Below are 56,827 nucleotides of genomic sequence, written 5' to 3' on the forward strand. Positions count from 1 at the left end.
TCAGTCGTCCGGGGTGGCGCGGGTCCACGCCAACACTCATCGGGTGGTGACAATCGAGCGCAAGGGTGGCGACCGGACGATGGAGAACCACGGGCGTGGGTCGGACCCGCGCCCAGAAGGCGGCAGAGACGATCCCCCGGATCCCGTCCCCGCCCCCGCCCCGCCGGACCCGCTGCCGTACGAGGGAGTCTGGCGGTTCACCGCCTCCGCCGTCGACGCCTCCGTCCCGCAGGCGCGACACGCCGTACGGGACCTGCTCTTCCGGCAGGGCGTGCCCCTCTCGGACGAGGTGTTGCAGGGGCTGCTGCTGATCGTCTCCGAGCTGGTCACCAACGTGGTCCGGCACGCGGTGCTGCTGTCGCCGACCCTCGCTGTGGAGGTCGCCGTCGGCGCCGAGTGGGTGCGGGTGTCCGTCGAGGACAACCACCCCTACCGCCCGACCGCCCTGGTGGCCGACCACGACGAGACCGGCGGCCGGGGACTGCTGCTGGTGCGCGAGGTGACCCGGGAGGCGGGCGGCGTCTGCGACGTCGAGCACACGGCGAGCGGCGGCAAGGTGATCTGGGCCGCCCTGCCGCTCAAGCCCGCGCAGGTGCCGTAGCCGAGGAGTTCACCAGCCCGCGGACGGGCCCGTCAGCTCCCGGACCGCCGGGCGGGCCGCGTCCAGCACTGTCATGAACCAGGACGAGAAGGTGTCCTTCGCGTGCCGTTCGTCCAGCTCGGCGGGGGTCACGAACGCGGTCGTGCCCACCTCTTCCGGGTCCGGCCGCAGCGCCGACTGCACCAGGCCGACGAACAGGTGGTTGTACTCCTGCTCCACCAGGCCCGAGTCCGGGTCCGGGTGGTTGTAGCGCACTGTGCCCGCCTCCGCGAGCAGCGACGGGGACACCCCCAGCTCCTCGAACGTCCGCCGGGCCGCCGCCGCGAAGGGCGCCTCGCCGGGGTAGGGGTGACCGCAGCAGGTGTTGGACCACACACCGGGGGAGTGGTACTTGCCGAGCGCCCGCTGCTGGAGCAGCAGCCGGCCCTGCTCGTCGAAGAGGAACACGGAGAAGGCGCGGTGCAGCTGCCCCGGCGGCTGATGGGCGGTGAGCTTCTCGGCGGTGCCGATCGTCACGCCGCTCTCGTCGACCAGTTCGAGCAAGATCGCGTCAGCGGTGCCGTTCGACGAGTTGTGCGTCGCGGTGGCAGGTGTGGTCGGCATACCCATCCTTCACATCGGTCCTCAAGGCCAAGTCTGCCGTACGAATCCGGCACTCCCGGCAGTTCATCGTGCCCGGCGCGGCGACGGCGGAATCGTCGGGGGGTGGGGCGCGGGAGTGAGGACGCGGGCGCGCGGCGGCGGGCCGCACGCCGTCGAAACCGGTCGATTTCTGTCAGCGCGCCTGGCAGCGCGGAAGCCGCGGCGGGAACCTCACGACCGTCTCAGTGGCACAGCTTCGCCTCGTGCTCCGCGTGTCCGCGGGGCTCCAGCTGGAAGGTGCAGTGCTCCACGTCGAAGTGGTCGCCGAGGCAGCCCTGGAGTTCGTGGAGCATCTTCTCGTTGCCGATCGCGTTCAGCACGTCCGAGCGGACGACCACGTGCGCGGAGAGCACCGGCATGCCCGAGGTGATCGTCCACGCGTGCAGGTCGTGGACGTCCTCGACCCCGTCCAGGGCCAGGATGTGGGTGCGCACGTCCTGCATGTCGACATCCTTGGGGGCCGACTCCAGCAGTACGTCCAGGGTCTCGCGCAGCAGCTTCAGCGTGCGCGGCACGATCATCAGGCCGATGGCGAGCGAGGCGATCGGGTCGGCGGCCTGCCAGCCCGTGGTCAGGATCACCACGGCCGAGATGATCACCGCGAGGGAGCCCAGCGCGTCCGCCGCGACCTCCAGGAACGCGCCCCGCACGTTCAGGCTGTCCTTCTGGCCGCGCACCAGCAGCGTGAGGGAGATCATGTTCGCGACCAGGCCGATCAGGCCGAACACGATGGTCAGCCCGCCCTCGGTGTCGGCGGGCGTGACGAACCGCTGGACCGCCTCGTACAGGACGTAGCCGCCGACGCCGAGCAGCAGCAGGCAGTTGGCGAGCGCGGCGAGGATCTCCGCGCGGGCGTAGCCGAAGGTGCGGTTGCCGACGGCCGGCCGGTTCGCGAAGTGGATCGCGAGCAGCGCCATGCCGAGACCCAGCGCGTCCGTCGCCATGTGGGCCGCGTCCGCGATGAGCGCGAGGGAGTCCGCGAGCAGTCCGCCGACGACCTCGACCACCATCACGGTGATCGTGATCCCGAGCGCGATCCGTAGCCTGCCCTGGTACGCGGCCGCCGCCGTACCGGTGACGGGAGCGCCGTGCGAATGCCCGTGGTCGTGCCCTGCCCCCATGAAAAGCCGCCCTCCTGATTACTGCTCCGGATCACAGTGAACTACGGGTGGGGGGTATCGGGCAACGCGGCACTGAACACCGTTGTCATGTGCCCTGACCTGCGCAAACAAATCGCAGGTCAGGGCAGCCTAAGTTCACCCGGTGTGGTGCGACTGCCACCCGCGCCACGCCGACCCGACCATCTCCCGCACCCCACGCCGAGCCGTCCACCCCAGCTCCACGGCGGCCCGCTCGGCGGAGGCGACCGCGCGCGGCGCGTCCCCGGGACGCCGCCCCTCGACGACGGCCGGCCGCCGGTCACCGGTGACCTCGCCGATCACCGTGACCAGCTCGCGCACCGAAACCCCTTGCCCGCGGCCGATGTTGACCGTCAGGTCGCCGCTCGCACCGCCGTCGGACAGCCGCCGGGCCGCCGCGAGATGGGCCTCGGCGAGGTCGGCGACGTGGATGTAGTCGCGGACACAGGTGCCGTCCGGGGTCGGATAGTCGTCGCCGAAGATCCGCGGGGCCTCGTCGCGGGTGAGCCGGTCGAAGACCATGGGGACGATGTTGAAGACGCCGGTGTCGGCCAGCTCCGGCGCCGCCGCCCCCGCCACGTTGAAGTAGCGCAGGCACACCGTGTCGATGCCGTGCGCCGCGCCCGCCGCCCGGACCAGCCACTCGCCGGTGAGCTTGGTCTCGCCGTACGGGTTAACCGGCGCGCACGGGGTGTCCTCGGTGATCAGGTCGACGCCCGGGTCGCCGTAGACCGCCGCCGAGGAGGAGAACACGAACCGTCCGATGCCCGCGCCGGCGACCGCGTCCAGGAGGGTCGCCAGGCCGCCGACGTTCTCCCGGTAGTAGTACGTCGGCCGCGCCACGGACTCGGCGACCTGCTTGCGTGCCGCGAGATGCACGACCCCGGTCACCTCGTGCTCGGCGAACACCCGCTTCAGGAGGTCGCCGTCCAGGGAGGAGCCGTGGACGAGCGGGACGGTCGTGGGAAGGCGCGCGGGGTTTCCCGCGGAGAGGTTGTCCAGGGCGACGACCCGCTCCCCGGCGTCCGTCATCGCCCGTGCCACATGGGCCCCGATGTATCCGGCTCCGCCGGTGATCAGCCATGTCATGGGCATTCACCCTATGCGGCTACGAAGAGGGCCTCCGCAATGTCCCGCGATGCCCGGGTCTGATGGGTGCGGTTTGTCGGGCGGGCCCCGAATCCCCGATGATGATCTCGGCGGAGGCGCCAGCAGACCGTGTTGATCAGGCCGTGAACGGCCGGTGAACACGGGCTTGAGAGCATCCGATAGCCTCTGCCGACATGCCGCCCGGGTGCCACCCGAAGGGCGCCACCACCATGCACATGACCGGCGCCCGAGCGCCGGACCCAGGGAGTGAGTTCGGTTGCCGACCGCCATCCTCACCGGTCAGCCGGTCCCCGGATCGTCGATCGAGACCGATCTGCGGTCGCTCGGCTTCGACGTCCGGACCGCCGCCGACACCACCGAGGCGGAGACGCTTCTCGCGGCGGTCCCCGGTGACCAGCGGGTCGCCGTCGTGGACGCCCGCTTCGTGGGCCACCCGCACGCGTTGCGCCTCGGCCTCACCGACCCCCGCTTCCCGCTCGCCGCGGTACCGGGCGCGGTCACGGCCCAGCCGGCCGGCCGTCAGGCGCTGACCCGCGCGGTCGCCCGCGAGCACTCGGCCGGCGGCGGGACGACCCTCCTCGACAACCTCGCCGACCGTGTCGTCACCGCCCTCGACGCCGACGGCTGCGCCGTGCACCGCCCCGAGCTGGGCAGCCTCGTCGCCACGGTCCCCGCCGACCCGCAGGCCCGCAACGAGGCACGGCAGGCTGTCGCCGCCGTCGACGACGAGGCCGTACGCCTGAAGTCGGCCGTGAAGTCCCGCGACGGCTTCTTCACCACCCACTTCATCAGCCCGTACTCCCGCTACATCGCGCGCTGGTGCGCCCGCCGCGGCCTCACCCCGAACCAGGTCACCACCGCCTCCCTGCTCACCGCGCTCGTCGCGGCGGGCAGCGCGGCCACCGGCACCCGCGGCGGCTACGTCGTGGCCGGCGTCCTGCTCCTCTGCTCCTTCGTCCTCGACTGCGTCGACGGACAGATCGCCCGCTACGCCCTGCAGTACTCGACGCTCGGCGCCTGGCTCGACGCCACCTTCGACCGCGCCAAGGAGTACGCCTACTACGCCGGCCTCGCGCTGGGCGCGGCCCGGGGCGGCGACGACGTATGGGCGCTCGCGCTCGGCGCGATGATCCTCCAGACCTGCCGGCACGTCGTGGACTTCTCCTTCAACGAGGCCAACCACGACGCCACCGCCAACACCAGCCCCACCGCAGCCCTCTCCGACAAGCTCGACAGCGTCGGCTGGACGGTCTGGGTGCGCCGGATGATAGTCCTGCCCATCGGCGAACGATGGGCGATGATCGCCGTCCTCACGGCCGCGACGACCCCCCGCATCACCTTCTACGTCCTCCTCGTCGGCTGCGCCTTCGCGGCGACCTACACGACGGCGGGCCGAGTGCTGCGCTCGCTGACCCGCAAGGCACGGCGTACGGACCGGGCGGCGCAGGCGCTGGCGGACCTCGCGGACAACGGGCCGATCGCCTCGTTCGTGGCCCGTGTGAGCCCCGCCCGCCTCGGTGCGCCGTTCCTGATCGCGCTCGCCGGTACGGCGGTTCTGATGGTGTCCCTCTTCTCCGGGGTCACCTGGGCCCCCGTGGCGGGCGCCTTCGTCTACGCGATCGCCGCCGGCCAGGCCTTGTCCCGCCCCCTCAAGGGCGCCCTCGACTGGCTGGTCCCCCCGCTCTTCCGGGCGGCGGAATACTGCACCGTCCTGATCCTCGCGGCCAAAGCGGAGGTGAACGGAGCGCTTCCGGCGGCTTTCGGACTGGTGGCCGCCGTCGCCTACCATCACTACGACACGGTGTACCGCATCCGCGGCAACGCCGGGGCGTCCCCGGCCTGGCTGGTGCGCGCCATCGGGGGGCACGAGGGGCGGACGCTGCTCGTCACCGTTCTCGCCGCCGCGCTCACCGCGTCGCAGTTCACGGTCGCGCTCACGGTCCTCGCCGTGGCCGTGGCCCTGCTGGTGCTCTTCGAGAGCATCCGCTTCTGGGTGTCCGCAGGGGCGCCCGCCGTACACGATGAAGGAGAACCCGCATGATCGGCCTCGTGCTGGCGGCCGGCGCCGGACGGCGTCTGCGCCCCTACACCGACAGCCTTCCCAAGGCTCTGGTGCCGGTGGGCCCCGCGGGCATAGAGGGCGAACCCACGGTCCTGGACCTGACGCTCGGCAACTTCGCCGAGATCGGTCTGACCGAGGTCGCGATCATCGTCGGCTACCGCAAGGAAGCCGTGTACGAGCGCAAGGCGGCCCTTGAGGCGAAGTACGGCCTCAAGCTCACCCTCATCGACAACGACAAGGCCGAGGAGTGGAACAACGCCTACTCCCTGTGGTGCGGACGTGACGCCCTCAAGGACGGCGTGATCCTCGCCAACGGCGACACCGTCCACCCGGTCTCCGTCGAGCGCACGCTGCTCGCGGCGCGCGGCGAGGGCAAGCGGATCATCCTCGCCCTCGACACCGTCAAGTCCCTCGCGGACGAGGAGATGAAGGTCGTCGTCGACCCCGCCAAGGGCATGACGAAGATCACCAAGCTGATGGACCCCGCCGAGGCGACCGGCGAGTACATCGGCGTCACCCTCATCGAGGGCGACGCCATGTCCGAGCTGGCCGACGCGCTCAAGACGGTGTGGGAGACCGACCCCCAGCAGTTCTACGAGCACGGCTACCAGGAACTCGTGAATCGCGGCTTCCGGATCGACGTGGCCCCGATCGGCGACATCAAGTGGGTCGAGATCGACAACCACGAGGATCTGGCCAAGGGGCGTGAGATCGCGTGCCTGTACTGACCCGGCTGATTCCCTCGCCGGTCGTCGTGGACATCCGCCCGGGTGCCCTCGACGACCTGGCCTGCGTCCTCGCCGACCAGCGCATCTCGCACTCCGGCCGGCTCGCGGTCGCCGTCAGCGGGGGCTCCGGCGCCCGGCTGCGCGCGCGCCTGGAGCCGAGCCTGCCCGGCGCCACCTGGTACGAGGTCGGCGGCGGCACCCTCGACGACGCGATCCAGCTGGCCGGCGACATGAAGGCCGGTCACTACGACGCGGTCGTGGGCCTCGGCGGCGGCAAGATCATCGACTGCGCCAAGTTCGCCGCGGCACGCATCGGCCTGCCCCTGGTCGCCGTACCGACGAACCTCGCGCACGACGGCCTGTGCTCGCCGGTCGCGACCCTCGACAACGACGCGGGCCGCGGCTCCTACGGCGTACCGAACCCGATCGCGGTCGTCATCGACCTGGACGTCATCCGTGAGGCACCGGTCCGCTTCGTGCGGGCCGGCATCGGGGACGCGATCTCCAACATCTCCGCGATCGCGGACTGGGAACTCGCGAACCGCGTCAACGGCGAGAAGATCGACGGTCTCGCCGCCGCCATGGCACGCCAGGCAGGCGAGGCCGTGCTGCGGCACCCGGGCGGGGTCGGCGACAACGCCTTCCTCCAGGTGCTCGCCGAGGCGCTGGTCCTCAGCGGTATCGCCATGTCGGTGTCGGGCGACTCACGTCCGTCCTCCGGTGCCTGCCACGAAATCAACCACGCTTTCGACCTGCTCTTCCCCAAACGCGCGGCCGCCCACGGCGAGCAGTGCGGACTGGGCGCGGCCTTCGCGATGTACCTGCGCGGAGCCCACGAGGAATCGGCTTACATGGCCGAGGTGCTGCGTCGGCACGGACTGCCGGTGCTGCCGGAGGAGATCGGGTTCACGGTGGACGAGTTCGTCCGCGCCGTGGAATTCGCTCCGGAGACCCGTCCCGGTCGCTACACCATCCTCGAACACCTCGACCTGAAAACCGACCAGATCAAGGACATCTACGCCGACTATGTCAAGGCCATCGGTAGCTGAACTCCGTCCCGTCGTCCACCCCGCAGGGGTGAAGGACCGGCGCAGCGGTGAGCACTGGATGGGACGCCTCTACATGCGTGAGGTGTCTCTGCGGGTGGACCGCTACCTGGTGAACACCAGGGTCTCGCCCAACCAGCTCACGTACCTGATGACCGTCTTCGGTGTGCTCGCGGCCCCGGCGCTGCTGGTGCCGGGGATCACGGGCGCCGTGCTCGGCGTGGTGTGCGTCCAGATGTACCTGCTGCTGGACTGCGTCGACGGCGAGATCGCCCGCTGGCGCAAGCAGTACTCCCTTGCAGGGGTCTACCTCGACCGCGTCGGCGCCTACCTGACCGACGCCGCCGTGCTCGTCGGCTTCGGACTGCGCGCCGCCGACGTGTTCGGCAGCGGCCGTATCGACTGGCTGTGGGCGTTCCTCGGGACGCTGGCCGCGCTCGGCGCGATCCTCATCAAGGCCGAGACCGACCTGGTCGGCGTGGCCCGCCACCAGACCGGCAAGGCACCGGTGCAGGAGTCCGCGGCCGAGATGCGGTCCTCCGGGATGGCGTTGGCGCGCAGGGCCGCCGCCGCCTTCAAGTTCCACCGGCTGATCCTCGGCATCGAGGCGACCCTGCTGATCCTGGTCCTCGCGATCGTGGACCAGATGCGCGGCGACCTGTTCTACTCGCGGCTCGGCGTCGCCGTACTGGCCGGCATCGCGCTGCTGCAGACCTTGCTGCACCTGGTGTCGATCCTCGCGTCGAGCAGGCTGAAGTGAGCGGCCTGAAGGTCGGCGCGGTGATCATCACCATGGGCAACCGCCCCGACGAACTACGGGCGTTGCTCGACTCGGTCGCCAAGCAGGACGGCGACTGGGTCGAGGCGGTGGTCGTCGGCAACGGCTCGCCCGTCCCGGATGTCCCCGCGGGCGTCCGGACCATAGAACTGCCCGAGAACCTCGGTATCCCCGGCGGCCGCAACATCGGCCTGGAGGCCTTCGGGCCCGCCGGTCGCGATGTCGACATAGTGATGTTCCTCGACGACGACGGGCTCCTCGCCCAGCACGACACCGCCGAGCTGTGCCGGCAGGCCTTCGAGGCCGACCCCGAACTCGGCATCATCAGCTTCCGCATCGCCGACCCGGAGACGGGCGTCACCCAGCGCCGGCACGTCCCGCGCCTGCGCGCCTCCGACCCGATGCGCTCCTCCCGGGTCACCACCTTCCTCGGCGGCGCCAACGCCGTCCGCACGAAGGTCTTCGCCGAGGTCGGCGCACTCCCGGACGAGTTCTTCTACGCCCACGAGGAGACCGATCTCGCCTGGCGTGCCCTCGACGCGGGCTGGATGATCGACTACCGGTCCGACATGGTGCTGTACCACCCGACGACCGCGCCCTCGCGGCACGCGGTCTACCACCGCATGGTCGCCCGCAACCGGGTCTGGCTGGCCCGCCGCAACCTCCCCGCGCCCCTCGTCCCCGTCTACCTCGGCGTGTGGCTGCTGCTCACCCTCCTGCGCCGCCCCTCGCGCCCGGCGCTGCGGGCGTGGTTCGGCGGGTTCAAGGAGGGCTGGACCACTCCGTGCGGACCCCGCAGGCCCATGCGGTGGCGTACGGTCTGGCGCCTGACCCTGCTGGGCCGTCCTCCGGTCATCTGACAAGCTCGGGGTACGCGTGACCGCGCGCGGGACGCGCGGCCGACCCCTCGAAACGTATCCGGCGGCGGATACATGTCAGTTCCTGTAGCACAATTCCGTAAGACGAACGCAAGACAGTCGTAAGACGAATCCGAAAATGAAGGCATCCACCCTTGAGTGAGACAACGCATGACGGCGGAGTCGCGGTGAGCCCGCGTCCGTCGCCCGACGAAGGCCTCACGGCGGCCCAACTGTCCGCCAAGTACGGGCTGACGGTGAGCGGTGCCCGCCCCGGACTCGCCGAGTACGTCCGCCAGCTCTGGGGACGCCGGCACTTCATCCTCGCCTTCTCCCAGGCGAAGCTGACGGCCCAGTACAGCCAGGCGAAGCTCGGCCAGCTCTGGCAGGTGGCCACGCCGCTGCTGAACGCGGCCGTGTACTTCTTCATCTTCGGCGTCATCCTGAAGGCCAGCCGGGGCATGTCCCGGGACGTGTACATCCCGTTCCTGGTCACGGGCGTCTTCGTGTTCACCTTCACGCAGAGCTCGATCATGGCGGGCGTCCGCGCGATCTCCGGCAACCTCGGCCTGGTGCGCGCGCTGCACTTCCCGCGGGCCTCGCTGCCGATCTCGTTCGCGCTGCAACAGCTCCAGCAACTGCTGTTCTCGATGACCGTGCTCTTCATCATCGTCGTCGGCTTCGGCAGCTACCCGAGCCTGTCCTGGCTGCTGATCGTCCCGGTCCTGCTGCTGCAGTTCCTCTTCAACACCGGGCTCGCGCTGATCGTGGCGAGGATGGGCGCCAAGACCCCGGACCTCGCGCAGCTGATGCCGTTCATCCTGCGCACCTGGATGTACACGTCGGGCGTCATGTTCTCCATCAGCAAGATGATGGAGGGCCGCTCCGAGGTGTTCGTCCGCCTGCTCCAGGTGAACCCGGCGGCCATCTACATGGACCTGATGCGCTTCGCGCTCATCGACGGCTACGGCGCGTCGAACCTGCCGCCGCACGTCTGGGTCATCGCCACCTTCTGGGCCGTGGTCCTGTTCGCCGGCGGCTTCGTGTACTTCTGGCAGGCGGAGGAGAGGTACGGCCGTGGCTGAGCAGAGCGTCGAGCAGACCCCCCAGGATCTGGTCCCCACCGTCATCGCGGACGAGCTGCACATCGTCTACCGCGTGCACGGCGCCAAGACCGGCAAGGGCAGCGCCACCTCCGCCCTCAGCCGCATAGTCAAGCGCGGCGAGGAGCGCGGCGTGCGCAAGGTGCACGCCGTCAGGGGCGTCTCCTTCGTCGCCTACCGCGGCGAGGCCGTCGGCCTGATCGGCTCGAACGGCTCCGGCAAGTCGACCCTGCTGCGGGCCATCGCCGGCCTGCTCCCGGCCGAGGAGGGCCGGGTCTACACCAACGGCCAGCCCTCGCTGCTCGGTGTGAACGCGGCCCTGATGAACGACCTCACCGGCGAGCGGAACGTCATCCTGGGCGGCCTCGCCATGGGCATGACCCGCGAGCAGGTCAGGGAGCGCTACCAGGACATCGTCGACTTCTCCGGCATCAACGAGAAGGGCGACTTCATCACCCTCCCGATGCGCACCTACTCCTCCGGAATGGCGGCCCGGCTGCGTTTCTCCATCGCGGCGGCGAAGGACCACGACGTCCTGATGATCGACGAGGCGCTGGCCACCGGCGACCGCAAGTTCCAGGTCCGCTCCGAGGAGCGCATCCGCGAGCTGCGCAAGTCCGCGGGCACGGTGTTTCTCGTCAGTCACAACAACAAGTCGATCCGCGACACCTGTGACCGGGTGCTGTGGCTGGAACGCGGCGAACTCCGGATGGACGGCCCGACCGACGAGGTCATCAAGGAGTACGAGAAGTTCACGGGCAAGTAGTCCGCGCGCATAGCGGGCGCAAAAGCCCAGAACGCTTCCCAGGGCCCCGCCGGAACTGCTCCGGCGGGGCCCTGCGTCTGCAAAGGAAACGTCAACTCGGCCCCGGCCAAGGAATCTTGACGCCAATCGGTGTGTTGTTGTGATGTGCAGGACACCCCGAGGAACCTTGCTGCGTTGTACAACGTAAGCTGTACCGGTGCCGAATAGCGGCAAGTGGGGCGATAATGCGCGACACCGTTCTGCGGGTAAGCCTGCGTTTAATCGTGCGGACGACTGGGCGGCGTGTCCGAAATAGTGTGTATTGGGTCGGCAGTGTAGAACGGGAGATGTGACGGCGATGGCTACGGAAACTCCCCAGCTCACCGAAGCATGTGCCGTCCCCGCCCCTGGCAGTGAGCGGTGACGGGAACCGGCTCCGCCGGCACCGGTGATCCGGAGCGCGGCACACTCGACAAGGCTGCGGGCGAGAACTTCCCTGTGGCGCCCTTCTTCCTGCCCAGAGCCTGGCGCACCGATCTCATGGCGGTGTACGGATTCGCCCGCCTCGTCGACGACATCGGCGACGGCGATCTGGCCCCCGGCGGCGCCGACGCCCGCCTCCTCGGCGTGTCGCCCGAGGATGCCGAGGACCGCCTGCTCCTCCTCGACGCCTTCGAGGCCGATCTGCACCGCGTCTTCGACGGCACCCCGAGCCACCCCCTGCTGCGCCGCCTCCAGCCGACCGTCCGCCGCCGCGCGCTGACCCCCGAGCCCTTCCTCGGCCTGATCGCCGCGAACCGCCAGGACCAGCTCGTCACGCGCTACGAGACCTACGACGATCTCCTCGCCTACTGCGAACTGTCCGCCAACCCGGTCGGCCGCCTGGTCCTCGGCGTCACCGGCACCGAGACCCCCGAGCGGGTCCGGCTGTCCGACGCGATCTGTACCGCACTTCAGATCGTCGAACACCTGCAGGACGTGACCGAGGACCTCGGCCGCGACCGCATCTACCTGCCCGCCCAGGACATGAAGCGCTTTCACGTCCAGGAAGCGGATCTCGCCACGCCCTCCGCGGGCGCATCGGTGCGCGCACTGGTTGCATACGAAGCAGAACGCGCCCGCGATCTCCTGAATGAAGGCGCCCCCCTGGTGGGTAGCGTCCACGGCAGATTGAAGCTGCTGCTCGCGGGGTTCGTGGCGGGGGGACGGGCGGCGGTCCGAGCGATCGTCGCCGCTGAATACGACGTACTTCCCGGCCCGCCCAAACCCGGCAAGATCCAGTTGCTGCGTGAGGTGGGCGTGACTCTGCGAGGAGAGGGGTGATCCGCAGCGTGGAGTCTGCACCGCACATGTCCGCACCGGTACTCGCCGCCTACAGCTACTGCGAGGCCGTCACCGGTCAGCAGGCACGTAACTTCGCGTACGGCATCAGACTGCTGCCGACGCCCAAGCGCCGCGCGATGTCGGCGCTGTACGCGTTCTCCCGGCGCGTCGACGACATCGGCGACGGCACGCTGCCGACCGACGTGAAGTCGGCACGCCTGGAGGACACCCGGGCGCTGCTCACCCGGGTCCGTGAGGGCAAGGTCGAGGAGGACGACACCGACCCGGTCGCGGTCGCCCTCGCGCACACGGCGGAGGCCTTCCCGGTCCCGCTCGACGGCCTGGACGAGCTGATCGACGGCGTCCTGCTGGACGTCCGCGGCGAGACCTACGAGACCTGGGACGACCTGAAGGTCTACTGCCGGTGTGTCGCGGGCGCGATCGGGCGGCTCTCGCTCGGCGTGTTCGGCACGGAGGCGGGGGCGCGCGGTGTCGAGCGCGCCTCGGAGTACGCCGACACGCTGGGGCTCGCGCTCCAGCTCACCAACATCCTCAGGGACGTCCGCGAGGACGCCGAGGACGGCCGTACCTATCTGCCCGCCGACGACCTCGCGAAATTCGGCTGCTCGGCCGGGTTCAACGGGCCGACGCCGCCGGAGGGTTCCGACTTCGCGGGTCTCGTGCACTTCGAGGTGCGCCGGGCCCGCACTCTTTTCGCCGAGGGCTACCGGCTGCTCCCCATGCTCGACCGCCGCAGCGGCGCCTGTGTCGCCGCCATGGCCGGCATCTACCGCCGCCTGCTGGACCGCATCGAGCGCGAGCCGGAGGCCGTCCTGCGCGGCCGCGTCTCCCTGCCCGGCCGCGAGAAGGCCTACGTCGCGGTGCGCGGCCTGTCCGGTCTGGACGCCCGGCACGTCACGCGGAGCACCCTCAGGAGGCGCACCTGATGGACGGAGTGGGCCAAGGTGATGGCACCGGAGAAATGCGGCAGGCAACCCTCCGGTGCGGCGTGGCGTCCCTGACTGCAACGGTCTGCCGTGGCTGGTTCGAGTGCCTCGGTGGGCGCGCAGGGGGGAGTGCACGATGAGCGACGGGACGCGGCCCGACGGGCTGCCCGCCGGGCCGGCTACGGGACCGGCCGGACGGCATGCCGTCGTGATCGGCGGCGGCCTCGCCGGCATCACCTCCGCGCTCGCGCTCGCCGACGCCGGAGTCCGCGTCACCCTGCTCGAAGGCCGCCCGCGCCTGGGCGGACTCGCCTTCTCCTTCCAGCGCGGCGACCTCACCGTCGACAACGGCCAGCACGTCTATCTGCGCTGCTGCACCGCCTACCGCTGGTTCCTCGACCGCATCGAGGGCGCGGCGCTGGCTCCGCTGCAGGATCGTCTCGACGTGCCCGTACTCGACGTGAACCGCCCCGAGGGGCGCCGCCTCGGCAGACTCCGGCGCGACCCGCTGCCCGTGCCGCTGCATCTGGGGCGCAGCCTCGCGACGTACCCGCATCTCTCGTTCGCGGAGCGCGCCAAAGTAGGACGTGCCGCGCTCGCGCTCAAAGGGCTCGACCTCGCCGATCCGGCCCTGGACGCGCAGAACTTCGGCAGCTGGCTGACCGCGCACGGTCAGTCGGCGCGTGCCGTCGAGGCACTGTGGGACCTGGTCGGGGTCGCCACCCTCAACGCGGTCGCGGGCGACTCCTCGCTCGCTCTCGCCGCGATGGTGTTCAAGACCGGTCTGCTCTCCGACTCGGGCGCGGCCGACATCGGCTGGGCACACGTCCCGCTGGGCGAACTGCACGACCGGCTCGCCCGCAAGGCGCTCGACTCCGCGGGCGTGCGCACCGAAGTCCGTACACGCGTCACCTCCATCTCTACAGACGAGAACGGCCGTTGGAGCGTTCACTGTCCCGGCGAGACTCTTGAGGCCGACACCGTCGTGCTCGCCGTACCGCAGCGCGAGGCCCACGATCTGCTGCCCGACGGCGCCCTCGACGAGCCCGAGCGGCTGCTGTCGATGGACTACTCGCCGATCCTCAACGTCCATGTCGTCTACGACCGCAAGGTGCTCGCCCGGCCGTTCTTCGCGGCGCTGGGCACCCCGGTGCAGTGGGTGTTCGACCGGACCGACGCGTCCGGGCTGAAGGACGGCCAGTACCTGGCGCTGTCCCAGTCCGCCGTGCACGACGAGATCGACGCGCCCGTGGCCGAGCTGCGGGAGCGCTACCTCCCCGAGCTGGAGCGGCTGCTGCCCGGTGCGCGCGGCGCCGAGGTGAAGGACTTCTTCGTGACCAGGGAGCGCACGGCGACGTTCGCTCCCGCCCCCGGCGTCGGACGGCTGCGGCCCGGCGCCCGCACCAAGGCCCCCGGCCTGTACCTGGCCGGAGCGTGGACCGCCACAGGGTGGCCCGCGACCATGGAGAGTGCGGTCCGCAGTGGGGTGAGCGCGGCGGACGCCGCACTCACCGCCCTGGGCCGGCCCCGCCCCCGTCACCTCTTCGAAGTCGAGGAGGCGGCGTGATGCTCGATCAGCAGGCGGCAGGCGGCCCCCGCACCTCCGGTACCGCGACAAGAGGAGAGACTGTGCCCACTGTGCCCCCGGCCGAGACGGCTGCCGACGCGGTGGACGTGTCCGCGCTCCTGGAGCGCGGCCGGACCCTTGCCACACCGGTACTGCGGGCGGCCGTGGACCGCCTGGCTCCCCCCATGGACACCGTTTCCGCCTACCACTTCGGCTGGATCGACGCCGAGGGCAACCCGGCGGACGGCGACGGCGGCAAGGCCGTACGCCCCGCGCTCGCCGTGCTCTCCGCCGAGGTCACCGGGGCGTCGCCCGAGACCGGCATCCCCGGCGCCGTCGCCGTCGAACTGGTCCACAACTTCTCGCTGCTGCACGACGACCTGATGGACGGCGACGAGCAGCGCCGCCACCGCGACACGGTCTGGAAGGTGCACGGCCCCTCCCAGGCCATCCTCGTCGGCGACGCCCTGTTCGCGCTGGCCAACGAGGTCCTGCTGGAGCTCGGCACCGTCGAGGCCGGCCGCGCCACCCGCCGCCTCACCACCGCGACCCGCGCCCTCATCGACGGCCAGGCGCAGGACATCTCCTACGAGCACCGCGACCGTGTCAGCGTCGAGGAGTGCCTGGAGATGGAGGGCAACAAGACCGGCGCCCTGCTCGCCTGCGCCTCCTCCATCGGGGCCGTGCTCGGCGGTGCGGACGACCGCACCGCCGACGTCCTGGAGAAGTACGGCCACCATCTCGGCCTGGCCTTCCAGGCCGTCGACGACCTCCTCGGCATCTGGGGCGACCCGGAGGCCACCGGGAAGCAGACCTGGAGCGATCTGCGCCAGCGCAAGAAGTCCCTGCCCGTGGTGGCGGCGCTCGCGGCGGGCGGACCCGCCTCCGAGCGGCTCGGCGAGATCCTCGCCGCCGACGCCAAGAGCAGCGACTTCGAGAACTTCTCCGAGGAGGAGTTCGCGGCCCGCGCCGCGCTCATCGAGGAGGCCGGCGGCCGCGAGTGGACCGCCGAAGAGGCACGCCGTCAGCACACCATCGCCATCGAGGCCCTCGACGCCATCGACATGCCCGACCGGGTTCGGGCGCAGTTCACGGCGCTCGCCGACTTCGTCGTCGTACGAAAGAGATGATCACTATCGGTCGAATAGCCCTCGCGTAGTCGCCGGCCGGTGCTGCGAACGAACGAGTACCGGCCGACGGCGGACCCACAGCAGAGACATGCCACTGCACGAAGGGGAAGCCATGACAGCGACGACCGACGGAAGCACCGGGGCCATGCCTCCCCGTGTTGCCGCGGCCAGCGAAACCGACATCAACACCCCCGTGGCGGCCGGGGTGCACGACGCCGCCGCGCTCTCGGTCCAACGCGCCACCGACTTCCTCCTCTCGCAGCAGGACGCCCAGGGCTGGTGGAAGGGCGACCTGGAGACGAACGTCACGATGGACGCCGAGGATCTGCTGCTCCGTCAGTTCCTGGGCATCCGCGACGAGTCGACGACCCAGGCCGCCGCACTCTTCATCCGCGGCGAGCAGCGCGAGGACGGCACCTGGGCGAGCTTCTACGGCGGACCCGGTGAACTCTCCACCACCATCGAGGCGTACGTCGCCCTCCGGCTGGCCGGGGACGCGCCGGACGCCCCGCACATGGCGAAGGCGTCCGCGTGGGTCCGCGAGCGGGGCGGGATCGCCGCGGCCCGGGTCTTCACCCGGATCTGGCTCGCGCTGTTCGGCTGGTGGAAGTGGGACGACCTGCCCGAACTCCCGCCGGAACTCCTGTACTTCCCCACCTGGGTGCCGCTCAACATCTACGACTTCGGATGCTGGGCCCGGCAGACCATCGTGCCGCTGACGGTGGTCTCCGCGATGCGGCCGGTCCGCCCCGCGCCCTTCCCGCTCGACGAACTGCACACCGACGCGGACCACCCGAACCCGGTCAAGCCCCTTGCCCGGGTGGCGAGTTGGGACGGCGCCTTCCAGCGGCTCGACAAGGCGCTGCACCTCTACCGCAAGGTCGCCCCGCGCAAGCTGCGCAAGGCCGCGATGAAGGCGGCCGGCCGCTGGATCATCGAGCGGCAGGAGAACGACGGCTGCTGGGGCGGCATCCAGCCGCCGGCCGTGTACTCGGTGATCGCCCTGCACCTGCTGGGCTATGACCTCGAACACCCCGTGATGCGCGCGGGACTTGAGTCGCTGGACCGGTTCGCGGTCTGGCGCGAGGACGGGTCCCGGATGATCGAGGCCTGCCAGTCCCCGGTGTGGGACACCTGCCTCGCGACCATCGCGCTCGCCGACGCGGGCGTGCCCGCCGACCACCCCCAACTGGTCAAAGCCGCCGACTGGATGCTCGGGGAGGAGATCGTCCGCCCCGGCGACTGGGCGGTCAAGCGGCCCCAACTGCCGCCCGGCGGCTGGGCGTTCGAGTTCCACAACGACAACTACCCCGACATCGACGACACCGCCGAGGTCGTGCTCGCGCTGCGCCGGGTCAGACATCACGACCCGGAGCGCCTCGACCGGGCCGCCGGACGCGCGGTCCGCTGGAACCTCGGAATGCAGTCGAAGAACGGCGGTTGGGGCGCCTTCGACGTCGACAACACCAGCCCGTTCCCCAACCGGCTGCCGTTCTGCGACTTCGGCGAGGTCATCGACCCGCCGTCGGCGGACGTCACCGCGCACGTCGTCGAGATGCTCGCCGTCGAGGGCCTCGCCCACGATCCGCGCACCCGGCGCGGCATCGAGTGGCTGCTCGCCGAACAGGAGCCGGACGGCTCGTGGTTCGGCCGCTGGGGCGTCAACTACGTCTACGGCACCGGGTCCGTCGTACCGGCGCTCGCCGCGGCCGGGATCCCCGGCTCGCACCCGGCGATCCGGCGGGCGGTGACCTGGCTGGAGACCGTGCAGAACGAGGACGGCGGCTGGGGCGAGGACCTGCGCTCCTACAAGTACGCCAAGGAATGGAGCGGCCGGGGCGCCTCCACCGCCTCACAGACGGCCTGGGCGCTGATGGCCCTGCTCGCGGCGGGGGAGCGCGACTCCAAGGCCGTGGAACGCGGTGTCGCATGGCTCGCGGAGACCCAGCGGGAGGACGGATCCTGGGACGAGCCCTACTTCACCGGCACGGGCTTTCCGTGGGACTTCTCCATCAACTACAACCTCTACCGGCAGGTCTTTCCGCTCACCGCGCTCGGGCGGTTCGTGCACGGAGAACCGTTCGCCCAGACATCGTTCTCCCCGGCCAAGGGGGGCTGATGGGCAGACAGTCCGCCGGACCGCCGCTGCTGATCGCCTGCGCGCTCGGCATCGAGCGCCTCGCCCTGCGCGCGGGCGACCGCTCCGGCGCCGGCGGGCCGGTCACCTTCCTCAGGACGGGGATGGGCCCCCAGGCGGCCGAGGAGGCCGTCTCCCGGCGCCTCGCCGACCCGGCGCTGGACGGGGCCGCCGTACTGGCCACGGGCTTCTGCGCCGGACTCGCCCCGGGTATGCACCCCGGCGACCTCGTGGTCGCCGAGGAGACCAGGGAGGCGCGCGGAACCGTTCCGTGCGTCGGTACCGAGCTGCTCGTCAAGGAACTCGTGCGGGCCCTGCCCGGCCGCACCGTCCACACCGGCCCCCTGACCGGCTCCGATCACATCGTCCGCGGACAGGAACGGTCGGATCTGCTCGCGACCGGCGCAATCGCGGTCGACATGGAGTCGGCGGCCACGCTGCTGAGCGCCGTGCGTACGGGCGCGCGCCCGGTTGCGGCCGTACGGGTGGTCGTGGACGCTCCTGAACATGAACTCGTCCGGATCGGCACGGTGCGCGGTGGAATATCGGCTTTCCGCGTTCTTCGATCCGTTCTTCCCGCTTTTTTCGAATGGCACCGTTCTTTGCTGCTCCCCCGGAGGTGAGCCAGATGGCCATGCCGCTGCGCCAGACAATCAAGGTCGCTACATACTTGGCTGAACAGAAGCTCCGCAAGCGGGACAAGTTCCCCCTGATCGTGGAGTTGGAACCTCTCTTCGCATGCAACCTCGCATGCGAGGGCTGCGGCAAGATCCAGCACCCCGCCGGGGTGCTCAAGCAGCGCATGCCGGTGGCCCAGGCCGTCGGGGCGGTGCTGGAGTCCGGTGCGCCGATGGTGTCCATCGCCGGCGGTGAGCCCCTGATGCACCCTCAGATCGATGAGATCGTGCGGCAGTTGGTGGCGAAGAAGAAGTACGTCTTCCTCTGCACCAACGCCATGCTGCTGCGCAAGAAGCTCGACAAGTTCACGCCCTCGCCGTACTTCGCCTTCGCGGTGCACATCGACGGGCTGCGCGAGCGGCACGACGAGTCCGTCGCGAAGGAGGGCGTGTTCGACGAGGCGGTGGAGGCGATGAAGGAGGCCAAGAAACGCGGCTTCCGGGTCACCACCAACTCCACGTTCTTCAACACGGACACCCCGCAGACCATCATCGAGGTCCTGAACTTCCTCAACGACGACATCAAGGTCGACGAGATGATGATCTCGCCCGCCTACGCCTACGAGAAGGCGCCCGACCAGGAGCATTTCCTGGGTGTCGCGCAGACCCACGAGCTGTTCAAGAAGGCCTTCGCGGGCGGCAACCGGCGCAAGTGGCGGCTCAACCACTCCCCGCTCTTCCTGGACTTCCTGGAGGGCAAGGTCGACTTCCCGTGCACGGCCTGGGCGATCCCGAACTACTCGCTCTTCGGCTGGCAGCGCCCCTGCTACCTGATGAGCGACGGGTACGTGCCCACGTACCGGGAGCTGATCGAGGACACCGACTGGGACAAGTACGGCCGCGGCAAGGACCCGCGCTGCGCCAACTGCATGGCGCACTGCGGCTACGAGCCCACCGCCGTCCTCGCCACCATGGGCTCCCTCAAGGAGTCCCTGCGGGCCATGCGCGAGACCGTCGCCGGAAACCGCGACTGACGCCATGACCGCCGTAGCTCTGGGCGTCCCCGAGATGCCGGTCCGGCCGATCGCCGAGCGACGTGTGTCGCGACGCATCGAGGTCGGATCGGTGGCGGTCGGGGGCGGGGCCCCCGTCTCGGTCCAGTCGATGACCACGACCCGTACGTCGGACATCGGCGCCACCCTGCAACAGATCGCCGAACTCACCGCGTCCGGCTGCCAGATCGTCCGCGTCGCCTGCCCCACGCAGGACGACGCGGACGCGCTGGCGACCATCGCTCGCAAGTCGCAGATCCCGGTGATCGCGGACATCCACTTCCAGCCGAAGTACGTGTTCGCCGCAATCGAGGCCGGTTGCGCGGCAGTTCGCGTCAATCCCGGCAACATCAAGCAGTTCGACGACAAGGTCAAGGAGATCGCGCGGGCCGCGAAGGACCACGGCACGCCGATCCGCATCGGGGTCAACGCCGGTTCCCTGGACCGGCGGTTGCTCCAGAAGTACGGCAGGGCGACGCCCGAGGCGCTCGTCGAGTCGGCCCTGTGGGAGGCGTCCCTCTTCGAGGAGCACGGCTTCCGCGACATCAAGATCTCCGTCAAGCACAACGACCCCGTGGTGATGGTCAACGCCTACCGGCAGCTGGCCGCGCAGAGCGACTATCCGCTGCACCTCGGGGTCACCGAGGCCGGGCCCGCCTTCCAGGGCACGATCAAGTCGGCGGTCGCCTTCGGGGCGCTGCTCAGCGAGGGCATCGGCGACACGATCCGGGTGTCGCTGTCCGCCCCGCCGGTGGAGGAGGTCAAGGTCGGCCTCCAGATCCTCGAATCGCTGAACCTCAAGCCCCGCCGGCTGGAGATCGTGTCGTGCCCGTCCTGCGGGCGCGCCCAGGTGGACGTCTACAAGCTCGCCGACGAGGTCACGGCGGGCCTGGAAGGCATGGAGGTGCCGCTGCGCGTCGCGGTCATGGGCTGCGTCGTCAACGGACCCGGCGAGGCGCGGGAGGCCGACCTGGGGGTCGCCTCCGGCAACGGGAAGGGCCAGATCTTCGTCAAGGGCGAGGTCATCAAGACCGTGCCCGAGTCGAAGATCGTGGAGACCCTCATCGAGGAGGCGATGAAGATCGCCGAACAGATGGAGCAGGACGGCGTCGCGGCGGGGGAGCCGGCCGTCACCGTGAGCTGAACCAGCACGGACCGAAGGGGGCCCGACGTGACGATTCTGGAGAGCATCCGTCAACCACGCGACCTGAAGGCGCTGTCCGAGGCGGAACTCGGCGAACTGTCCGAAGAGATAAGGGAGTTCCTGGTCCACGCGGTGGCCAGGACCGGCGGACACCTCGGGCCCAACCTGGGTGTGGTGGAACTGACCATCGCGCTGCACCGGGTCTTCGAGTCCCCGACCGACCGCATCCTGTGGGACACCGGCCACCAAAGCTATGTGCACAAGATCCTGACGGGCCGTCAGGACTTCTCGAAGCTGCGCGGCAAGGGCGGCCTGTCCGGCTACCCCTCGCGCGAGGAGTCCGAGCACGACGTCATCGAGAACAGCCACGCCTCCACCGCGCTCGGCTGGGCCGACGGACTCGCCAAGGCCCGCCAGGTACAGGGCGAGAAGGGCCACGTCGTCGCGGTCATCGGCGACGGCGCGCTCACCGGCGGCATGGCCTGGGAGGCGCTGAACAACATCGCCGCCGCCAAGGACCGGCCGCTGATCATCGTCGTCAACGACAACGAGCGCTCCTACTCACCCACCATCGGCGGCCTCGCCAACCACCTGGCCACCCTGCGCACGACCGACAGCTACGAGAAGGTCCTCGCCTGGGGCAAGGACGTCCTGCTGCGCACCCCGGTCATCGGCAACACCGTCTACGAGTCGCTGCACGGCGCGAAGAAGGGCTTCAAGGACGCGTTCAACCCGCAGGGCATGTTCGAGGACCTGGGCCTCAAGTACGTCGGCCCGATCGACGGACACGACATCGGCGCCGTCGAGTCCGCGCTGCGCCGCGCGAAACGCTTCCACGGCCCGGTCCTCGTCCACTGCCTCACGGAGAAGGGCCGCGGCTACGAACCCGCCCTCGCCCACGAGGAGGACCACTTCCACACCGTCGGCGTGATGGACCCGCTCACCTGCGCACCCCTCGTGCCCTCCAACGGCCCTTCCTGGACCAGCGTGTTCGGCGACGAGATCCTGCGCATCGGGGAGGAACGCGACGATGTCGTGGCCATCACGGCGGCCATGCTGCACCCGGTCGGCCTCGGCAAGTTCGCCGCGAAGTTCCCCGACCGGGTGTGGGACGTCGGCATCGCCGAGCAGCACGCGGCGGTGTCGGCGGCGGGCCTCGCGACCGGCGGGCTGCATCCCGTCGTGGCTGTCTACGCCACCTTCCTCAACCGCGCCTTCGACCAGCTGCTGATGGACGTGGCGCTGCACCGCTGCGGGGTGACCTTCGTCCTGGACCGCGCCGGGGTGACCGGAGTTGACGGAGCGTCACACAACGGCATGTGGGACATGTCCATCCTCCAGGTCGTGCCCGGCCTGCGGATCGCCGCTCCGCGTGACGCCGACCAACTCCGGGCCCAGCTAAGGGAAGCGGTCGCCGTCGACGACGCGCCGACCCTGGTCCGCTTCCCGAAGGAGTCGGTCGGACCGGAGATCCCGGCGATCGACCGCGTGGGCGGCCTCGACGTCCTGCACCGGGGCGCGGAGACCCCCGAGGTACTGCTCGTCGCGGTGGGCGTGATGGCGCCGGTCTGCCTCCAGGCCGCCGAGCTCCTCGAAGCCCGGGGCATCAACTGCACGGTCGTGGACCCCCGTTGGGTCAAACCCGTCGACCCGGCACTCCCGGGCCTCGCCGCCGAACACCGCCTGGTGGCCGTCGTAGAGGACAACAGCCGCGCCTCCGGCGTCGGCGCCGCCGTGGCGCTGGCCCTCGGGGACGCCGAAGTCGACGTCCCCGTACGGCGGTTCGGCATCCCGGAGCAGTTCCTCGCGCACGCCAAACGCGGGGAGGTGCTCGCCGACATCGGCCTCACACCCGTCGAGGTCGCCGGACGGATCAGCGCAAGCCTGGCGGTCAAGGACGCGAACGCCGGCACAGCCAAGGAGAAACCCGAATGACCAAGGAGTTCGACCTCACCGCGCTCTTGGCCGAGCGCGGAGCCGAGCGCTACGAGCTGCACGCCAAGTACCTGAACCACCAGCTCCCGCGCATGCTGCACACCATCGGCTTCGACAAGGTCTACGAGCGGGGCGAGGGCGCCTACTTCTGGGACGCGGACGGCAACGACTACCTCGACATGCTCGCCGGGTTCGGGGTGATGGGCCTGGGCCGCCACCACCCCGTCGTCCGCAAGGCGGTGCACGACGTCCTCGACGCCCAGCTCGCCGACCTCACCCGCTTCGACTGCCAGCCGCTGCCCGGCCTGCTCGCCGAGCGACTCCTGACCCACAGCCCGCACCTGGACCGGGTGTTCTTCGGCAACAGCGGCACGGAGGCGGTCGAGACCGCGCTCAAGTTCGCCCGCTACGCCACCGGGAAACCCCGCGTCCTCTACTGCGACCACGCCTTCCACGGCCTGACCACCGGCTCGCTCTCCGTCAACGGCGAGGACGGCTTCCGGGACGGCTTCGCCCCGCTGCTGCCGGACACGGCCGTACCGCTCGGCGATCTCGACGCCCTGGCACGGGAGTTGAAGAAGGGCGACGTCGCCGCCCTCGTCGTCGAACCGATCCAGGGCAAGGGCGTCCACGAAGCACCGCCCGGCTATCTGCGCGCCGCGCAGGAACTCCTGCACCAGCACAAGGCGTTGCTCATCGCCGACGAGGTGCAGACCGGCCTCGGACGCACCGGCGACTTCTACGCCTACCAGTACGAGGAGGGCGTGGAGCCGGACCTGGTGTGCGTGGCCAAGGCGCTGTCCGGCGGGTATGTGCCGGTCGGCGCGACGCTCGGCAAGGACTGGATCTTCAAGAAGGTCTACTCGTCGATGGACCGGGTGCTGGTCCACTCGGCGAGCTTCGGGTCCAACGCCCAGGCCATGGCGGCCGGCCTCGCTGTGCTGTCGGTCATGGAGAACGAGCAGATCGTCGCCAACGCCCGTGCCACCGGGGACCAGTTGAGGACCCGGCTCGCCGCGCTGGTCGACAAGTACGAGCTGCTCGCCGACGTCCGCGGCCGGGGCCTGATGATCGGCATCGAGTTCGGCAGGCCCAAGTCGCTGAAGCTGCGCAGCCGTTGGACCATGCTGCAGGCCGCGCGCAAGGGCCTGTTCGCGCAGATGGTGGTCGTGCCGCTGCTGCAACGGCACCGGATCCTCACCCAGGTCTCCGGCGACCACCTGGAGGTCATCAAGCTCATCCCGCCGCTGATCATCGGCGAGCGTGAGGTGGACCGGTTCGTGGACGCCTTCACCGCCGTGATGGACGACGCGCACAGCGGCGGCGGGCTGATGTGGGACTTCAGCAAGACGCTCGTGAAGCAGGCGGTGGCCAACCGGTAGGGGATTCCGCCGGGCGCCGGAGGTTTTTGCCTCTGAGGCAAGAGATTTGCCTCGGGGGCAAGCCTGCGGCTGAATGGAGAGCATGAGCTCTCCCGAGACCGAGCCGGAACCGTCGGCCGGGCCGGTCGAAGACCTGCCGGCCACCGTCGCACCGCAACTCCGCGCCCTGCGCCGCCGCGCCTCCCTCACCTTGGAGGTCGCCGCCCGCTCGGCCGGACTCTCGCCCGCCCATCTCTCCCGTCTGGAGACCGGGCTGCGCCAGCCCTCGCTGCCGATGCTGCTCGCGCTGGCCCGCATCTACGGTACGACAGTCTCGGATCTGCTCGGCGAGACGGTCACCGACCGGGACGCCGTAGTCCGCGCCGCCGACATGGAACCGACCCGCGCGGGCGGCTGGACCTACTGGCAGGCAGGCGCCCCCGGCCGGGGGATGCAGTCGCTGCGCGTGCGCATCCCGCACGGCTCCCAGGGCGACATCGTGCGCGTGCACCCCGGCGAGGAGTGGCTGTACGTCCTCAAGGGGCGGCTGCGGCTGCGCCTCGGCGACACCGCGCACCTCCTCGCACCGGGCGACAGCGCGCACTTCGACTCGCTCACCCCGCACCGCCTCGCCGCCGCCGACGAGGACGGCGTCGAGGTCCTGTTCGTCCACACCCTGCTGCAGAGCCCCACGGCCACCCTGTGCCTGGGCCCGATCACCGGAGAGACGCCATGAGCGGCAACAACATCGAGGACAAGTTCCCCCGCGCCCTGTGGGTGCGGCTCATCATCTACATCGCCGTCGGCCACGTCTTCGCGGCCTTCATCTACCTGCTGTTCTCCGTGGGCGCCAAGTAGCCCGCCGCAGCCGCGAGTTCAGTCCAGGAGCCGCTCGCGCAGCCGCTCCCGGAGCGCCGGGGTGATCCCGAGCCCCCGCTCCAGATAGGCGTCCACGCTGCCCCAGGTCTCCTCGACGGTCTCGAAGGCCGCCGTCAGGTACTCGGCGCGGGCGTCGAAGAGGGGGCTGAGGAGTTCCATCACCTCGGGGGAGTAGGCCGAGGCGGAGGAGCCGCTGCGGCGCACCTTGTAGCGGCGGTGCTTCGCGTTCGACTCCAGGTAGTCGGTCACGATCGCCTCGCGCTCCACGCCCAGGGCGAGCAGCGTCACGGCTATCGAGAGGCCCGCGCGGTCCTTGCCCGCCGCGCAGTGCATCAGCGCGGGAACACTGTCCTCCGCGAGCGCGTGCAGCACCTGGGAGTGCTCGGCGGTGCGCTCCGTGACGATCGTGCGGTACGAGGCGATCATCCGGTTGGCGCCCTTGTCGCCGCCGAGGATCCCGCGCAGCTGGTCTGTCTCGCCGTCGCGGACCATCTTCCAGAACTCGGAGCCGTCCGCCGGGTCCGACAGCGGCAGATTCACATTGCGCACGCCGGGCAGCTCGACGTCGGGACCCTCCAGCTTCTGGTCCGACGCGTTGCGGAAGTCGAAGACCGTGTGCAGACCCAGCGAGTCGAGGAACGCGGCGTCCTCCTCGGTCGCGTGCGCGAGGTGGCCGCTGCGGAACAGCACCCCGTGCCGCACCCGCCGTCCGTCCACCGTCGGAAGTCCGCCCACGTCCCGGAAATTGCGCACTCCGGACAACTCCGGCTCGGTCGACGGAATCTGCTGCGTCACGAGGACTCCTCCCACTCGGCCCGACGACGCGGCTCACCGGCGGGCACGCTTCCGACGATACGACATCGATTCCACAGGCCATGAGTTGTCCACAGGCGTTGCCTCGCAGGCCCCTGGCCATTGATGATGTTGCTGCTTGAGTGGACTTGTTCGAATCTGTGAGGGACTTGATGCTGGAGATCGCCGAGAACGGCCGTACGTGGGTGCTGACGGGCCCCACGAGCAGCTACGCCGTCCGTCTCACCGAGGACGACGAACTGCTCCACCTGCACTGGGGCCCCGCGATCGCACTCGCCGACGCCGAGGAGCTCGCCGCCCGCCCGCTGCCCGCCGGCTCCTCCTTCGAGTCCCCGCTCGACGGCCGCGAGGAGTACCCCGTCGAGGGCGGCCCCCGCTTCGCACGCCCCGCCCTGTCCGTGCGCACCCCCGAGCGCCGCGGCACGGAATGGACCTTCGAGCGGTACGACACCGAGGGCGACGAACTGCGGCTCCGCTTCCGGGACACCGGGCTCGCGATCACGCTGCACTACCGGATGCGCGGCGACGTCGTGGAGCGCTGGACGAGTCTCGACAACGACGGGGGCGAGGCACTGGAGCTGCTGCGCGCCGACTCCGCCGTGTGGACGCTGCCCGAGCGGGACGGGTGGCAGCTGTCGCAGCTGCACGGGCGGTGGGCCGCCGAGTCCCGGCTGGTGCGTTCCGGTCTCACCTACGGTGAGAAGGTCATCGGCAGCCGGCGCGGCCACACCGGGCACCAGCACCTGCCCTGGGTCGCGCTCGACACCGACGCGACCGAGGAGCGCGGCGAGGTCTACGGCTGCGCCCTCGGCTGGTCGGGGTCCTGGCGGATCGCCGTGGCCCAACTCCCGGACGCGCGCGTGCAGATCGGGGGCGGCCCCGGGTACGACGACTCCGGGCTGCTGCTCCTGGCACCGGGGGAGTCCTTCACGACACCCGTCTTCGCCGGCCTGTGGAGCGACGCCGGCTTCGGCGGCGCCAGCCGCACCTGGCACGACTACCAGCGGACGTACGTCATCCCGGACGCCGACCAGGACCGGCCGGTGCTCTACAACTCCTGGGAGGCCACGCAGTTCGACATCTCCGAGGAGCAGCAGGAGACGCTCGCGCAGCGCGCGGCGGCGCTCGGGGTCGAGCTGTTCGTGGTCGACGACGGCTGGTTCGGCGCCCGCACCACCGATCGTGCGGGGCTCGGTGACTGGACCCCCAACCCGGACCGCTTCCCGGCCGGCCTCAAGCCCCTCGCCGACCGCGTCCACGCGCATGGCATGCAGTTCGGCATCTGGGTCGAGCCCGAGATGGTCAACCCCGACAGCGACCTGTACCGCGCGCACCCCGACTGGGTGCAGTACCAAGAGGGACGAAAGCGGACGGAGTTCCGCAATCAGCTCGTCCTCAACCTGGCCCGCGAGGACGTCCAGGAGTACCTCTGGGAGCAGCTCGACGGGCTGCTCTCCAGCGCCCCGATCGACTACGTGAAGTGGGACTTCAACCGCTGCTTCACGGATGCCGGGTGGCCCGGTGACGCCTATCCGCAGCGCCTCTGGGTCGACCATGTGCGCGCCCTGTACGCCCTGTTCGACCGGTTGCGGGCGGCCCACCCGGGCGTGGCCTTCGAGTCCTGCTCGGGCGGCGGCGGCCGGATCGACCTCGGCATCATGAGCCGTACGGACCAGGTGTGGACCTCGGACAACACCGACCCGCTCGACCGGCTCGCCATCCAGCACGGCTTCAGCCAGATCCACCCCGCGCGCGTGATGGCCGCCTGGGTCACCGACAGCCCCAACACCCAGCTCAACGGCCGCGTCAGCAGCCTGCGCTTCCGGTTCGTGAGCTCCATGGCCGGGGTGCTCGGCGTGGGCGGTGACCTCTCGGAGTGGACCGAGGAGGAACTCGCCGAGGCCCGCCAATGGGTGGACCTCTACAAGGAGATCCGGCCGCTCGTGCAGCACGGCGACCTCCACCGGCTGCGCCCGCCGAGCGGCGGACTCAGTGCCGTGCAGTACGTCCGCGGCGACGAGACCGTCGTCCTCGCCCTGCTTCAGGCGCAGCACTACGGCGAGCCACTGCCGGCGCTCCGGCTGCGCGGGCTCGACCCGACAGCATCGTACGAATGCCTCGAAACGGGCGAAGTCCACCGGGGGGCCGTCCTGTTGCACCACGGGCTGCGGACCGGGCTGCGTGGTGACCTCGATGCGACGGTTATCCGCCTGCGTCGCATCTGATCCCTCTGTCCCAATTGCAGCCTTCGTCCAACTCGCTCTGGAATAAAGGAACCTGAGAGGTGTGTACGTGAGCAGCGTCATATTCGTGACCGTGCGTCGTTCGTCATGTTCACGTAATTGACGTGCTTTTACAGGGGGATTGAGGGGTTGAGTCCTGTGGGAATTCACGGAGGGTGACGGTGAATTCCCACAGGGAAACACAAGAAACGCAAATCCGTGGAACCTCCTGCTTGTCCCTTTGCGTCTTCCTCGCTTACGTTCGCCACCAATCCGGACGGACGCCCAATCCTGCCGCCGACCGGACTCCGCACACACCCACCCGTATGCGGCAGGAGCGGGGGACCCACAGGTAAGACGCCTGTTCCGGTCTCCGGAACGGGCTTGGGGTTTAGCCGCGACCAGCGCGCGGCCGGGCATCTCCAGCCCGCACCCGACAGCTCACCTCGCAGGCGCCGGAGAGGAATTCGTCATGCCCGCGAAGGGTAAGCACCGCCGCCCGAAGTCCCAGCGACTCACCCGCTCGATGGCCGTAGCCGGAACCGGCGGCGCCGCACTCGCCCTTCCGCTCATGGGGGCCACCGGCGCTCATGCCGCGACCACGACTTCCGCTCCGGAAAAGGCGGTTCAGTCCGTTCCGGCGACCGAGAAGACGGTTACGGAGAAGTCGACTGCCAAGACCGTCTCGAAGTCCTCGGGCGTCAAGACGTATTCGGTGAAGGCGGGCGACTGGCTCGCGAAGATCGCCGAGGAGCAGGACGTCACCGGCGGCTGGAAGAAGATCTACCAGGACAACCGCGAGGCCATCGGTGGCGACCCGTCGCTGATCCACCCCGGCCTGAAGCTGACCCTCGGCAAGAAGGCCGCGACGAGCGGGACGGACACCGGTACGTCGTCCAAGTCGTCCGGCGCTACGTCCTCTTCGTCCTCGTCGTCGTCCTCCTCTTCCTCGGCGAAGAGCAGCTCGGCCGCGCAGAGCGACGACAGCACGAGCACCAGTACCTCCACCGGCTACACCCTCCCCGTGACCGGCGGCACCATCGGCACCGGCTATCACGTCGCGGGCAGCATGTGGTCCAGCGGCTATCACACCGGCGTCGACTTCGTCGTCCCGACCGGCACCACCGTCAAGGCGGTCGCCGCGGGCACGGTCGTCTCGGCGGCCTACGACGGCGCCTACGGCAACGAGGTCGTCATCCGGCACGCGGACGGCGAGTACTCGCAGTACGCCCACATGTCGCAGCTGTCCGTCTCGGCCGGCCAGACCGTGACCGAGGGCCAGCAGATAGGTCTTTCCGGCGCGACCGGCAACGTGACCGGCCCGCACCTGCACTTCGAGATCCGGACCACGCCGTACTACGGCTCGGACGTGGACCCGGTCGCCTATCTCCGCTCGCACGGCGTCACCGTCGGCTGACGCCGGAGCCCGGCGCCGAGCAGTTCCGCGGTCAACGCCCCTGATCGGAGGGTTATTCCGACTTTGGACAACCCTTTACGAGTGGCTTATCTCACCGCCCGTCAACCCCTAAATACGATCGCGTAGGTCACACCTCAGGGTGAATTATGGTTGCCGTGGCTAACGATTCGAAGAGTGACAACAGAGCGGTGATCGGGTCGTACGTGGCGGTGGGGGACAGCTTCACCGAGGGCGTCGGCGATCCAGGGCCCGACGGAGCGATGGTCGGCTGGGCCGACCGGTTCGCGGTACTGCTCGCGGACCGGCGGCCCGAGGGCGACTTCGAGTACACCAACCTGGCCGTGCGCGGGAAGCTGCTCGACCAGATCGTGGCCGACCAGCTCACCCGGGCCAAGGAGATCGGGCCCGACCTGGTCTCTCTGGCCGCGGGCGGCAACGACATCATCCGTCCGGGCACCGACCCCGACGAGGTCGCCGAGCGCTTCGAACGCGCGGTGGCCGACCTCACCGCCGCCGTCGGCACCGTCATGGTGACGACCGGCTTCGACACCCGCGGTGTGCCCGTGCTCAAGCATCTGCGCGGCAAGATCGCCACCTACAACGGACATGTGCGGGCCATCGCCGACCGCTACGGCTGCCCGGTGCTCGACCTGTGGTCCCTGAAGACGGTCCAGGACCGGCGGGCCTGGGACGGCGACCGGCTCCACCTCTCCCCCGAGGGGCACACGCGCGTGGCGCTCCGCGCCGGCCAGGTCCTCGGTGTCGAGGTCCCGGCCGACCCGGACCAGCCCTGGCCCCCGCTGCCGCCGCGCGGCACGCTCGACGTCCGGCGTGACGACGTGCACTGGGCACGCGAGTACCTGGTGCCGTGGATCGGGCGCCGGCTGCGCGGCGAGTCCTCCGGGGACCACGCCGAGGCGAAGGGCGCGCTGTCGCCGGACGCCATCAAGATGCGGATCGAGCGGGTGGCCTGACGGGGCGACGCGCCAACAGGCCGACACGGTAACGGGGTCACAGGCGCGGAGGTGACCCCTCGGAGAGGCGGCTTTTTCGGGAGGAGTCTCCTCGAAGAGGCGGCTCTTGAGGGAACGGCTCAGGGAGCGGTCAACGCCGCCCGCTCCAGGCCGAGTTCCCGTGCGAGCGCCTCGTCGACCCACTCCAGGGCCCGCGCCCGCGACACCGCGCCCCCGTAGGCGGTCATCTGTACGGCGAGCCCGTCGAGGAGGGCTGTCAGGCGCAGGGCGGTGGTGGTCGGGTCCGGGCAGCGGAACTCGCCCGCGGTCACTCCCTCGGCGACGACCTCCGCGAGCGCTTGTTTCCACCGGCGGTCGAGATCGCGGGTGACGTCCAGGAGGGCGGGTTCGCGGAGCGACACGGCCCAGCCCTCGATCCACAGGCGCCAGCCCTTGGCCTGCCCGGTCGGTGCGTACCAGCGCACCGCGGCCCGCAGCCGGCGCAGCGCGGTCGTACGACGGCCCAGGAGCTTGTGGAGATGCGCGAGGTCGTCCTCGGCGGCGAAGGTGAACGCGGCGGCGACCAGTTTCTCCTTGGTCGAGAAGTGATAGAGCACCAGCGCGTTGCTCACGCCGAGCGCCGAGGCCACGTCGGCGATCCTGACCGCCGCCACACCCCGCGCCTCGATCTGCTCGACGGCGGCCCGCAGCAACTCCGCCCGCCGTTCCGCCACGCTCAACCGCACTCTCGCCACGCCGTCACCCTAATCCGTTGCCCATAGGGGTGTTGTCCCGTACGTCACCGGTACCAGCCGAACCGTTCCGCGATGACCGGCAGCCGGTCGTCGACGATGGCGTGCGCGGCGGCGCGCGGTGTCGTGCCGTCGGCCTCCGCGCGGGCCAGCATCCGGTCGATCAGGGCGCGCATCGAACGCCGGGTGTGGGCGAACGCCTCCTCCGCGTCGGCGCCGATGTCGCCGAACAGGGTCCACCACCACCAGGCGTTCGTCCCGGAGTTCACGACCACGTCCGGCAGCACGGTCACCCCGCGCGCGGAGAGCAGTTCCTCCGCCTCGGGCAGTACGGGCATGTTGGCCGCCTCGACGATCCAACGGGCGGTGATCCCTTGCTGGTTCGTGGTGTCGATCGCGTACGACACCGCCGCCGGGACCAGCACCTCCGCGTCGACGGACAGCCAGTCCTCGCCGGGGAGTTCGAGGTCGCCGGGGCGCAGCGTGGAGCGGTCCACGGTGCCGTACGCGTCCCGGGCCGCGAGCAGCGCGTCCACGTCGAGGCCGGCCGGGTTCGCGATCGTGCCCTTGATGTCGGCGACGGCGACGATCGACAGCCCCGCGCGCGTGAGGAACCGTGCCGTGGCCCCGCCCATCGTGCCCAGCCCCTGTACGGCGACCCGCGTCCCCGCGTACGGCACGCCCGCCCGGTCCAGCGCCGCGAGCACCGACTCGGCGACCCCGCAGCCGCCGACCAGCTCGTCGAGACCGATGCCGTCCACCTCGACCGCGAAGGCGTCCGCGAGCCGCCGCCGCGCCGCCGTCTCGTCGTCGAGCAGCGGATACACGGCCTGGATCGACGACACGAGCCCCGCCTCCGCGGCGGCCCGGTCGACCAGGTCCTGGCTGAGCCCGAGGTCCTCGCCCGTCGTCCAGAAGCTCTCGATGTACGGCCGCATGGCGCGCAGATAGCGCACGAGGAGGCCGTACGACACCGGGTCCTGGGGATCGCAGTCGATGCCGCCCTTGGCGCCGCCCAGGGGGATGTACCGGCCCTCCGGGTCGTAGTGCAGGGCCTCTTTCATGGTCATGCCCCGGGCCAGCCCCGCCACCTCGTCGAGTGTGCAGCCCGGCCGCATCCGCAGTCCGCCGCTGGACACCCCGCGCACCAGCCGGTCGACGACCAGGAAGCCCCGGCGGCCGGTGACGTGGTCGGTCCAGGTGAGCGACATCAAGGGGGCGGTCATACGGGCTCCTCGGGGCGCCGGCCGGCAGGGCGGGTACGGACAGGACGGAAGGGCGAGTTCCGTCCCGCGGTGTCAACCTCCGGCGCGGAACTTTGGTCTTTCCTTGGAAACCGGCCCCGGTGACGCCGACGCAGCGGCGTTGTCACAGGGGTCGACCATAATGGAAAGCCTGACCGACCCGACCTGGAGGCATCGTGACCGGATTCCGTACGCTGAGCTCCGGGCTCCGCGCGCTGCAGCCCGCTGCCTTCGGCGCGGACCCGAGCGGCGAGCGCCTGGCGCGCATCCGCAGATCACCCCACTTCAAGGACGGGGTGTTCCAGAACCCCGGGGGCAATACGAACCTCCGCCCGTCCGGCGGCGCGATGCGCGGGATGGGCAAGTCCTACCTCGACAAGGAGCAGCGCGCCCTCCGCGCCCCCGACGGCACGCTGCCGGTGCACGCCACCACCCTCGCCGACCTGGCCAGGCCCGCCGCGACCGGGCTGCGGCTGACCTGGATGGGGCACTCCAGCGTGCTCGCGGAGATCGACGGCCACCGGGTCCTCTTCGACCCGGTGTGGGGCGAGCGCTGCTCCCCGTTCCCGTTCGCCGGACCCAAGCGGCTGCACCCGGTGCCCCTGCCGATCGCCGCGCTCGGCCCGGTCGACGTCGTGGTCATCTCGCACGACCACTACGACCACCTGGACATGCCCACGATCAAGGCACTGGCCGACACGGACACCCTGTTCGCCGTGCCGCTGGGCGTCGGCGCCCACCTGGAGCACTGGGGCGTGTCCGCCGACCGGCTGCGCGAGCTGGACTGGCACGAGGAGACCGAGGTCGGCGGCCTCACCCTGACCGCCACCCCGGCCCGGCACTTCTGCGGCCGCGGTCTGCGCAACACCCAGCACACCCTCTGGGCCTCCTGGGTGGTCGCCGGTGACGAGCACCGGATCTACCACAGCGGTGACACCGGCTACTTCGAGGGCTTCAAGGACATCGGCGCCGCGCACGGCCCGTTCGACGCCACGATGATCCAGATCGGCGCGTACAGCGAGTTCTGGCCCGACATCCACATGACACCAGAGGAGGGCATGCGCGCCCACCTCGACCTCCAGGGAGGCCGGCCGCACGGGGTGCTGCTGCCGATCCACTGGGGCACCTTCAATCTGGCGCTGCACCCGTGGGCCGAGCCCGGCGAGTGGACCGCGGACGAGGGCGAAGCGGTCGGCCAGGCCGTGGCCACACCGCGGCCGGGCGAGCCGTTCGAGCCGGGCGGCGAGCTGACGACGGACCCGTGGTGGCGGCCCTTCGGGGGGACGATCGACCACCCCTGGCGGACCCCGAAGCCGGTGGAGACGGAAGCGACGGAACCGAAGCCGACGACCGCCCCGGCGGAGCTGGACCTCGCGAACGAGCGCTGACCGACACGCTCCGTGATGTTCAGGGGTGCGGCCGAGGGTGGCCGGGCTCCCGGAAACTGCCCCTGCGGCTCGGCCGCGGGTGGGTGAGAGACGAATGCCAGGGGCCGGGGGGTATCGAACCCCCCGGCCCCTGACGTCTGTTCGTGACCGGTTCCGATCAGGCGCGATCGATTCTTTGTCCTTCGTCGGCGTGCGGTCGAGGGGGTTATCGGTCTGTCGTACGAGGCCTCATACCAGAGCAGGACGCTCCCCGAGGGAGTTTGTCAACTGCCCACCGCACCTGATGCGTTGACGACTACTGTGAGTGTCCGTCGGGCGACGCAGGGCCGGATTCTTCGGTTCTCTCGACCGGCACCGCGATGGCGTATGCCCGAATCGCGCACCCCGCGCGAACCAACCGGTCCGACGCACCAGTACGAGGACGCCGATGTCTCAACTCCGTGCACCGGCCGCCCGCGCAGACCGCCGTGAGGGCGGCCGGCACGGGCGACCGGCCGCCCGCCCCGTGCCCGCACTGCCCGAGACGCACATACGCCCCCAACTCCTGCGCCTCGCCGTGCTGCCGCCCATCGCGGTCGCGCTGAGCGCCAGCGCGGCCGTCCTGTTCACCGTCCGCTCCACCGGAGCGCGGACCAGCGTCACCCTCTGGGGCGTCCTCGCCGGAGCGACCTCGGTGACGTTCGCGGGCATCCTGATCGCCGCCGTCGCCGCGGGCCGCGCCGCCGGTTCCGTCAGCGACCGCATCGGCGCCCTGCGCCGCGACAGCGCGCGCGGCGAGGCCGATCTGCGCGAGCTGGTCGAGGCGCTGCGCCGCGGCGAGGGCCCGCCCCAGCGCAAGCCGCGCAGCAGGCCCCCCGGGGACGCCGACGACTTCGACCTGCTCGCCGCCGACCTGGCACACGCGCACGACGGCGCCGTCACCGCCGTCGTCGCGGCATCCCAGCTCTCCAGCCAGGCGGGCAGCGAACAGAAGGTCGAGGTCTTCGTCAACCTCGCCCGGCGCCTGCAGTCCCTCGTGCACCGCGAGATCTCCATCCTCGACGAGCTGGAGAACGAGATCGAGGACCCCGACCTGCTCAAGGGCCTCTTCCACGTCGACCACCTCGCCACCCGCATCCGCCGCCACGCCGAGAACCTCGCCGTCCTCGGCGGCGCCGTCTCCCGCCGGCAGTGGAGCAACCCGGTCTCCATGACCGAGGTGCTGCGCTCCGCCATCGCCGAGGTCGAGCAGTACTCCCGCGTCAAACTCGTGCCGCCGATCGACGGCACCCTGCGCGGCCACGCCGTCGCCGACGTGATCCACCTGCTGGCCGAACTCGTCGAGAACGCCACGGTGTTCTCCGCCCCGCACACCCAAGTACTGCTCCGCGTCAACCTCGTGACCTCGGGCCTCGCCGTCGAGGTCGAGGACCGCGGACTCGGCATGCCCGCCGGCGAACAGAGCCGGATGAACGCCCTGCTCACCGACCCCGACCAGGTCAACGTCGCCAGCCTGCTGGCCGACGGCCGCATCGGCCTGTTCGTCGTCTCCCAACTCGCCCGCCGCCACGGCATCCACGTCCGCCTGCAGACCAACATCTACGGCGGGGTGCAGGCCGTACTCGTGGTCCCACAGGCCTTGTTGGGTACGGCACCGGGCGCCCCCGGGGCCGTAGGACAGCCGCAGGACACCTTGGGCGGGGGGCAGCCGCTCGTGCCGCCGCAGCAGGTGCGGGGTGGGACCGAGGGGGGTCAACTCGCCGTCGGGCAGGGCGTGTCGGCGCCGGCCGGGGCTCCCGGCGGGCCGGGGCGGCACCAGCGCGGGGCCGGGTCACCGGGGCGGCATCAGCGGCGGGACTCCGTACCGTCCGCCGCGGCGGGGGCGAACGGCACCGGACCGGTGCCGCTGCCCGTGCGCGGTGCCCACGCGGAACGGGCCAACCCCCTGGAAGCGGTGCCCGGTATCCGTCCCGACGACCGAGGGACCGTGGCCGAGAACGTGGCCGCAGCGCCCCTCCCGCGCGGCGGAGCGGTACGCGGCACCATGGGCAAGCCGCCCCAACTGCCCCGGCGCCGCGCCCAGGAACACATCGCGCCCCAACTCCGCGACGGCCCCACCCCCCGCCAGGACTCCGAACACCCCGTCGGCCACGACCCGGACCTGATGGCCGCCTTCCAGCGGGGGATCGGCCTCGCGGAGGCGCAGCAGCACATGGAGGCGGCGGAGACGGTGGACGGGACGGTGCCGTTGGACGGGGCCGATGCGGCGTCACCGCACGTGGAGTCGGACCACACGGAGTTCCCGCACACGAACGGGGCCGACACGAACGGCGTCCACACCGGCGGTCTCTACGTGAACGCGCTCCACGCGGACCTGTCCGCCCCGGAACCGTCCCCCGTGGAGCACGAGCAATCCCACCTGTCGGCAACACACATGGGCTCCGGCTACATGGACACCGCACTCCACCGCTACACCGCACAGCCGACGACACCGGACACCGGCACGGACCGCTTCACCCTCGCCCCCCACATGGACGCGTCCCCCATAACCGAAGCGCACGCGCATGTGCTCGGCCATGACCACGACCGCACCGCCCGGCACGACGGGAGCGCATCAGCCGGATGACCACGCAGGCCCCCGCCCCCACTGGCACCCCCACCAGCGCTCCCGCAGACCTTCGTACCCCAAGGAGTCGATCCACCATGGCGAGCGATGCGCCGACCGGCCATGTATCCGATCTCGACTGGCTGATGAGCGGCCTCGTGCAGCGCGTGCCGCACACCACCAGCGCGGTCCTGCTCTCCTGCGACGGGCTGGTGAAGTCGGTTCACGGGCTCGACCCCGACAGCGCCGACCACATGGCCGCGCTGGCCTCCGGGCTGTACTCCCTCGGCCGGAGCGCGGGCGTCCGCTTCGGTGACGGCGGAGACGTCCGGCAGGTCGTCGTCGAACTCGACTCGACGCTGCTCTTCGTCACCACGGCCGGCTCCGGCACCTGTCTCGCCGTGCTCGCCGGCCGCGAGGCCGACGCGGCCGTGCTCGGCTACGAGATGGCGATGCTGGTCAAGAGCGTCCGCCCCTACCTCGTGACCGCCCCCCGGCAGCACGCCGTCGAATCACCTGCGATGAGGCCTTGAGCGTGGCGACGGCCGGCGACGGGCCTTGGTTGGACGACGCGGCCGGACGTCTGGTGCGCCCCTTCACGGTCAGCAACGGCCGTACCCGGCCCTCCGTCGCACTCGACCTCCTGTCGCAGGTGATGGCCACCGGCGCCACCCCTCTCGGCTACCTCGGACCCGAGCACGCGCAGGCGCTCGACCTGTGCCGCGCGCCCGTCTCGGTCGCCGAGGTCGCCGCCCACCTGAAGCTGCCGGCCGCGGTCACCAAGGTGCTGCTGTCCGACCTCGTCGACTGCGGGGCGCTGACCACCAAGCCACCCGAGTTCCACCACAACCCCACTGACCGGTCTCTTCTGGAGGCAGTGCTCGATGGACTACGACGAAAGCTCTGACTACGAGAGCGGCCACGACCCCTTCCCCACCGCACTGAAGATCCTGGTGGCGGGCGGCTTCGGCGTCGGCAAGACGACCTTCGTCGGCGCGGTGAGCGAGATCGCGCCGCTCAGCACGGAGGAGCTGCTCACCACGGTCAGTGCCGCGACCGACGATCTCGAAGGCATCGAGAACAAGGTCGAGACGACCGTGGCGATGGACTTCGGCCGGATCACCCTCGATCCGGAACACGTGCTCTATCTGTTCGGTACACCCGGACAGGAGCGGTTCTGGTTCATGTGGGACGAACTGTCCGAGGGCGCCCTCGGCGCGGTCATCCTCGCCGACACCCGACGCCTGGAGGAGTGCTTCGCGGCCGTCGACTTCTTCGAACAGCGCGGCCTCGGCTTCATAGTCGCGATCAACGAGTTCGACGGCTCCTACCGCTACGACCCCGAGGAGGTGCGTGCCGCCATAGACCTCGACCCCGGGATCCCGGTCGTCCGCTGCGACGCGCGGATCTCCAGTTCCGGCGTCCAGACCCTGCTGACCCTGGTACGCCATCTCATCGCCCACGCCCCGGCACACGCGCCGAGCCATGGTGCCCACATGTGATCCCCGCACACCGCCACGGAGTTCCTCTATGTCATACGTCCACACGGACGGAGTTCGCCCATGAGCTACGACCCGCCGCGTCCGGCCGGTCGTCTGCTGCTCACGCCCGAGGACAAGGAGGCCCCTCAACGGCGGCGCCGGCTGCGCGGGCTGGGCCTCGGGGCACACCCGGACCCGGCGCTCGACGCCTTCGCGGACCATCTCGCCGACCTGACCGGGGCGCCGTACGCCATGGTCAACTTCATCGACGAGAACCGGCAGTTCTTCGCCGGTCTGCACACTCCGGGCGGGGTGGGACTGCCCCGGCCCGTCTCGGGAAGGGAGCACGCCAAGCCCGAGGTGGGGCGGCAGTTGGCGCGTGACTATGGGTTCTGCCCCCATGTGGTGGTCCGGCGCAAGGCGCTGGTGCTGGAGGACGTCTGCGACTATCCGCGGTTCGCGGGCAATCCGGTCGTCGACGAGTTCGGGATCCGCTCCTACCTGGGGGCGCCGCTCATCGACTCCACGGGGATGGTGCTCGGCACGGTGTGCGTCGTCGACACGGAGCCGCGGCCGTGGGGGAAGCCGGGTCTGGAGACGATCAAGTCGACGGCGGCGGAGCTGGTGGCCCGCCTCGAACTGCTCGGCGGCGGACAGGCGGACAGTCGCTAGCCGACCGGTCGTATAGTTGGCGTATGGGTAGGACCAGTGATGCCGGAGAGAAGATCCTCGCCGCCGGGCGGTCGCTCTTCGAGGCGCGCGGTTATTCGGCGCTGGGGGTGGCCGAGATCTGCAAGGCGGCCGGAGTGCCGAAGGGCAGCTTCTACTACTTCTACGCGTCGAAGGAGGCCCTCGCGCTGGCCGTCGTCGACGCACACTGGGCGGACCAGCGCCGGGAGTGGACACGCATCCTGAGCGGGGGGACCGCCGGTGCTCAACCGCTGGACCGGCTGCGGCAGTTGTTCGAGGAGACCGAGGCCGGGCAGCATGCCGTGCAGCAGGGCTGCGGCACCGTGCTGGGCTGTCTCTTCGGCAACCTCAGCCTGGAGATGAGCCATCGGACGGAGGCCGTTCGCGCACGGCTGCAGGAGATCTTCGACGCCCAGGTCGAGATGGTCGCCGCGGTCATCGACGAGGCGCGCGAGCGCGGGGACGTGACCGTCAACGACCCCCGGGAGGCGGCGCGTTCCGTCGTCGCGCAGTTGGAGGGCCAGGTGATGTTCGCGAAGCTCTACAACAACACCGGGCGCCTGAGCCCCCTTTGGGGCAACTGCCTCGCGCTGCTCGGGGCCCGTACGGCCTGATCAGCGACCGGCGGTGCGTATCTCCTGGGCGGGGGCGGAGTGCCGTATCGCCACCGCTTGACGGCGCGGAAAGCCGAGCCGCAGGACGGCGGACGCGACGGCCGCGGCGAGGACCACTCCGGCGGCCAGGAGCAGGGCCGGGCGGTAGCCGTGGTGCAGGAGCGGGGCTACGGCGAGGGGGCCGAGGATCTGGCCGACGGAGTAGCCGGCGGTCAACAGGGCCACCGAGCGCGGGAATCGCAACTCCGCGCCGGTTGCCAGGGCGAGCGTGCTGACGCCGATGAAGGTGGCGCCGAACAGCACCGCGCCGACCAGGGCCGCCGCGACCCCACCGACCAGCGCGGGCAGCGCGATGCCGACCGCCTGGATCACCAGCGCCACGCCCAGCAGCCCGGGCCGCGACCAACGGCGCCCGAGTCGGGCCCAGAGTGCGGAGGACGGTACGGCGGCCAGTCCGACGAGCACCCACGCGCCGCTGCCGATCCAGCCCGGGGAACTCTGTCCGATCGCGGCGACCAGGAAGGTACCGGCGACGATGTAGCCGACGCCCTCCAGGGTGTAGCCGGCGAACAGGGCGCCGAACCAGGGGTCAACTGACGTGTCAGGGAAGCCGGTTGAGGGTTTCGGCGGGACCTCGGGCCGTAGATTCCACGCGGCGGTCGCGAGCGCTGCGGCGAGCGCGGCCGAGGACCACCACGCGACCTGCCAGTCCGCGACGGAGCGCAGGGCGAGGACCAGCAGGCCGGAGAGCGCGATGCCCGCGCCCACGCCGCCGAAGCCCCAGCCGGGGAGGTGGGGCGGGTGGTCCCGCAGGTGACCGAGGAGCGAGCTGACCGCGACCACGAAGATCAGCGCGCTCGCCACCCCCGCCAGCAGCCGTAGCGCGATCCATGCCGTGGTGTTGTGGGTGGCGGGCATCGCGGCCAGCGTGCCGATCAGCACGACGAGCGAGCCGCGCAGGACCGCGCGGGAGCGGACCAGGGCGGGGAGCAGGGTGCCGGCGAGGGCGCCGAGGAGGTAGCCGACGTAGTTGGCGGTGGCCAGGTGGGCGCCGGCGCGGGTGGAGAGCCCTGCCTGGGAGTGCATCAGCGGGAGGATCGGGGTGTAGACGAAGCGGCCGACGCCCATGCCCGCCGCGAGGGCCGCGGCGACCCGTACGACGTGCGGCCAGGGGGACAGGAGGGGGCCCTCCGCCCGGGGTGCGGGGACCGGGGCGTAGCGGCTCACGGCTGTGAAATCCCTTGCGGTCAGGGTGAGTTACGGTGAGTTACTCCGCATAGCCCGGGTCGTTCGGGTGCGGTTCCAGCGGGGTGACGGCGAAGGTCATCCACGCGTGCAGGGGCAGGGTGCCGAGCACCTTCGCGTGGAGGTCCTCCTCGTCGGCGGCGCGCCAGACGCCGATGCTGCGCAGTTCGCCGACCGGGCGCCACAGCCGGGCCAGACGGCCGGTCGCGGCCAGTTCGCGGGCGCGGACGGCCTCGGCGGCGCGGCGGCGGTCGACCTCCTCCTGAGGGGTGCCCTCGGGGATCGTGGTGGTGATCTCGACCAGGAACTCTCGCAGCATGATCTCGCTCCGTTCGGGCCCGCCCGGCGGGGCTTCGGGGCGCCGGGCTTCCATGACCTCATGGTGGCCCGGGACCGGCCCGGGCGCCACGACGGGCTCACTCCCTGTTGAGAGGTCCGGTCTCCCAGCCCGCGTAGCATGACGGGCGTGGAGCTGCGCCAACTGAGGTACTTCGTCGCCGTCGCCGAGGAGCTGAACTTCGGCCGGGCCGCCGACCGCCTCCTGATCGCCGGCCCCTCCCTCTCCCAGCAGATCAAGGCCCTCGAACGCGACCTGGGCGTACGGCTCTTCGACCGCGACCGCCGCTCGGTCTCCCTCACCCCGGCCGGTGCCGCCCTGCTCCCGCACACCCGTGCCCTGCTGGAGCGCGCCGACGACCTCCGGCGCCGGGCCGGGCGGCTCGCGGGCTCGGAGGCGGTGCGGCTCGGTTACGTCAACTGGCTTCCCGCGGACCTGACTTCGCGCACCGCCGGGGTGGCCCAGGTGCACGTCGACGCGTGGGTCGCGCCCTCGCACACGCAGGCCGCCCGGGTCGCGGACGGCAGCCTGGACCTCGCCGTGTGCTGGGTGCGGGAGGAGGACCTGAAGCGGCACGGGCTGCGGGCCCGGCTGCTCGGCGCGGACCGGTTGTACGCGGTGTCCCCGGGCACCGACACCGGTGATGTGCAGGCCAGGGACACCGTCCTCCTCCTCGACGACGACACCAATTCCTGGTCGTCCTGGAACGTCTACGCCGAGCAGCTCGCGCGCGATACCGGGGCCCGCGCGGTGCCCATCTCCGACGGCGGGATCACCGGCCCCGCGTTCTTCGACCACGTCCGCCGCAGCCGCCGCCCGGTCGTCAACTCGCCCAAGGGGCAGACCACTTCACTGCCGTCCGACCTGGTGCGCCGCGAGATCGTCGGGCCGACGGTCCACTGGACCTGGTCGCTGGTGTGGCGCGAGGGCGAGACGCGGACCGCGGTGCTCGCCGCCGTGGACGCGCTCTGCGACGGCGTCGGCGACCTCGGGCTGCGCGCCCCCGACGCGTGGCTGCCCGAGGGCGACCCGCACCGCTGACGTGGACTGGGAGGCCAGGCCTCCCAGCAACAAGGATTCCGGTCCTGGGAAAACCCTGCCTGACCTTTGCTTTCACTTCCCCGGGTCACCTACTTTCTCCCATAGGCGACCGGTCGGCTAGTAGGAATCGACCGACCGGAAGCACCTCAGCAACTACTTCGGAGAAGGTCGTCATGAGCTCTCAGACCCAGAAGGTCGCGATCGTCACCGGTGCCTCGCAGGGCATCGGAGCCGGCGTCGTCGACGCCTACCGCAAGCTCGGCTACGCCGTCGTCGCCACCTCGCGCACCATCGCCCCGGCCGACGACGCGGACGTGCTGACCGTCCAGGGCGACATCGCGGACCCGGCGACCGCCGAGCGGGTCGTCGCCGCCGCGATCGAGCGGTTCGGCCGCGTCGACACGCTGGTCAACAACGCGGGCGTCTTCGTGGCCAAGCCGTTCACCGACTACACCGCCGACGACTACGCGTCCGTGCTCGGCATCAACATGACCGGGTTCTTCCGGATCACCCAGCTGGCCATCGGGCACATGCTCGCCCAGGGCGGCGGCCACATCGTCAACGTGACCACCAGCCTGGTCGACAACGCGGACGCCCGGGTCCCCTCCGCCCTGGCCTCGCTGACCAAGGGCGGGCTGCAGTCCGCGACCAAGTCCCTCGCCATCGAGTACGCCACCCGCGGCATCCGCGCCAACGCCGTGTCGCCGGGCACCATCAAGACGCCGATGCACCCGGAGGAGACCCACACCGGCCTCGCCGGACTGCACCCGGTCGGCCGGATGGGCGAGGTGAGCGACATCGTCGACGCCGTGGTGTTCTTGGAGAACGCGCCCTTCGTCACCGGCGAGATCCTGCATGTCGACGGTGGTATGAGCGCCGGTCACTGAGACCGGTCACCGAGAAAGGTCGACGGAGATGAACAGCACGAACGACGACGAACTCGTCCTGCGCGGTGTCCTGGACCCCTGGAAGGCGGCCGTGGACGCCCATGAACCGGAGGAGGTGGCCCGGCTCTTCACCGAGGACGCGATCTTCCAGGGGCTGCACCCCTACAGCGTCGGACGGCAGGGCGTCGCCGAGTACTACGACTCCCAACCCCTGGGCATGACGGCCGAGTTCGAGATCCTCGAAACCAGAAGGCTCGCGGACGACCTCGTCCTCGGTTATCTGGACACGGAGTTCACGTTCACCGACCGGTCGCCGGTGGACGTCAAACTCGCCGTGCTGGTGAAGTGGCTGGCGGACGGCTGGTACATCGCCCACTACCAGGTGTCGCGGCTCTGAGAGCTGTGAAGGAAAGCTGCGACACGGCTTAAGAAAACCTCGATGGACCCGGGCGCTCCGGTGGGGCAGATTGCTAACAGAATCCACCCCCACCCCCGGAACGGGCTCGTTCGACGTGCCCTAGCCCGGGACCTCACCCTCAGGAGCCGTTGCGTTGAAGGCGCTGGTCAAGGAGAAGGCGGAACCCGGGCTGTGGCTCGCGGACGTACCCGAGCCCGCCGTCGGACCCGGCGACGTACTGATCAAGGTCCTGCGGACCGGGATCTGCGGCACCGACCTGCACATCCGGAACTGGGACGGCTGGGCTCAGCAGGCGATCCGTACGCCGCTGGTGCTCGGCCACGAGTTCGCGGGCGAGGTCGTCGGGACCGGGCGGGACGTCGCCGACATCGCCGTCGGTGAACTGGTCAGCGGTGAGGGCCACTTGGTGTGCGGCAAGTGCCGCAACTGTCTCGCCGGGCGCCGCCACCTGTGCCGGGCCACGGTGGGGCTCGGCGTCGGACGGGACGGGGCCTTCGCGGAGTACGTCGCGCTGCCCGCCGTCAATGTGTGGGTGCACCGCGTGCCCGTCGACCTCGATGTCGCCGCGATCTTCGATCCGTTCGGCAACGCCGTGCACACCGCGCTGTCCTTCCCGCTCGTCGGCGAGGACGTGCTGATCACCGGTGCGGGTCCGATCGGCTTGATGGCGGCGGCAGTCGCACGGCACGCGGGTGCGCGGAACGTCGTAGTGACGGATGTGAGCGAGGAACGCCTCGCGCTCGCCCGCAAGATAGGCGTGAGCCTCGCACTGAACGTGACGGACGCTCAGATCGTCGACGGCCAGCGGGAGTTGGGGCTCCGTGAGGGCTTCGACATTGGCCTGGAGATGTCCGGCCGACCCGAGGCCATGCGCGACATGATCGCCAACATGACGCACGGCGGCCGGATCGCGATGCTGGGACTGCCCGCCGAGGAGTTCCCGGTGGACTGGTCCCGCATCGTCACCTCGATGCTCACCATCAAGGGCATCTACGGCCGTGAGATGTTCGAGACGTGGTACGCGATGTCGGTCCTGCTGGAGGGCGGCCTGGACCTCGCGCCCGTGATCACCGGCCGGTACGGACACCGCGACTTCGAGGCGGCGTTCGCGGACGCGGCGAGCGGCAAGGGCGGCAAGGTCATCCTGGACTGGACCGCGTAACTCCCTACGGGCGCGTAACTCCCTTTGGGAGCGAGCAACTCCCTGTCGGACCGAGTAACTCCCCCTCGGTGAAGGAACTTTAGGAGCTTCCCCCATGTTCGACTCCGTGCGCGACGACCTCCGCACCACCCTCGACGAGATCCGTGCCGCCGGACTCCACAAGCCCGAGCGCGTGATCGGCTCACCGCAGTCCGCGACCGTGAACGTCACCGCGGGCGGGCGCCCCGGCGAGGTCCTCAACTTCTGCGCCAACAACTACCTCGGACTCGCCGACCACCCCGAGGTCGTCGCCGCCGCGCACGCGGCCCTCGACCGCTGGGGCTACGGCATGGCGTCCGTGCGCTTCATCTGCGGAACCCAGGAGGTCCACAAGGAACTTGAGGCCCGGCTGGCCGCGTTCCTCGGCCAGGAGGACACGATCCTCTACTCCTCCTGCTTCGACGCCAACGGCGGTGTCTTCGAAACCCTGTTGGGCGCGGAGGACGCGGTCATCTCCGACGCCCTCAACCACGCCTCGATCATCGACGGCATCCGCCTCTCCAAGGCCCGCCGCCTGCGCTACGCCAACCGCGACATGGCCGATCTGGAACGGCAGTTGAAGGAGGCGTCGGGTGCGCGCAGGAAGCTGATCGTGACCGACGGCGTCTTCTCCATGGACGGTTACGTCGCCCCCCTCCACGAGATCTGCGACCTCGCCGACCGCTACGACGCGATGGTCATGGTCGACGACTCCCACGCCGTCGGCTTCGTCGGCCCCGGCGGCCGGGGCACCCCCGAACTGCACGGCGTCATGGACCGCGTCGACATCATCACCGGCACCCTCGGCAAGGCCCTGGGCGGTGCCTCCGGCGGCTACGTCGCCGCCCGCGCGGAGATCGTCGCCCTGCTCCGCCAGCGCTCCCGGCCGTACCTCTTCTCGAACACCCTGGCTCCGGTGATCGCGGCGGCGTCGCTCAAGGTGCTCGACCTGCTGGAGTCGGCGGATGATCTGCGCGTCCAACTCGCCGAGAACACCGCGTTGTTCCGCCGGAGGATGACCGAGGAGGGCTTCGACATCCTCGCCGGTGACCATGCGATCGCCCCCGTGATGATCGGCGACGCGACGGTGGCGGGCCGGATGGCGGAGCTGCTGCTGGAGCGGGGGGTGTACGTCATCGGCTTCTCGTATCCGGTGGTGCCGCAGGGACAGGCCCGGATTCGGGTGCAGTTGTCGGCCGCGCACTCGACGGGGGATGTGAATCGGGCGGTGGATGCGTTTGTCGCGGCGCGGGCTGAGCTGGAGGGGTGAGCGGCGGGGGGTGAGGTTGAGGGCGGGGCGGGTCGGACGGCGGGGGCCGGGGCGGAGCCGAAGGGCTGTGAGGCGGGGGCTGTGGCTGTGGGCGGTGCTCGGGTCGGAGCGTGTGGTCGGCGGGCTGAAGTTGAGTGGCGTGGCGGAGGACCGAGGCCGGGGTGGGGCGGACGGCTGTGCGGCGGAGGCTGGGGTTGAGGGCGGAGCTGGCGGGCTGAGCTGGAGGGGTGAGCGGCGGGGGGTGAGGTTGAGGGTGGGGCGGGTGGGCTGAGCTGGAGGGCTGATCCGATCGACTCGGACCCCGCCCGCACCCGGACCCGGACCGGGCCCAGGGTTCGATCCTGACCTTGCCCCGGAACCCCACCCGGCCCCCGTCCCGACCCGTGTTCGCCCGACCCCTCGGACATATTGCGATAATCGGTCCCATGATCGAAGCTCGGCGGCTCCATATCCTCCGTGCGGTGGCCGACCACCGCACCGTGACGGCGGCGGCCGCCGCGCTGTATCTGACGCCCTCGGCGGTCTCGCAGCAGCTTGCCGCGCTGGAGCAGGAGACCGGGCACCGGCTGGTCGAGCGTGGTGCCAAGGGGGTGCGGCTGACCCCGGCCGGGGAGATTCTGCTCAGCCATACCAATGTGGTCCTGGCTCAGCTGGAGCGGGCCGAGGCGGAGCTCGCCGCGTACAGCTCGGGTGCGGCCGGCACGGTCACCGTCGCCGCGTTCGCGACCGGTATCGCACAGGTCGTAGCGCCTGCGGTGACCCGTCTCGCGCACCTGGCGCCCGGTATTCGCATCCGGGTCCAGGATGCCGAGGGCGACGCCAGTCTGCCGATGGTGCTGGACCGGCAGGTGGATGTCGCGGTCGCCGTCGAGTACCGCGGGGCGCCGCCCGCCGACGACCCGCGTCTGACCCATCTCCCGCTCTACGCCGAGCCGTTCGACGCGGTCGTGCCGGTCACCCACCGCCTCGCCGACGCCGATGAAGTCCCCCTCGCCGAGTTGGCCAAGGACTCGTGGATCGGTCCATACCCTGGCAACCCCTGCCACGAGGTCGTCGTCCTCGCCTGCGAGAACGCCGGATTCCAGCTCCGCCTCGAACACTCCTCCGACGACTTCCGCGCCGTGGTCGCCCTCGCCTCGGCCGACGCGGGCGTGGCCCTCGTCCCCCGCTCGGCGCTCCGCGGCATGGACCTGACCGGAGTCGTCGTCCGGCCCGTCGACGGAGTCGCCCCGACCCGCCGGGTCTTCGCCGCCGTACGACGCGGCACGGAGGAGCACCCGCTGATCCGCCCGGTACTGGACGCATTGGAAGAAGTGGCCCGGACGTAACCTCGTCGTCTCATATCCGGGATACCGTCCCGGATATGAGATCCGAGGAAACGGTCGCGACGACCACCGACCCGGTGGACATCCGACTCGGCGCCCGGCTCGCCGAGCTGCGCGCCCAACACGGTTGGTCCCTGGGGGAGTTGGCGGAACGCAGCGGGGTGAGCCGTTCGACCCTGTCCCGTGCCGAACGCGGCGAGATCAGCCCCACCGCCTCCCTCCTCAACCGCCTGTGCGGCGTCTACGGCCGCACCATGTCCCAACTCCTCAGCGAGGTGGAGGCCGAACCCGCCCTGCTGGTCCGCGCCGCCGAGCAACCGGTGTGGGAGGACCGCACCTCCGGTTTCGTACGACGATCCGTGTCGCCCCCGCACACCGGGCTGCGCGGCGAACTCGTCGAGGGGCGCCTCCGCGCGGGCGCCGACCTCGCCTACGACCGGCCGCCCGTGCCCGGCCTGGAACAGCACATCTGGGTCCTGGAGGGCGCCCTCGACGTGACGGCCCAGGACACCGAGCACCATCTGGACGCCGGTGACTGTCTGCGGTTGCGGGTGTGGGGGCCGACGCGGTTCCGGTGCGCGGGTCCTGACGACGTGCGCTACGTACTGGCGGTGGTGTTGCCGTGATGGCGAAGGTGAAGGCGAAGGCGAAAACGAAGGTGAAGGTGACGGTGCAAGGGTTGGACGCGTCTCAACTCCTCGCCGCCGTGGATGAGTTGGCGGATCTGCTCACCGACACCGTGGACGACGGCGCCTCCATCGGGTTCCTCGCGCCGCTCGACCGAACGGCTGCCGTCGACTGGTGGCGCGAGCGTGCCGACGCCGTGGCCGCCGGGCAACTCGCCGTGTGGGTGGCGCTGAGCGGCGACCGGGTCGTCGGCACGGTGAGCCTGGCCTTCCCCGGCAAGCCCAACAGCCGTCACCGCGCCGAGTTGGTCAAGTTGATGGTGCACAGGGAGGCCAGGGGATCGGGGCTTGGCCGCCGGCTCCTGACCGTCGCCGAGGACGCGGCCGTCGCCGCCGGCATCACCCTCCTCCACCTCGACACCGAGACCGACAGCCCCGCCGAGCACCTGTACCGCTCGGCCGGCTGGACCCGGGCCGGCGTGATCCCGGACTACGCGGCGAGCCCCGCCGGGGTGCTGCGGCCGACGACGCTCTACTACAAGCGCGTGGGGGAGGGAGCGGCGGCGGGCGTCGGGTCGGATGTGGAGGCGGGCGCCGAGGCGGACTTGGGGGCGGGCACTCTCACCAGGTGATTGTCAGTGGCAGCCGCTATCTTGCGAGTCATGCCGGATGCCGAAGACGTACGCCGTATCGCCCTCTCCCTCCCGGACACGACGGAGAAGATCGCCTGGAACATGCCCACCTTCCGGGTCGCCGGAAAGATGTTCGTCACCGTGCCCGAGGAGGAGACCTCCATCGCGGTGCGTTGCCCCAAGGAGGAGCGCGACGAACTGGTCCTGGCGGAGCCGGGGAAGTTCTGGGTCGCCGACCACGAGGCGGGCTTCGCCTGGGTCCGGGCCCGCCTCTCCGCGCTGGACAGCGAGGACGAACTCCGTGACATCCTCGCCGACTCCTGGCGCCAGGCGGCCCCGCCCCGACTCCTGGACGCCTACCCGGAGTTGGGGCTCCCGGCCGGGTCCGGCGACTGAAATTCCCTCGGGCGTTGTCAGTGCCGCGTGGCATCATCCGAAAGCGGAGTGTGAGCCGGGACGGAGGGGGATCCGGCTCCCACGGCAACGATGCCTAGCGGGATGTCATGAACACCGGCGGGGGCTTCGGGGGCGGCGGTCGGGGGATGGAGTGGTGGGGGATGCAGTCGGTCGGGGCGGTCGGCGACGGTGATGACATCGTTGCCGGAAGGGGTGCGAGAAGGCGTGCCGAAGCCGTTGCGGGGTCGACGAAGAGGGGCGACGGGGGTGGCGAACGGCCCGTCTGGGCACGGGACTTCGCCCTGTTCTTCGTGGCCCGCGCCGTCGCCCGGCTCGGCGACACCATGCTGCCCGTGGCCCTCGCCGCCGGCCTCCTGGAACACGGGTACGGCGCGGGCGCGGTAGGCCTCGCCATGGCCTCCACGGCCGCCGCCTTCGCGGGACTCGTCGTCTTCGGCGGGGTGATCGCGGACCGGTTCAGCACCCGCAAGCTGATGATCGGCGCCGACCTGGTGCGCCTCGGCACCCAGTCCCTCGCCGCCGCGCTCTTCTTCACCGGCCATGTCGTGCTCTGGGAGATCTGCGCGATCGGCTTCGTCAACGGCGTGGCGGGCGCGGTGTTCCAGCCCGGCGTGGCGAGCACGGTGCCGCGACTCGCCTCCGACATCCAGGGTGCGAACGGCGCGATACGCATCGCCGAGTCCGCCGCCCAACTCGCGGGCCCGGCCGTGGCGGGCCTGCTCGTCGGATTCACCTCGCCCGGCGGCGTGTTCGCGGCGCATGCCGCCACCTACGCGGTCAGCGCCCTCTGCCTCCTGCTGCTCCGGCTGCCCCCGCTCGCACCGGGCAGCCGTGAGCCGGGGCACGGGTCGGGCGCCTTCAAGGCCGATCTGGTCGAGGGATGGCGGGAGTTCAGATCACGCACGTGGCTCTGGGGAGTCATCGCCGTGTGGTGCCTCTACATGATCGCGGTGTGGGGCCCGACCGTTCCGCTCGTGGCGACAGAGGTGGTGCAACAGCACGGCCCGCGCGCCTACGGCCTGATCAACTCGGCCCTCGGCGCGGGCACCGTCGTAGGCGGACTCCTCGCCCTGCGGCTGCGCCCTCGCCGTATGCTCCGCGCCGGTGCGATCGCCCTCTTCGCCTTCGCAGGTTTCCCGGCGACCGTCGGGGCGGGACTCGGCGTACCGGCCATGGCGGCCGGCGCCGCCGTCGCCGGGGTGGGGATGTCCTTCTGGGGCGTGATGTGGGCGACCAGTGTCCAGACCCAGGTCCCACCGGACGTCCTCAACCGCATCCACGCGTACGACGTTGCGGGCTCCCTCGCGATGATGCCCGTCGGCCAGGCTTTGGCGGGCCCCGCGGCTGCGGGGATCGGTGCCGACCATGTGCTGCTCGTCGCGGGGGCGATGAGTTTCGCGGTGCCGACCGCTCTGCTCCTGGTGCCTGCCATACGTGGGTTGATACGGGCTGACGCGATACCGGTCGGTCGGAGAGGGGCGAGTGGGGCGAGTGCCCCGAGCGATGCGGCGATACGTGAACGGGCGTGTCCGCAAGAGAGTTGACGGCGACGGCGACGGCATGGGCTCGGCGGGGGAGGAGGGGGAGCGGGCCGGGATGTTGTCGCGCGGCGCGGCCTTAGCCCCGCACGGCCGCCCGCTCACCGCTTCCTGCAAAGCCGCCGATCCGCTCGCGCAGCGTCCGCGCGTCGAGGCCGTGGGCGGTGAGGTGTTCGGCGACGGTGCCGTAGCGCCGGAGTTCGGCGCGGCCGACGCCCAGGCCGAGCACGCGGTGGGGCACGTCGGCGAGCGCGTCGTTCGCGGCCGTGGTCGAGGTGCCCGCCAGATACGGCTCGACGAGGACGACGTCTGTCCCGGCATCCCGGGTGGCGGCGCGCAACGCGTCCGCGTCGAAGGGCCGTACGGTCGTCGCGTACAGGACGGTGACGTCGAGGCCCTCCGTCGCGGCGAGGACGGTGTCGAGCATCGGTCCGACGGCGACGACCACGCCGGAGCGGCCTTCGCGGACGGTGAGGAAGCGCGTGCCGTCGACCGGGAGAGCGTCCGCGTTCGACTGGACGGAGAGTCGTACGTACACCTTGTCGTCGCCCGCGCCGACCGCGTGCCGTAGCAGGGTCTCGGCCTCGTCCGGGTGGCCCGGGACGTGGACGGTCCAGCCGTCCAGGGTGTCGAGGAGGGCCACGTCGCCCGGAGCCATGTGCGTGAACCCGCCGGCGGGCCAGTCGAAGGAGGCCGCCGCGCTCACCAGTACCGCGCCGACGTCCTGGTGCCCCAGGTCCAGCTTGAGCTGCTCGAAGGGCCGCTCGACGAGGAAACTCGCGAAGGTGTGCACGACCGGACGCATCCCGGTCAGGGCGAGTCCCGCGCCCGCCCCGACGAGGAGCTGCTCGCGGATGCCTACGTTGATCACCCGGTCGGGGTGCCGGAGTTGGGCGTCCGTGAAGCCGTCCTTGCCGATCTCGGCGAGCACGACCGCGACCCGCGGGTCTTCGTCGAGCAGCCGGGAGACGACCGGGGCGAACCGGTCACGCATGGTGTCCATGGGGTGCCTTTCTCGATGTGCTGGTGAGGAGGGAGGGAGGGAGGGGAAGGGGGAGGGGGAGGGACGATCAGGCGGACTTCGGTTCCACCTGGGCCACGACCGCATGCGGTCGGCCGGGGTGCGGTGTGGTGAAGGCGGCGTACAGCGCTTCGTGGTCGCGGCCGTCGACCGTCACCGCGGACCAGCCCGCGGCCTCGAAGCGGGCGGCGATACCGCCGGGCCGGGCATGGCTGGCGGAGGAGTTGTCGACGACGACGGTGTGCAGCCGGTCCAGTCCGGCGGGCCCGGCGAAGGCGATGGCCTCGTGGTTGCTGCCCTCGTCCAGTTCGGCGTCCCCGACCAGCACCCAGACCCGGGGTTCGGTACGCCCCTGCGCCCGGAGCCCCAGTGCCGTCCCGACGGCGATCGGCAGTCCGTGCCCCAGGGACCCGCTGCCGATCTCGGCGCCGGGCACCAGCACCCGGTCGGGGTGGTGCCCGAGCGGCGAGTCGTAGGAGCCGAAGTCCGGGAGCCACTCCGCCGGCACGAATCCCTTGGCGGCCAGCACCGCGTAGTAGGCCATGGGCCCGTGCCCCTTGGACAGCAGGAACCGGTCCCGCTCGGGGTCGTCCATCCGGTCCGGGCCGACCCGTAGCACCCGGTCGTAGAGGACCCACAACACGTCCAGCGTGGAGGTCGCCGCCGGGCCGTGCTTCTCGTCGCCGGTCATCAGCCCCATGAGGCGGGGCAGGTCGCCGTACGGGTAGAGGCGGTTGTCTTCCGTGGTGGTCGTCGTCATGCGGACGATCGTGCAACCTCAACCAAACTTCAGGTCAAGCGGCGCGGGTGGAGTCGGCCGGAGGCGACCCCGGGCCGGGAATAAAGGCGTGCGCGATCACCGACGGGAGTGCGGTATTGTTTCCATGCGCGTTCAACCAGGGGAAACCCCAGGTCAGACGGGCAACGGGACGTGGCGCAGCTTGGTAGCGCACTTGACTGGGGGTCAAGGGGTCGCAGGTTCAAATCCTGTCGTCCCGACTTTTGAAGTCGCAGGTCAGAGGCCGTTTTCTCAGCGATGGGAAGGCGGTCTTTGTCGTGTCTGCGGGGGTGGTGGTCGGGGGCAGGGCGCGGGGCTGGTTGGCGGAGCCGTTGGAAGTCGTGGCGCGGGGATCGCGGCCGCTTCGGCCGGTCCGGTCGGTCGGCTTGGTGTGCGGTCTTCGATGTGATCTTGTCGCGCTCCCGTGCCGGCGAAGGCCGGCGACCGCGCCACCGGATCCGCCGCGGCGTTCGCGGTGGCGATCCGATCGGCCCTTGCGGCACCGCCGCGCGCATGTCCTGCCTCCTGAGGTGGGGTCGGACGGCTCGCGCGGAATGCGCCAAACGGGCATGTGGGTTCGCCGGTTGGGCACCCGATACGGCCATGGCCGGTTTCGGGAGCGTGCCGGTCGGCGCGCACGATCCCGGAGTCGACGGCGACGACCCGGCCGAGGTCGTCCTCGGCGTCTGCCTGCGTAAACGGAGCGGTGGAGACCTGTTTTCAGGTGTCGTCGATCAGTGCCGGGACGCCTCGGACCGCGGTGTCGTCGGCTCGGAGAACTCCCGCTGCCGCAGGGCGCACCGCACGTTTTCCGTCACCGAGGCACCCGTCGGCGGTCGCCGATCTATGGACCCGCCTGCAAATATTGAGCACAAAGTCCACACAGACCTCTCTCCAGGCGCCCTCAGATGGTCTAGATTGACCGTGCTTTCGCATGGTGGGACACCAGGCGACAAAAGGCGATCTATGGGTCCGGCGTTTTGGACGGCCAGTGGCCGTGTCTCTCGCGCCGGACTGGGGGTGATCAATTCTTGGAGCTCAAGAGGGACTTGGTGTGCGGGGAGCATCCGAAGTCCCGACAGGTTTCCGGGTTGTTCACATAGCTCTGCGACAGTCGGGATGCCATACGCCGGGGGCGGTGGCTTTCTGAGGGGGAACAGCACGGTGGGGGGCCTCCCGATGGGAGGCACAGTGCGGGGGGCGGGGACCCTCCGCAGGGGGCGAAACAGTGTGAGGCGGTGACGCCGAACCACTGGGGACCTTGGGGGGTTCTGTGCGGCAGGGGGGAATACTCGGCCCTTTTCCGTCGGCGCGCGAGCGTCTGGCGAACGGGGCGATCAGCCAGCCCGCGACCGATTGGGAGCAGCGGTACCGCCGTACGGTGATCTTCAGTGACACCGTGGCCACCGCCTTCGTGGTGGCGGCGATCGGCGACTTCTTCGGGTCCCGGGACGCGGCCAACTGGCATGAGAAATGGGAGATCCTCGCATTCGGCACCCAGCTGCTGGTGCTGGGGGCGCTTGCGGTGAGCCGGTCGTGGGCTCCGGCCGTGCTCGGCCAGGGTGCCGAGGAATTCCGTCGGCTCGGACGCTCGCTGTTCACGGCGACCGTCGTGCTGGCGCTCGGCGGGATCGCCCTGACCTCGCGCAACATCAAACTCTGGATCTTCGTCGCGATCCCGGCGATCGCGCTCGTCACCATGACCGAGCGGTATCTGCTCCGGCTCTGGCTGCACAAACAGCGCAACGAAGGACGCTGCCTGAGACCGGTGCTCGCTGCCGGGAGCCCGGCGACCGTGCGCGACCTGATCAATCGCACTCGCAAGTTCCCGCACCTCGGCTGGCGGGTGGAGGCGGTGTGCACGACGGACGGCCGTGGCATCGACGGCGAGCAAGGCGGGCTCGACGGTGACCAGTTGGACGGCGTGCCGGTCATAGGCCTGCTGGAGGACGTCGCCAAGCACGTCCGCCACGACGGCTACCGTGTCGTCGCCGTCACCCCGGACCCGCACTGGTCACCGGACCGGCTGCAGCGGCTGGCCTGGAACCTCGAAGGCAGCGACGCCGAGATGATCGTGGCCCCCGTGCTGATGGAGGTGGCCGGCCCGCGCCTGCATGTCGACGCGGTGCTCGGAATCCCGCTGCTGCGGGTCAGCATGCCGACCTTCAGTGGGGGCCGCCGGGCGATCAAGGGGGTCGTCGACCGGGTAGGCGCAACGATTCTGCTGGTGCTGTTCGCACCGCTGATGATCCTCGTCGGGCTGCTCGTGCTGATGGACAGCCGGGGCGGGGCGATCTACCGCCAGCGCAGGGTCGGCAAGGACGGCCGTGAATTCACCATCGTCAAGTTCCGCACCATGGTCACCGGGGCCCACGGGGCACGTCGGGACCTGGCCGACCGGAACGAGGGCGCGGGCCTGCTGTTCAAGCTCCGCCGGGATCCGCGGGTGACCCGGGTGGGAGCGGTGCTGCGCCGGTACTCGCTCGACGAGCTCCCGCAGCTCTTCAACGTGCTCACCGGATCGATGTCGCTCGTCGGACCGCGGCCCCCGCTGCCTGAGGAGTCCGCCGCGTACGGCCCGGACATCCGGCGGCGGTTGCTGGTCAAGCCAGGCCTCACCGGCCTGTGGCAGATCAGCGGACGCAGCGACCTGCCGTGGGAGGAGGCGGTCCGCCTCGACCTGCGCTACGTGGAGGACTGGTCGCTCGCCCTGGACACGGTGATCTTGTGGAAGACACTGCGTGCCGTGCTCCACGGGCAGGGGGCCTACTGATGCGCGGGAGTCGTCCGACCGACGCGCGGACCTCAGGCCGCAAGGGCCTGACTGGGGGGAGAGACGGGGCATGAGAGTCAGCGTTTTCGGGCTCGGCTACGTGGGCTGTGTGTCGGCCGCGTGCCTGGCCAGCATGGGGCACGAGGTCATCGGGGTGGACGTGAACCAGGTGAAGGTCGACCTGGTCAACGACGGCAAGGCCCCGGTGGTCGAGGAGCGGATCGGCGAGCTCATCGCCGAGGTCGTGCGGACCGGAGCGCTCCGCGCCACCGGTGATGTCCGCGAGGCGATCATGGGCAGTGAGGTGTCGCTGGTCTGCGTGGGCACGCCGTCGGAGCCCAACGGCAGCCTGTGCACCACGTACTTGGAGCGGGTCACCGAACAGATCGGCGCCGCGCTCGCCGAGCGGGGCGGGCGCCAGACCGTCGTGTTCCGCAGCACCATGCTCCCGGGCACCTGCCTGAACCTGCTGGTGCCGATCCTGGAGAAGAACGTCGGGGGCACGGCCGGGGTGGACTTCGGGGTCGCGGTCAACCCGGAGTTCCTGCGCGAGGGCACGAGCGTGCAGGACTTCTTCGACCCGCCCAAGACCGTCATCGGCGAGTTCGACCCGGCGAGCGGCGACGCGCTGGCGGCGCTGTACGACGGCCTGCCCGGCGAGGTGTTCCGGGTGCCGGTCCCGACCGCCGAGGCGATCAAGTACGCGGACAACGCGTTCCACGGCCTCAAGATCGGCTTCGCGAACGAGCTGGGCTCGGTGTGCCAGGCGCTCGGGGTGGACTCGCACCAGGTGATGGACGTGTTCCTCGCCGACCGCAAGCTGAACATCAGCCCCGCCTACCTGCGGCCCGGCTTCGCCTTCGGTGGCTCCTGTCTGCCCAAGGACCTGCGCAGCCTGGTCTTCGCGGCGCAGCGGGCCGACGTCTCGGTGCCGATCCTCTCCCACGTGCTGGCCTCCAACTCCGACCATCTCCAGCGCGCGGTGGACCTGGTCGAGCGCACCGGCAAACGCAAGGTGGGCCTGTTCGGGCTGTCCTTCAAGCCCGGCACCGACGACCTCAGGGAGAGCCCGCTCGTCGAGCTGGCGGAGAGACTCTTCGGCAAGGGCTACGACCTCAAGATCTACGACGCCAACGTGAGCCTCTCCCGGCTGCTGGGCGCGAACCGCGAGTACATCGAGAGCCGGCTGCCGCATCTCGCGCAGCTGCTCGCCGACTCCGTCGACGAGGTGCTGGAGCACGCCGAGGTGTGCCTGGTGGGGACCAAGGACCCTGCCGTGGTGTCGGCGCTGCCCCATGCGGGCGGACCGATGATCGTCGACCTCATCCACCTTCCCGACGCCGAGACGCGCCGGAACGAACCGGGGTACATGGGCCTTGCTTGGTAACGCAATCAGCCGCGACGGGTCGAACCGGCGCGCGCTGATCCTGGTGGAGAACCTTTCGGTGCCGTTCGACCGGCGGGTGTGGCAGGAGTGCACCACGCTGCGCGACGCGGGCTGGGAGGTGCACGTCATCTGCCCCCAGGGGGAGAAACGGGACACGGAGCCGGAAGCGGTGATCGACGGGGTGCGGATCCACCGCTACCCGTTGCGCGCGGCCACCGGAGGGCCGGCCGGCTACCTGCGGGAGTACGGAACGGCGCTGTGGCACACGGTCCGGCTGGCCCGCAAGGTCGGCCCGGTCGACGTGGTCCACGCCTGCAACCCGCCCGACCTGCTGTTCCTCCCGGCCCTGTGGATGAAGCGGCGCGGCGCGCGGTTCGTCTTCGACCAGCACGACCTGGTACCCGAGCTGTACCTCTCCCGGTTCGACCGCGGCGAGGACCTGCTCTACCGCGCCGTGTGCGCGCTGGAGAGGCGGACCTACCGGGCCGCCGACATCGTGCTCGCCACGAACGAGAGCTACCGGGACGTCGCGCTGTGCCGCGGCGGCAAGCGGCCGGAGGACGTCTTCGTGGTGCGCAGCGCGCCCGCGACCGACCGGTTCCAACCGGTGCCGCCGGAGCCGGAGTTGAAGCGCGGCAAGCCTCATCTGCTGTGCTACCTCGGTGTCATGGGCCCGCAGGACGGCGTCGACTACGCCTTGCGGGCCCTCGCGAAACTGCGTGACGAACTCGGGCGCACCGACTGGCACGCGGTCTTCGTCGGCGCCGGCGACGCCTTCGACGCGATGGTGGAACTGGCCCGGCGGCTCGGTCTCTCCGAGCAGGTGCAGTTCACCGGGCGCATCCCGGACGCCGACCTGGTGCGCTACCTGTGCACCGCGGACGTGTGCCT

General features: G+C 70.6%; 54 protein-coding genes, 1 tRNA gene and 1 riboswitch (1 of these 56 cut by a window edge). Of the genes, 45 read left to right on the top strand and 10 right to left on the bottom strand.

The features are described 5' to 3' along the window. Positions 1-79 precede the first annotated feature (79 nt). Complete coding sequence (locus tag OG407_RS42015) at positions 80-601, top strand: ATP-binding protein (protein WP_405868877.1); 522 nt, start codon at positions 80-82, stop codon at positions 599-601. 9 nt (positions 602-610) lie between these two features. Here OG407_RS42015 and idi read toward each other — a convergent pair whose 3' ends face one another. From idi to galE, 3 genes are all read right to left on the bottom strand, one after another. Continuing rightward, positions 611-1,204 carry an isopentenyl-diphosphate Delta-isomerase gene (idi, locus tag OG407_RS42020; RefSeq protein ID WP_405865616.1) on the bottom strand — a complete coding sequence of 198 codons (594 nt, stop codon included), beginning with the start codon at positions 1,202-1,204 and terminating at the stop codon, positions 611-613. 221 nt (positions 1,205-1,425) lie between these two features. Further along, on the bottom strand, positions 1,426-2,364 hold the full coding sequence (locus OG407_RS42025) for a cation diffusion facilitator family transporter (RefSeq protein ID WP_366492052.1): 939 nt from the start codon (positions 2,362-2,364) through the stop codon (positions 1,426-1,428). A gap of 135 nt (positions 2,365-2,499) precedes the next feature. Continuing rightward, positions 2,500-3,471, bottom strand: coding sequence for a UDP-glucose 4-epimerase GalE (galE, locus tag OG407_RS42030; protein ID WP_405865618.1), 972 nt, complete (start codon positions 3,469-3,471; stop codon positions 2,500-2,502). Between the two features lie 277 nt (positions 3,472-3,748). Between galE and OG407_RS42035 the strand changes: the two genes are divergently transcribed. The 20 genes from OG407_RS42035 (at position 3,749) to OG407_RS42130 (ending at position 24,882) form a co-directional block, all read left to right on the top strand. Then, positions 3,749-5,533 (top strand): DUF5941 domain-containing protein, encoded by a 1,785-nt coding sequence (locus OG407_RS42035; protein WP_405865620.1) that lies wholly within the window; start codon positions 3,749-3,751, stop codon positions 5,531-5,533. Further along, a complete protein-coding gene (locus tag OG407_RS42040; protein ID WP_328676209.1) occupies positions 5,530-6,282 on the top strand; it encodes a phosphocholine cytidylyltransferase family protein in 753 nt (250 codons plus the stop codon). Before OG407_RS42035 ends, OG407_RS42040 begins: the two co-directional genes overlap by 4 nt. Then, entirely contained in the window at positions 6,270-7,331 is a 1,062-nt protein-coding gene (locus tag OG407_RS42045) for an iron-containing alcohol dehydrogenase family protein (protein WP_403585712.1), read from the top strand. Before OG407_RS42040 ends, OG407_RS42045 begins: the two co-directional genes overlap by 13 nt. After that, a complete protein-coding gene (locus OG407_RS42050) occupies positions 7,309-8,088 on the top strand; it encodes a CDP-alcohol phosphatidyltransferase family protein (RefSeq protein ID WP_405865623.1) in 780 nt (259 codons plus the stop codon). The genes OG407_RS42045 and OG407_RS42050 overlap by 23 nt, the downstream gene beginning before the upstream one ends. A 32-nt stretch (positions 8,089-8,120) precedes the next feature. Then, positions 8,121-8,966: a glycosyltransferase family 2 protein gene (locus tag OG407_RS42055; protein ID WP_405868879.1), complete on the top strand. Its 846-nt coding sequence runs from the start codon at positions 8,121-8,123 to the stop codon at positions 8,964-8,966. Between the two features lie 152 nt (positions 8,967-9,118). Next, the gene (locus tag OG407_RS42060) at positions 9,119-10,048 is read left to right on the top strand and encodes an ABC transporter permease (RefSeq protein WP_405865625.1); all 930 of its coding nucleotides are present in this window, start codon (positions 9,119-9,121) and stop codon (positions 10,046-10,048) included. Beyond that, the gene (locus OG407_RS42065; protein WP_405865627.1) at positions 10,041-10,832 is read left to right on the top strand and encodes an ABC transporter ATP-binding protein; all 792 of its coding nucleotides are present in this window, start codon (positions 10,041-10,043) and stop codon (positions 10,830-10,832) included. The genes OG407_RS42060 and OG407_RS42065 overlap by 8 nt, the downstream gene beginning before the upstream one ends. Positions 10,833-11,231: 399 nt before the next feature. Further along, a complete protein-coding gene (gene hpnC, locus OG407_RS42070) occupies positions 11,232-12,134 on the top strand; it encodes a squalene synthase HpnC (protein WP_328676205.1) in 903 nt (300 codons plus the stop codon). Beyond that, positions 12,131-13,081 carry a presqualene diphosphate synthase HpnD gene (gene hpnD, locus OG407_RS42075; RefSeq protein WP_328676204.1) on the top strand — a complete coding sequence of 317 codons (951 nt, stop codon included), beginning with the start codon at positions 12,131-12,133 and terminating at the stop codon, positions 13,079-13,081. The genes hpnC and hpnD overlap by 4 nt, the downstream gene beginning before the upstream one ends. Before the next feature lie 35 nt (positions 13,082-13,116). After that, positions 13,117-13,221, top strand: a complete 105-nt coding sequence (locus tag OG407_RS42080) for a DUF6380 family protein (protein WP_365299517.1) — start codon at positions 13,117-13,119, stop codon at positions 13,219-13,221. Next, on the top strand, positions 13,218-14,648 hold the full coding sequence (hpnE, locus tag OG407_RS42085) for a hydroxysqualene dehydroxylase HpnE (RefSeq protein ID WP_405865630.1): 1,431 nt from the start codon (positions 13,218-13,220) through the stop codon (positions 14,646-14,648). The genes OG407_RS42080 and hpnE overlap by 4 nt, the downstream gene beginning before the upstream one ends. Before the next feature lie 62 nt (positions 14,649-14,710). Next, positions 14,711-15,778 (top strand): polyprenyl synthetase family protein, encoded by a 1,068-nt coding sequence (locus OG407_RS42090; protein ID WP_366096290.1) that lies wholly within the window; start codon positions 14,711-14,713, stop codon positions 15,776-15,778. A gap of 112 nt (positions 15,779-15,890) precedes the next feature. Continuing rightward, entirely contained in the window at positions 15,891-17,897 is a 2,007-nt protein-coding gene (gene shc / locus OG407_RS42095) for a squalene--hopene cyclase (protein WP_405865632.1), read from the top strand. Next, the gene (locus tag OG407_RS42100) at positions 17,897-18,538 is read left to right on the top strand and encodes a 1-hydroxy-2-methyl-2-butenyl 4-diphosphate reductase (RefSeq protein WP_405865634.1); all 642 of its coding nucleotides are present in this window, start codon (positions 17,897-17,899) and stop codon (positions 18,536-18,538) included. The genes shc and OG407_RS42100 overlap by 1 nt, the downstream gene beginning before the upstream one ends. A 5-nt stretch (positions 18,539-18,543) precedes the next feature. Beyond that, on the top strand, positions 18,544-19,566 hold the full coding sequence (hpnH, locus tag OG407_RS42105; RefSeq protein WP_405865636.1) for an adenosyl-hopene transferase HpnH: 1,023 nt from the start codon (positions 18,544-18,546) through the stop codon (positions 19,564-19,566). 4 nt (positions 19,567-19,570) lie between these two features. Beyond that, positions 19,571-20,728, top strand: a complete 1,158-nt coding sequence (gene ispG, locus OG407_RS42110) for a flavodoxin-dependent (E)-4-hydroxy-3-methylbut-2-enyl-diphosphate synthase (RefSeq protein WP_405865638.1) — start codon at positions 19,571-19,573, stop codon at positions 20,726-20,728. Positions 20,729-20,755: 27 nt separating this feature from the next. Next, on the top strand, positions 20,756-22,663 hold the full coding sequence (gene dxs, locus OG407_RS42115) for a 1-deoxy-D-xylulose-5-phosphate synthase (RefSeq protein ID WP_405865640.1): 1,908 nt from the start codon (positions 20,756-20,758) through the stop codon (positions 22,661-22,663). Beyond that, positions 22,660-24,045, top strand: a complete 1,386-nt coding sequence (locus tag OG407_RS42120) for an aspartate aminotransferase family protein (protein WP_405865642.1) — start codon at positions 22,660-22,662, stop codon at positions 24,043-24,045. Before dxs ends, OG407_RS42120 begins: the two co-directional genes overlap by 4 nt. Positions 24,046-24,127: 82 nt before the next feature. Next, complete coding sequence (locus tag OG407_RS42125; RefSeq protein ID WP_403585686.1) at positions 24,128-24,760, top strand: helix-turn-helix domain-containing protein; 633 nt, start codon at positions 24,128-24,130, stop codon at positions 24,758-24,760. After that, positions 24,757-24,882 carry a DUF6126 family protein gene (locus OG407_RS42130; RefSeq protein WP_019058824.1) on the top strand — a complete coding sequence of 42 codons (126 nt, stop codon included), beginning with the start codon at positions 24,757-24,759 and terminating at the stop codon, positions 24,880-24,882. The genes OG407_RS42125 and OG407_RS42130 overlap by 4 nt, the downstream gene beginning before the upstream one ends. Before the next feature lie 18 nt (positions 24,883-24,900). On the opposite strand, the gene OG407_RS42135 is transcribed toward OG407_RS42130, so the two are convergent. After that, positions 24,901-25,698, bottom strand: coding sequence for a tyrosine-protein phosphatase (locus OG407_RS42135; protein ID WP_405865645.1), 798 nt, complete (start codon positions 25,696-25,698; stop codon positions 24,901-24,903). Between the two features lie 170 nt (positions 25,699-25,868). Here OG407_RS42135 and OG407_RS42140 point away from each other — a divergent pair, with 170 nt between their 5' ends. From OG407_RS42140 to OG407_RS42150, 3 genes are all read left to right on the top strand, one after another. Then, complete coding sequence (locus tag OG407_RS42140) at positions 25,869-27,941, top strand: alpha-galactosidase (RefSeq protein ID WP_405865647.1); 2,073 nt, start codon at positions 25,869-25,871, stop codon at positions 27,939-27,941. A 302-nt stretch (positions 27,942-28,243) separates the two neighbouring features. After that, positions 28,244-28,406, top strand: a riboswitch (cyclic di-AMP (ydaO/yuaA leader). Positions 28,407-28,410: 4 nt separating this feature from the next. After that, positions 28,411-29,355, top strand: coding sequence for a peptidoglycan DD-metalloendopeptidase family protein (locus OG407_RS42145; protein WP_405865649.1), 945 nt, complete (start codon positions 28,411-28,413; stop codon positions 29,353-29,355). Positions 29,356-29,543: 188 nt separating this feature from the next. Next, complete coding sequence (locus tag OG407_RS42150; protein WP_405868881.1) at positions 29,544-30,329, top strand: SGNH/GDSL hydrolase family protein; 786 nt, start codon at positions 29,544-29,546, stop codon at positions 30,327-30,329. 119 nt (positions 30,330-30,448) lie between these two features. Here OG407_RS42150 and OG407_RS42155 read toward each other — a convergent pair whose 3' ends face one another. Then, entirely contained in the window at positions 30,449-31,063 is a 615-nt protein-coding gene (locus OG407_RS42155) for a TetR/AcrR family transcriptional regulator (protein ID WP_405865651.1), read from the bottom strand. Positions 31,064-31,107: 44 nt separating this feature from the next. Beyond that, positions 31,108-32,286: a Glu/Leu/Phe/Val dehydrogenase dimerization domain-containing protein gene (locus OG407_RS42160; RefSeq protein ID WP_405865653.1), complete on the bottom strand. Its 1,179-nt coding sequence runs from the start codon at positions 32,284-32,286 to the stop codon at positions 31,108-31,110. Positions 32,287-32,480: 194 nt separating this feature from the next. On the opposite strand from OG407_RS42160, the gene OG407_RS42165 reads away from it, so the two are divergent. The 7 genes from OG407_RS42165 (at position 32,481) to OG407_RS42195 (ending at position 39,061) form a co-directional block, all read left to right on the top strand. Further along, positions 32,481-33,692, top strand: coding sequence for an MBL fold metallo-hydrolase (locus tag OG407_RS42165; protein WP_405865655.1), 1,212 nt, complete (start codon positions 32,481-32,483; stop codon positions 33,690-33,692). A gap of 427 nt (positions 33,693-34,119) precedes the next feature. Beyond that, a complete protein-coding gene (locus OG407_RS42170; RefSeq protein WP_405865657.1) occupies positions 34,120-36,297 on the top strand; it encodes a sensor histidine kinase in 2,178 nt (725 codons plus the stop codon). A gap of 77 nt (positions 36,298-36,374) precedes the next feature. Beyond that, positions 36,375-36,809, top strand: a complete 435-nt coding sequence (locus OG407_RS42175; protein ID WP_019069670.1) for a roadblock/LC7 domain-containing protein — start codon at positions 36,375-36,377, stop codon at positions 36,807-36,809. 2 nt (positions 36,810-36,811) lie between these two features. Continuing rightward, positions 36,812-37,183, top strand: coding sequence for a DUF742 domain-containing protein (locus OG407_RS42180; protein WP_403586058.1), 372 nt, complete (start codon positions 36,812-36,814; stop codon positions 37,181-37,183). Continuing rightward, positions 37,161-37,778, top strand: a complete 618-nt coding sequence (locus OG407_RS42185) for an ATP/GTP-binding protein (protein WP_329261944.1) — start codon at positions 37,161-37,163, stop codon at positions 37,776-37,778. The genes OG407_RS42180 and OG407_RS42185 overlap by 23 nt, the downstream gene beginning before the upstream one ends. 60 nt (positions 37,779-37,838) lie before the next feature. Next, positions 37,839-38,429, top strand: coding sequence for a GAF domain-containing protein (locus OG407_RS42190; protein WP_403585665.1), 591 nt, complete (start codon positions 37,839-37,841; stop codon positions 38,427-38,429). Between the two features lie 23 nt (positions 38,430-38,452). Continuing rightward, a complete protein-coding gene (locus OG407_RS42195; protein WP_405865659.1) occupies positions 38,453-39,061 on the top strand; it encodes a TetR/AcrR family transcriptional regulator in 609 nt (202 codons plus the stop codon). On the opposite strand, the gene OG407_RS42200 is transcribed toward OG407_RS42195, so the two are convergent. Beyond that, positions 39,062-40,189 (bottom strand): YbfB/YjiJ family MFS transporter, encoded by a 1,128-nt coding sequence (locus tag OG407_RS42200; RefSeq protein ID WP_405868884.1) that lies wholly within the window; start codon positions 40,187-40,189, stop codon positions 39,062-39,064. A gap of 139 nt (positions 40,190-40,328) precedes the next feature. Then, positions 40,329-40,622, bottom strand: coding sequence for a muconolactone Delta-isomerase family protein (locus tag OG407_RS42205; protein ID WP_405868886.1), 294 nt, complete (start codon positions 40,620-40,622; stop codon positions 40,329-40,331). A gap of 141 nt (positions 40,623-40,763) precedes the next feature. Between OG407_RS42205 and OG407_RS42210 the strand changes: the two genes are divergently transcribed. From OG407_RS42210 to OG407_RS42255, 10 genes are all read left to right on the top strand, one after another. Next, positions 40,764-41,684 (top strand): LysR family transcriptional regulator, encoded by a 921-nt coding sequence (locus OG407_RS42210; protein WP_405865661.1) that lies wholly within the window; start codon positions 40,764-40,766, stop codon positions 41,682-41,684. Between the two features lie 173 nt (positions 41,685-41,857). After that, complete coding sequence (locus tag OG407_RS42215) at positions 41,858-42,571, top strand: SDR family NAD(P)-dependent oxidoreductase (protein ID WP_405865663.1); 714 nt, start codon at positions 41,858-41,860, stop codon at positions 42,569-42,571. A gap of 28 nt (positions 42,572-42,599) precedes the next feature. Beyond that, a complete protein-coding gene (locus OG407_RS42220) occupies positions 42,600-42,968 on the top strand; it encodes an SgcJ/EcaC family oxidoreductase (RefSeq protein ID WP_405865665.1) in 369 nt (122 codons plus the stop codon). A gap of 154 nt (positions 42,969-43,122) precedes the next feature. Then, positions 43,123-44,151: an L-threonine 3-dehydrogenase gene (tdh, locus tag OG407_RS42225; RefSeq protein WP_405865667.1), complete on the top strand. Its 1,029-nt coding sequence runs from the start codon at positions 43,123-43,125 to the stop codon at positions 44,149-44,151. Positions 44,152-44,245: 94 nt separating this feature from the next. Then, positions 44,246-45,439 (top strand): glycine C-acetyltransferase, encoded by a 1,194-nt coding sequence (locus OG407_RS42230; RefSeq protein WP_405865669.1) that lies wholly within the window; start codon positions 44,246-44,248, stop codon positions 45,437-45,439. 425 nt (positions 45,440-45,864) lie between these two features. Then, a complete protein-coding gene (locus tag OG407_RS42235; RefSeq protein WP_405865671.1) occupies positions 45,865-46,767 on the top strand; it encodes a LysR family transcriptional regulator in 903 nt (300 codons plus the stop codon). A 35-nt stretch (positions 46,768-46,802) separates the two neighbouring features. Then, positions 46,803-47,390, top strand: coding sequence for a helix-turn-helix domain-containing protein (locus OG407_RS42240; protein ID WP_405865673.1), 588 nt, complete (start codon positions 46,803-46,805; stop codon positions 47,388-47,390). Next, entirely contained in the window at positions 47,390-48,022 is a 633-nt protein-coding gene (locus tag OG407_RS42245) for a GNAT family N-acetyltransferase (RefSeq protein ID WP_405865675.1), read from the top strand. Before OG407_RS42240 ends, OG407_RS42245 begins: the two co-directional genes overlap by 1 nt. 30 nt (positions 48,023-48,052) lie before the next feature. Then, positions 48,053-48,418: an MmcQ/YjbR family DNA-binding protein gene (locus tag OG407_RS42250; protein ID WP_403585641.1), complete on the top strand. Its 366-nt coding sequence runs from the start codon at positions 48,053-48,055 to the stop codon at positions 48,416-48,418. Positions 48,419-48,579: 161 nt separating this feature from the next. Then, entirely contained in the window at positions 48,580-49,983 is a 1,404-nt protein-coding gene (locus OG407_RS42255) for an MFS transporter (RefSeq protein ID WP_405868888.1), read from the top strand. A gap of 73 nt (positions 49,984-50,056) precedes the next feature. Here the strand turns inward: OG407_RS42255 and OG407_RS42260 are convergent, their stop codons facing one another. Next, the gene (locus OG407_RS42260) at positions 50,057-50,980 is read right to left on the bottom strand and encodes a transketolase family protein (RefSeq protein WP_405865677.1); all 924 of its coding nucleotides are present in this window, start codon (positions 50,978-50,980) and stop codon (positions 50,057-50,059) included. A 67-nt stretch (positions 50,981-51,047) separates the two neighbouring features. Beyond that, on the bottom strand, positions 51,048-51,758 hold the full coding sequence (locus OG407_RS42265) for a transketolase (RefSeq protein ID WP_405865679.1): 711 nt from the start codon (positions 51,756-51,758) through the stop codon (positions 51,048-51,050). A 165-nt stretch (positions 51,759-51,923) separates the two neighbouring features. Between OG407_RS42265 and OG407_RS42270 the strand changes: the two genes are divergently transcribed. The 4 genes from OG407_RS42270 to OG407_RS42285 all read left to right on the top strand — a co-directional run. Beyond that, positions 51,924-51,997 (top strand) — tRNA-Pro (locus OG407_RS42270). A 1,052-nt stretch (positions 51,998-53,049) separates the two neighbouring features. Continuing rightward, complete coding sequence (locus tag OG407_RS42275; protein ID WP_405865681.1) at positions 53,050-54,549, top strand: sugar transferase; 1,500 nt, start codon at positions 53,050-53,052, stop codon at positions 54,547-54,549. A 70-nt stretch (positions 54,550-54,619) separates the two neighbouring features. Continuing rightward, entirely contained in the window at positions 54,620-55,936 is a 1,317-nt protein-coding gene (locus tag OG407_RS42280; RefSeq protein ID WP_405865683.1) for a nucleotide sugar dehydrogenase, read from the top strand. Beyond that, positions 55,926-56,827 carry the 5' portion of a glycosyltransferase family 4 protein gene (locus OG407_RS42285; protein WP_405865685.1) on the top strand. Its footprint extends 364 nt past the window's final position, so 902 of the gene's 1,266 nt are visible here — the first part of the coding sequence; the start codon lies at positions 55,926-55,928; the stop codon falls past the right edge of the window. Before OG407_RS42280 ends, OG407_RS42285 begins: the two co-directional genes overlap by 11 nt.

Origin of the sequence: Streptomyces sp. NBC_01515 (genome assembly GCF_045040345.1) — a bacterium.
GTDB lineage: Bacteria > Actinomycetota > Actinomycetes > Streptomycetales > Streptomycetaceae > Streptomyces.

Excerpts from the sequence above, each read along its gene's own strand:
- OG407_RS42025 (WP_366492052.1), bottom strand. The coding sequence starts at position 2,364 with ATGGGGGCAGGGCACGACCACGGGCATTCGCACGGCGCTCCCGTCACC.
- OG407_RS42200 (WP_405868884.1), bottom strand. The coding sequence starts at position 40,189 with ATGGGCGTCGGCCGCTTCGTCTACACCCCGATCCTCCCGCTGATGCAC.
- galE (WP_405865618.1), bottom strand. The coding sequence starts at position 3,471 with ATGACATGGCTGATCACCGGCGGAGCCGGATACATCGGGGCCCATGTG.
- OG407_RS42260 (WP_405865677.1), bottom strand. The coding sequence starts at position 50,980 with ATGGACACCATGCGTGACCGGTTCGCCCCGGTCGTCTCCCGGCTGCTC.
- OG407_RS42015 (WP_405868877.1), top strand. The coding sequence starts at position 80 with ATGGAGAACCACGGGCGTGGGTCGGACCCGCGCCCAGAAGGCGGCAGA.
- OG407_RS42195 (WP_405865659.1), top strand. The coding sequence starts at position 38,453 with ATGGGTAGGACCAGTGATGCCGGAGAGAAGATCCTCGCCGCCGGGCGG.
- OG407_RS42100 (WP_405865634.1), top strand. The coding sequence starts at position 17,897 with ATGGGCAGACAGTCCGCCGGACCGCCGCTGCTGATCGCCTGCGCGCTC.
- OG407_RS42280 (WP_405865683.1), top strand. The coding sequence starts at position 54,620 with ATGAGAGTCAGCGTTTTCGGGCTCGGCTACGTGGGCTGTGTGTCGGCC.
- OG407_RS42175 (WP_019069670.1), top strand. The coding sequence starts at position 36,375 with ATGGCGAGCGATGCGCCGACCGGCCATGTATCCGATCTCGACTGGCTG.
- ispG (WP_405865638.1), top strand. The coding sequence starts at position 19,571 with ATGACCGCCGTAGCTCTGGGCGTCCCCGAGATGCCGGTCCGGCCGATC.
- OG407_RS42215 (WP_405865663.1), top strand. The coding sequence starts at position 41,858 with ATGAGCTCTCAGACCCAGAAGGTCGCGATCGTCACCGGTGCCTCGCAG.
- shc (WP_405865632.1), top strand. The coding sequence starts at position 15,891 with ATGACAGCGACGACCGACGGAAGCACCGGGGCCATGCCTCCCCGTGTT.
- OG407_RS42050 (WP_405865623.1), top strand. The coding sequence starts at position 7,309 with ATGTCAAGGCCATCGGTAGCTGAACTCCGTCCCGTCGTCCACCCCGCA.
- OG407_RS42140 (WP_405865647.1), top strand. The coding sequence starts at position 25,869 with ATGCTGGAGATCGCCGAGAACGGCCGTACGTGGGTGCTGACGGGCCCC.
- OG407_RS42160 (WP_405865653.1), bottom strand. The coding sequence starts at position 32,286 with ATGACCGCCCCCTTGATGTCGCTCACCTGGACCGACCACGTCACCGGC.
- idi (WP_405865616.1), bottom strand. The coding sequence starts at position 1,204 with ATGCCGACCACACCTGCCACCGCGACGCACAACTCGTCGAACGGCACC.
- OG407_RS42055 (WP_405868879.1), top strand. The coding sequence starts at position 8,121 with ATGGGCAACCGCCCCGACGAACTACGGGCGTTGCTCGACTCGGTCGCC.
- OG407_RS42265 (WP_405865679.1), bottom strand. The coding sequence starts at position 51,758 with ATGACGACGACCACCACGGAAGACAACCGCCTCTACCCGTACGGCGAC.
- OG407_RS42145 (WP_405865649.1), top strand. The coding sequence starts at position 28,411 with ATGCCCGCGAAGGGTAAGCACCGCCGCCCGAAGTCCCAGCGACTCACC.
- OG407_RS42210 (WP_405865661.1), top strand. The coding sequence starts at position 40,764 with ATGACGGGCGTGGAGCTGCGCCAACTGAGGTACTTCGTCGCCGTCGCC.
- OG407_RS42245 (WP_405865675.1), top strand. The coding sequence starts at position 47,390 with ATGGCGAAGGTGAAGGCGAAGGCGAAAACGAAGGTGAAGGTGACGGTG.
- OG407_RS42040 (WP_328676209.1), top strand. The coding sequence starts at position 5,530 with ATGATCGGCCTCGTGCTGGCGGCCGGCGCCGGACGGCGTCTGCGCCCC.
- OG407_RS42255 (WP_405868888.1), top strand. The coding sequence starts at position 48,580 with ATGCAGTCGGTCGGGGCGGTCGGCGACGGTGATGACATCGTTGCCGGA.
- OG407_RS42235 (WP_405865671.1), top strand. The coding sequence starts at position 45,865 with ATGATCGAAGCTCGGCGGCTCCATATCCTCCGTGCGGTGGCCGACCAC.
- hpnE (WP_405865630.1), top strand. The coding sequence starts at position 13,218 with ATGAGCGACGGGACGCGGCCCGACGGGCTGCCCGCCGGGCCGGCTACG.
- OG407_RS42185 (WP_329261944.1), top strand. The coding sequence starts at position 37,161 with ATGGACTACGACGAAAGCTCTGACTACGAGAGCGGCCACGACCCCTTC.
- OG407_RS42080 (WP_365299517.1), top strand. The coding sequence starts at position 13,117 with ATGCGGCAGGCAACCCTCCGGTGCGGCGTGGCGTCCCTGACTGCAACG.
- OG407_RS42230 (WP_405865669.1), top strand. The coding sequence starts at position 44,246 with ATGTTCGACTCCGTGCGCGACGACCTCCGCACCACCCTCGACGAGATC.
- OG407_RS42170 (WP_405865657.1), top strand. The coding sequence starts at position 34,120 with ATGTCTCAACTCCGTGCACCGGCCGCCCGCGCAGACCGCCGTGAGGGC.
- hpnH (WP_405865636.1), top strand. The coding sequence starts at position 18,544 with ATGGCCATGCCGCTGCGCCAGACAATCAAGGTCGCTACATACTTGGCT.
- OG407_RS42190 (WP_403585665.1), top strand. The coding sequence starts at position 37,839 with ATGAGCTACGACCCGCCGCGTCCGGCCGGTCGTCTGCTGCTCACGCCC.
- OG407_RS42220 (WP_405865665.1), top strand. The coding sequence starts at position 42,600 with ATGAACAGCACGAACGACGACGAACTCGTCCTGCGCGGTGTCCTGGAC.
- OG407_RS42120 (WP_405865642.1), top strand. The coding sequence starts at position 22,660 with ATGACCAAGGAGTTCGACCTCACCGCGCTCTTGGCCGAGCGCGGAGCC.
- OG407_RS42240 (WP_405865673.1), top strand. The coding sequence starts at position 46,803 with ATGAGATCCGAGGAAACGGTCGCGACGACCACCGACCCGGTGGACATC.
- OG407_RS42130 (WP_019058824.1), top strand. The coding sequence starts at position 24,757 with ATGAGCGGCAACAACATCGAGGACAAGTTCCCCCGCGCCCTGTGGGTG.
- OG407_RS42125 (WP_403585686.1), top strand. The coding sequence starts at position 24,128 with ATGAGCTCTCCCGAGACCGAGCCGGAACCGTCGGCCGGGCCGGTCGAA.
- OG407_RS42250 (WP_403585641.1), top strand. The coding sequence starts at position 48,053 with ATGCCGGATGCCGAAGACGTACGCCGTATCGCCCTCTCCCTCCCGGAC.